The organism is Duganella qianjiadongensis (genome assembly GCF_009857915.1).
Lineage (GTDB): Bacteria > Pseudomonadota > Gammaproteobacteria > Burkholderiales > Burkholderiaceae_D > Rugamonas > Rugamonas qianjiadongensis.
On record NZ_WWCM01000019.1, the window covers coordinates 1 to 56,173 of the forward strand.

59 protein-coding genes (1 of these 59 cut by a window edge) are annotated in these 56,173 nt (G+C 60.0%); 52 read left to right on the forward strand and 7 right to left on the reverse strand.

The window, feature by feature from the left end:
• The 32 genes from GTP27_RS19905 to rplQ all read left to right on the forward strand — a co-directional run.
• Nucleotides 1–173, forward strand: a 173-nt coding sequence (locus GTP27_RS19905; RefSeq protein ID WP_503826532.1) for an EF-Tu C-terminal domain-related protein, incomplete at its 5' end; no start/stop codon positions are given.
• 125 nt (nt 174–298) lie between these two features.
• On the forward strand, nt 299–616 hold the full coding sequence (gene rpsJ / locus GTP27_RS19910; protein ID WP_028101676.1) for a 30S ribosomal protein S10: 318 nt from the start codon (nt 299–301) through the stop codon (nt 614–616).
• A 316-nt stretch (nt 617–932) separates the two neighbouring features.
• Nucleotides 933–3,737 carry a TonB-dependent receptor plug domain-containing protein gene (locus GTP27_RS19915; protein WP_371865957.1) on the forward strand — a complete coding sequence of 935 codons (2,805 nt, stop codon included), beginning with the start codon at nt 933–935 and terminating at the stop codon, nt 3,735–3,737.
• Nucleotides 3,738–4,036: 299 nt separating this feature from the next.
• Nucleotides 4,037–6,931, forward strand: coding sequence for a TonB-dependent receptor domain-containing protein (locus GTP27_RS19920; RefSeq protein WP_161040883.1), 2,895 nt, complete (start codon nt 4,037–4,039; stop codon nt 6,929–6,931).
• Between the two features lie 300 nt (nt 6,932–7,231).
• Nucleotides 7,232–7,888 (forward strand): 50S ribosomal protein L3, encoded by a 657-nt coding sequence (gene rplC / locus GTP27_RS19925; protein ID WP_155436396.1) that lies wholly within the window; start codon nt 7,232–7,234, stop codon nt 7,886–7,888.
• Nucleotides 7,889–7,891: 3 nt separating this feature from the next.
• On the forward strand, nt 7,892–8,512 hold the full coding sequence (rplD, locus tag GTP27_RS19930; protein WP_161040884.1) for a 50S ribosomal protein L4: 621 nt from the start codon (nt 7,892–7,894) through the stop codon (nt 8,510–8,512).
• Complete coding sequence (gene rplW, locus GTP27_RS19935) at nt 8,509–8,823, forward strand: 50S ribosomal protein L23 (protein WP_161036031.1); 315 nt, start codon at nt 8,509–8,511, stop codon at nt 8,821–8,823. Before rplD ends, rplW begins: the two co-directional genes overlap by 4 nt.
• Complete coding sequence (gene rplB / locus GTP27_RS19940) at nt 8,823–9,650, forward strand: 50S ribosomal protein L2 (RefSeq protein WP_155436393.1); 828 nt, start codon at nt 8,823–8,825, stop codon at nt 9,648–9,650. The genes rplW and rplB overlap by 1 nt, the downstream gene beginning before the upstream one ends.
• 9 nt (nt 9,651–9,659) lie before the next feature.
• The gene (gene rpsS, locus GTP27_RS19945; RefSeq protein WP_050409767.1) at nt 9,660–9,935 is read left to right on the forward strand and encodes a 30S ribosomal protein S19; all 276 of its coding nucleotides are present in this window, start codon (nt 9,660–9,662) and stop codon (nt 9,933–9,935) included.
• Nucleotides 9,932–10,264, forward strand: coding sequence for a 50S ribosomal protein L22 (gene rplV / locus GTP27_RS19950; protein ID WP_174864456.1), 333 nt, complete (start codon nt 9,932–9,934; stop codon nt 10,262–10,264). The genes rpsS and rplV overlap by 4 nt, the downstream gene beginning before the upstream one ends.
• A 9-nt stretch (nt 10,265–10,273) precedes the next feature.
• Entirely contained in the window at nt 10,274–11,050 is a 777-nt protein-coding gene (gene rpsC, locus GTP27_RS19955) for a 30S ribosomal protein S3 (protein ID WP_155436391.1), read from the forward strand.
• Between the two features lie 2 nt (nt 11,051–11,052).
• A complete protein-coding gene (gene rplP / locus GTP27_RS19960) occupies nt 11,053–11,472 on the forward strand; it encodes a 50S ribosomal protein L16 (RefSeq protein ID WP_008444302.1) in 420 nt (139 codons plus the stop codon).
• A 12-nt stretch (nt 11,473–11,484) separates the two neighbouring features.
• Nucleotides 11,485–11,676: a 50S ribosomal protein L29 gene (rpmC, locus tag GTP27_RS19965; protein ID WP_155436390.1), complete on the forward strand. Its 192-nt coding sequence runs from the start codon at nt 11,485–11,487 to the stop codon at nt 11,674–11,676.
• A complete protein-coding gene (gene rpsQ, locus GTP27_RS19970) occupies nt 11,673–11,939 on the forward strand; it encodes a 30S ribosomal protein S17 (RefSeq protein ID WP_155436389.1) in 267 nt (88 codons plus the stop codon). The genes rpmC and rpsQ overlap by 4 nt, the downstream gene beginning before the upstream one ends.
• Nucleotides 11,940–12,204: 265 nt before the next feature.
• Nucleotides 12,205–12,573: a 50S ribosomal protein L14 gene (rplN, locus tag GTP27_RS19975; RefSeq protein WP_155436388.1), complete on the forward strand. Its 369-nt coding sequence runs from the start codon at nt 12,205–12,207 to the stop codon at nt 12,571–12,573.
• Nucleotides 12,574–12,582: 9 nt separating this feature from the next.
• The gene (rplX, locus tag GTP27_RS19980; RefSeq protein WP_161040885.1) at nt 12,583–12,897 is read left to right on the forward strand and encodes a 50S ribosomal protein L24; all 315 of its coding nucleotides are present in this window, start codon (nt 12,583–12,585) and stop codon (nt 12,895–12,897) included.
• Between the two features lie 6 nt (nt 12,898–12,903).
• On the forward strand, nt 12,904–13,443 hold the full coding sequence (gene rplE / locus GTP27_RS19985) for a 50S ribosomal protein L5 (RefSeq protein WP_155436386.1): 540 nt from the start codon (nt 12,904–12,906) through the stop codon (nt 13,441–13,443).
• Nucleotides 13,444–13,450: 7 nt separating this feature from the next.
• Complete coding sequence (gene rpsN, locus GTP27_RS19990; protein ID WP_155436385.1) at nt 13,451–13,756, forward strand: 30S ribosomal protein S14; 306 nt, start codon at nt 13,451–13,453, stop codon at nt 13,754–13,756.
• Between the two features lie 14 nt (nt 13,757–13,770).
• Complete coding sequence (rpsH, locus tag GTP27_RS19995) at nt 13,771–14,166, forward strand: 30S ribosomal protein S8 (RefSeq protein ID WP_161036033.1); 396 nt, start codon at nt 13,771–13,773, stop codon at nt 14,164–14,166.
• A gap of 10 nt (nt 14,167–14,176) precedes the next feature.
• Nucleotides 14,177–14,710, forward strand: coding sequence for a 50S ribosomal protein L6 (gene rplF, locus GTP27_RS20000; protein ID WP_161040886.1), 534 nt, complete (start codon nt 14,177–14,179; stop codon nt 14,708–14,710).
• A gap of 14 nt (nt 14,711–14,724) precedes the next feature.
• Nucleotides 14,725–15,087: a 50S ribosomal protein L18 gene (rplR, locus tag GTP27_RS20005; protein ID WP_155436382.1), complete on the forward strand. Its 363-nt coding sequence runs from the start codon at nt 14,725–14,727 to the stop codon at nt 15,085–15,087.
• Between the two features lie 9 nt (nt 15,088–15,096).
• Nucleotides 15,097–15,615, forward strand: coding sequence for a 30S ribosomal protein S5 (rpsE, locus tag GTP27_RS20010; protein WP_155436381.1), 519 nt, complete (start codon nt 15,097–15,099; stop codon nt 15,613–15,615).
• Nucleotides 15,616–15,625: 10 nt separating this feature from the next.
• Nucleotides 15,626–15,808, forward strand: a complete 183-nt coding sequence (rpmD, locus tag GTP27_RS20015; protein ID WP_155436380.1) for a 50S ribosomal protein L30 — start codon at nt 15,626–15,628, stop codon at nt 15,806–15,808.
• A 27-nt stretch (nt 15,809–15,835) separates the two neighbouring features.
• On the forward strand, nt 15,836–16,267 hold the full coding sequence (gene rplO / locus GTP27_RS20020; protein WP_155436379.1) for a 50S ribosomal protein L15: 432 nt from the start codon (nt 15,836–15,838) through the stop codon (nt 16,265–16,267).
• A gap of 32 nt (nt 16,268–16,299) precedes the next feature.
• Entirely contained in the window at nt 16,300–17,634 is a 1,335-nt protein-coding gene (secY, locus tag GTP27_RS20025) for a preprotein translocase subunit SecY (RefSeq protein ID WP_161040887.1), read from the forward strand.
• An 18-nt stretch (nt 17,635–17,652) separates the two neighbouring features.
• Nucleotides 17,653–17,871, forward strand: a complete 219-nt coding sequence (gene infA, locus GTP27_RS20030; RefSeq protein ID WP_005663428.1) for a translation initiation factor IF-1 — start codon at nt 17,653–17,655, stop codon at nt 17,869–17,871.
• A 33-nt stretch (nt 17,872–17,904) separates the two neighbouring features.
• Entirely contained in the window at nt 17,905–18,018 is a 114-nt protein-coding gene (gene rpmJ / locus GTP27_RS20035; protein ID WP_005663407.1) for a 50S ribosomal protein L36, read from the forward strand.
• A gap of 27 nt (nt 18,019–18,045) precedes the next feature.
• Nucleotides 18,046–18,411, forward strand: a complete 366-nt coding sequence (gene rpsM, locus GTP27_RS20040) for a 30S ribosomal protein S13 (RefSeq protein WP_155436377.1) — start codon at nt 18,046–18,048, stop codon at nt 18,409–18,411.
• Between the two features lie 14 nt (nt 18,412–18,425).
• Complete coding sequence (rpsK, locus tag GTP27_RS20045) at nt 18,426–18,830, forward strand: 30S ribosomal protein S11 (RefSeq protein ID WP_072786827.1); 405 nt, start codon at nt 18,426–18,428, stop codon at nt 18,828–18,830.
• 211 nt (nt 18,831–19,041) lie between these two features.
• Nucleotides 19,042–19,665 (forward strand): 30S ribosomal protein S4, encoded by a 624-nt coding sequence (gene rpsD, locus GTP27_RS20050; RefSeq protein WP_161040888.1) that lies wholly within the window; start codon nt 19,042–19,044, stop codon nt 19,663–19,665.
• A gap of 109 nt (nt 19,666–19,774) precedes the next feature.
• On the forward strand, nt 19,775–20,752 hold the full coding sequence (locus tag GTP27_RS20055) for a DNA-directed RNA polymerase subunit alpha (protein ID WP_155436376.1): 978 nt from the start codon (nt 19,775–19,777) through the stop codon (nt 20,750–20,752).
• A 125-nt stretch (nt 20,753–20,877) separates the two neighbouring features.
• Nucleotides 20,878–21,276, forward strand: coding sequence for a 50S ribosomal protein L17 (gene rplQ / locus GTP27_RS20060; RefSeq protein WP_161036037.1), 399 nt, complete (start codon nt 20,878–20,880; stop codon nt 21,274–21,276).
• Between the two features lie 62 nt (nt 21,277–21,338).
• Here the strand turns inward: rplQ and GTP27_RS20065 are convergent, their stop codons facing one another.
• A complete protein-coding gene (locus GTP27_RS20065) occupies nt 21,339–23,003 on the reverse strand; it encodes a M28 family peptidase (RefSeq protein WP_161040889.1) in 1,665 nt (554 codons plus the stop codon).
• Between the two features lie 131 nt (nt 23,004–23,134).
• Between GTP27_RS20065 and dsbD the strand changes: the two genes are divergently transcribed.
• A complete protein-coding gene (dsbD, locus tag GTP27_RS20070) occupies nt 23,135–25,090 on the forward strand; it encodes a protein-disulfide reductase DsbD (protein ID WP_161040890.1) in 1,956 nt (651 codons plus the stop codon).
• Nucleotides 25,091–25,204: 114 nt separating this feature from the next.
• Here dsbD and GTP27_RS20075 read toward each other — a convergent pair whose 3' ends face one another.
• Nucleotides 25,205–25,708: a Spy/CpxP family protein refolding chaperone gene (locus GTP27_RS20075; protein ID WP_161040891.1), complete on the reverse strand. Its 504-nt coding sequence runs from the start codon at nt 25,706–25,708 to the stop codon at nt 25,205–25,207.
• A gap of 201 nt (nt 25,709–25,909) precedes the next feature.
• Here GTP27_RS20075 and GTP27_RS20080 point away from each other — a divergent pair, with 201 nt between their 5' ends.
• The 6 genes from GTP27_RS20080 (at nt 25,910) to GTP27_RS20105 (ending at nt 35,394) form a co-directional block, all read left to right on the forward strand.
• On the forward strand, nt 25,910–26,638 hold the full coding sequence (locus GTP27_RS20080) for a response regulator (protein ID WP_161040892.1): 729 nt from the start codon (nt 25,910–25,912) through the stop codon (nt 26,636–26,638).
• On the forward strand, nt 26,635–27,990 hold the full coding sequence (locus tag GTP27_RS20085) for an ATP-binding protein (RefSeq protein WP_371865959.1): 1,356 nt from the start codon (nt 26,635–26,637) through the stop codon (nt 27,988–27,990). The genes GTP27_RS20080 and GTP27_RS20085 overlap by 4 nt, the downstream gene beginning before the upstream one ends.
• Nucleotides 27,991–28,099: 109 nt before the next feature.
• Nucleotides 28,100–29,272 carry an efflux RND transporter periplasmic adaptor subunit gene (locus GTP27_RS20090; protein ID WP_161040893.1) on the forward strand — a complete coding sequence of 391 codons (1,173 nt, stop codon included), beginning with the start codon at nt 28,100–28,102 and terminating at the stop codon, nt 29,270–29,272.
• Nucleotides 29,273–29,275: 3 nt separating this feature from the next.
• A complete protein-coding gene (locus GTP27_RS20095; RefSeq protein ID WP_161040894.1) occupies nt 29,276–32,413 on the forward strand; it encodes an efflux RND transporter permease subunit in 3,138 nt (1,045 codons plus the stop codon).
• A 70-nt stretch (nt 32,414–32,483) separates the two neighbouring features.
• The gene (locus GTP27_RS20100) at nt 32,484–34,328 is read left to right on the forward strand and encodes an FAD/NAD(P)-binding protein (protein ID WP_161040895.1); all 1,845 of its coding nucleotides are present in this window, start codon (nt 32,484–32,486) and stop codon (nt 34,326–34,328) included.
• 169 nt (nt 34,329–34,497) lie between these two features.
• Nucleotides 34,498–35,394 carry a hypothetical protein gene (locus GTP27_RS20105; RefSeq protein ID WP_161040896.1) on the forward strand — a complete coding sequence of 299 codons (897 nt, stop codon included), beginning with the start codon at nt 34,498–34,500 and terminating at the stop codon, nt 35,392–35,394.
• Between the two features lie 92 nt (nt 35,395–35,486).
• Here the strand turns inward: GTP27_RS20105 and hemB are convergent, their stop codons facing one another.
• On the reverse strand, nt 35,487–36,503 hold the full coding sequence (gene hemB / locus GTP27_RS20110) for a porphobilinogen synthase (protein WP_161040897.1): 1,017 nt from the start codon (nt 36,501–36,503) through the stop codon (nt 35,487–35,489).
• Between the two features lie 49 nt (nt 36,504–36,552).
• A complete protein-coding gene (gene yihA, locus GTP27_RS20115) occupies nt 36,553–37,275 on the reverse strand; it encodes a ribosome biogenesis GTP-binding protein YihA/YsxC (RefSeq protein ID WP_161040898.1) in 723 nt (240 codons plus the stop codon).
• 140 nt (nt 37,276–37,415) lie between these two features.
• On the opposite strand from yihA, the gene GTP27_RS20120 reads away from it, so the two are divergent.
• The 5 genes from GTP27_RS20120 (at nt 37,416) to msrQ (ending at nt 43,242) form a co-directional block, all read left to right on the forward strand.
• Complete coding sequence (locus GTP27_RS20120) at nt 37,416–38,093, forward strand: c-type cytochrome (protein WP_161040899.1); 678 nt, start codon at nt 37,416–37,418, stop codon at nt 38,091–38,093.
• Nucleotides 38,094–38,218: 125 nt separating this feature from the next.
• Entirely contained in the window at nt 38,219–40,330 is a 2,112-nt protein-coding gene (locus GTP27_RS20125) for a cytochrome c biogenesis protein ResB (protein ID WP_161040900.1), read from the forward strand.
• Between the two features lie 31 nt (nt 40,331–40,361).
• Entirely contained in the window at nt 40,362–41,516 is a 1,155-nt protein-coding gene (gene ccsB, locus GTP27_RS20130; RefSeq protein ID WP_161040901.1) for a c-type cytochrome biogenesis protein CcsB, read from the forward strand.
• A gap of 127 nt (nt 41,517–41,643) precedes the next feature.
• A complete protein-coding gene (msrP, locus tag GTP27_RS20135) occupies nt 41,644–42,621 on the forward strand; it encodes a protein-methionine-sulfoxide reductase catalytic subunit MsrP (RefSeq protein WP_161040902.1) in 978 nt (325 codons plus the stop codon).
• A gap of 3 nt (nt 42,622–42,624) precedes the next feature.
• Nucleotides 42,625–43,242 (forward strand): protein-methionine-sulfoxide reductase heme-binding subunit MsrQ, encoded by a 618-nt coding sequence (msrQ, locus tag GTP27_RS20140; protein WP_161040903.1) that lies wholly within the window; start codon nt 42,625–42,627, stop codon nt 43,240–43,242.
• A 94-nt stretch (nt 43,243–43,336) separates the two neighbouring features.
• Here the strand turns inward: msrQ and lysA are convergent, their stop codons facing one another.
• Both lysA and lptM read right to left on the reverse strand, forming a co-directional pair.
• A complete protein-coding gene (lysA, locus tag GTP27_RS20145) occupies nt 43,337–44,614 on the reverse strand; it encodes a diaminopimelate decarboxylase (RefSeq protein ID WP_161040904.1) in 1,278 nt (425 codons plus the stop codon).
• A 6-nt stretch (nt 44,615–44,620) separates the two neighbouring features.
• Nucleotides 44,621–44,794 carry an LPS translocon maturation chaperone LptM gene (gene lptM, locus GTP27_RS24285; protein WP_371865960.1) on the reverse strand — a complete coding sequence of 58 codons (174 nt, stop codon included), beginning with the start codon at nt 44,792–44,794 and terminating at the stop codon, nt 44,621–44,623.
• Between the two features lie 51 nt (nt 44,795–44,845).
• On the opposite strand from lptM, the gene cyaY reads away from it, so the two are divergent.
• On the forward strand, nt 44,846–45,187 hold the full coding sequence (gene cyaY / locus GTP27_RS20150) for an iron donor protein CyaY (RefSeq protein WP_161040905.1): 342 nt from the start codon (nt 44,846–44,848) through the stop codon (nt 45,185–45,187).
• Here cyaY and GTP27_RS20155 read toward each other — a convergent pair.
• A complete protein-coding gene (locus GTP27_RS20155) occupies nt 45,179–47,527 on the reverse strand; it encodes a penicillin-binding protein 1A (protein WP_161040906.1) in 2,349 nt (782 codons plus the stop codon). The genes cyaY and GTP27_RS20155 overlap by 9 nt on opposite strands.
• 331 nt (nt 47,528–47,858) lie before the next feature.
• On the opposite strand from GTP27_RS20155, the gene GTP27_RS20160 reads away from it, so the two are divergent.
• From GTP27_RS20160 to aroKB, 7 genes are all read left to right on the forward strand, one after another.
• The gene (locus GTP27_RS20160) at nt 47,859–48,935 is read left to right on the forward strand and encodes a pilus assembly protein PilM (protein ID WP_161040907.1); all 1,077 of its coding nucleotides are present in this window, start codon (nt 47,859–47,861) and stop codon (nt 48,933–48,935) included.
• Nucleotides 48,935–49,558: a PilN domain-containing protein gene (locus tag GTP27_RS20165; protein ID WP_161040908.1), complete on the forward strand. Its 624-nt coding sequence runs from the start codon at nt 48,935–48,937 to the stop codon at nt 49,556–49,558. Before GTP27_RS20160 ends, GTP27_RS20165 begins: the two co-directional genes overlap by 1 nt.
• A gap of 5 nt (nt 49,559–49,563) precedes the next feature.
• Nucleotides 49,564–50,241 (forward strand): type IV pilus inner membrane component PilO, encoded by a 678-nt coding sequence (locus GTP27_RS20170; protein ID WP_161040909.1) that lies wholly within the window; start codon nt 49,564–49,566, stop codon nt 50,239–50,241.
• A complete protein-coding gene (locus GTP27_RS20175; RefSeq protein ID WP_161040910.1) occupies nt 50,238–50,801 on the forward strand; it encodes a pilus assembly protein PilP in 564 nt (187 codons plus the stop codon). The genes GTP27_RS20170 and GTP27_RS20175 overlap by 4 nt, the downstream gene beginning before the upstream one ends.
• Nucleotides 50,798–53,011 (forward strand): type IV pilus secretin PilQ, encoded by a 2,214-nt coding sequence (locus GTP27_RS20180; RefSeq protein WP_229634253.1) that lies wholly within the window; start codon nt 50,798–50,800, stop codon nt 53,009–53,011. Before GTP27_RS20175 ends, GTP27_RS20180 begins: the two co-directional genes overlap by 4 nt.
• Before the next feature lie 97 nt (nt 53,012–53,108).
• Entirely contained in the window at nt 53,109–55,286 is a 2,178-nt protein-coding gene (locus GTP27_RS20185) for a beta strand repeat-containing protein (protein ID WP_202416965.1), read from the forward strand.
• Between the two features lie 12 nt (nt 55,287–55,298).
• A protein-coding gene (gene aroKB / locus GTP27_RS20190) for a bifunctional shikimate kinase/3-dehydroquinate synthase AroKB (protein ID WP_161040911.1) crosses the window boundary here: on the forward strand, nt 55,299–56,173 show its 5' portion. It continues 769 nt past the right edge of the window; only the first 875 of its 1,644 coding nucleotides appear in the window; it begins with the start codon at nt 55,299–55,301; its stop codon lies beyond the right edge, outside the window.

Genomic DNA, 56,173 nt, shown 5'->3' on the forward strand with positions numbered 1-56,173 from the left:
TAACCGGTTCGATCGAGCTGCCAGCCGATAAAGAAATGGTTATGCCAGGCGACAACGTGTCGATCACCGTTAAGCTGATCAACCCGATCGCGATGGAAGAAGGTCTGCGCTTCGCTATCCGCGAAGGCGGCCGTACCGTAGGCGCAGGCGTGGTTGCAAAAATCATCGGCTAATTTTTAGGCGCTGATATCTCAGGGTCGACAAGGTGTGTTACCATGTCGACCCTTTGTGCTGTATCCCGTTCTTTTTAAATTGCTGGCGCTACAAAGTTGCCAGTTCGCTCTTTTAGGAAAACATCATGTCCGCACCAAACCAGAAAATCCGTATCCGTCTGAAAGCTTTCGATTACAAACTGATCGACCAGTCGGCTCTGGAAATCGTTGACACTGCCAAGCGCACCGGCGCTGTGGTCAAAGGCCCAGTTCCTCTGCCTACCCGCATCCAGCGTTACGACGTTCTGCGTTCGCCACACGTCAACAAGACCTCGCGCGACCAGTTCGAAATCCGTACCCACCAGCGTCTGATGGACATCGTTGATCCAACCGACAAAACCGTGGACGCACTGATGAAGCTGGACCTGCCAGCTGGCGTTGACGTCGAAATCAAACTGCAATAATTCCCGCTATAGCCGCCTGCGGGCGGCGTGGCCGCAAGGGCCGGAAGCGCATGATCAGCATGCACTTCCGGCCCTTTTTTTACTTTTGGTTATGTTCCATCGATCTACACATGCGTAACAAAATGTTACGAATATAATTCTGAAAAACAACGGATGTTTAGTTAATTGAAGGGTATTTTGCGTTTGAGCACTTTTTGTCTTTCTTTTTTGCCCATGTTGTGAGAAATTCCAAGGCTGCGTTAAAAAAAGATCTAGGCCGTCGTGATCCGGCGTCACTGTCCAACGCACAGTTTGTAACTACCACTCGGGAAAAGACGTGAAAAATCCAACCATGAAAAAGAATGCGATCTCGATCGCATTAGCTCTCGCTTTCGCTCCAGCTGTCTACGCGCAGGACGCCGCTCCGGCCGAACCTAAGATCCAGCGTGTGGAAATCACCGGTTCCAGCATCAAACGCACCGACAGCGAAACCGCTGCTTCCGTGCAAGTGCTGTCGCGCAAGGACATCGAGCGCACCGGCGAGCACACCGTGCTGGGTCTGCTGACCTCGACCGCTGCCATCTCCACCAACATCAACTCGTCGACCTCGAGCTCGGGCAGCTTCGCTACCGGTTCGTCGGGCGTTTCGATGCGCGGTCTGGGCAAGGTATCGACTCTGGTACTGGTCAATGGCCGCCGTATCGCTCCTTACGGTCTGGCGGACGGCGCGCAAGAAAACTTCACCAATCTGGACGCTATCGCGACCGACGCGATCGAGCGCATCGAGATCCTGAAAGATGGCGCTTCCGCTATCTACGGTTCCGACGCGATTGCCGGCGTTATCAACATCATCCTGCGTAAAGACTACCAGGGCGGTAAAGTACAGGTTAACTACGAAGCCACCGACGGTTTCGCCGACCGCCGCAACCGCAGCGTTTCGGCCATCTACGGCTTTGGCGATCTGGAAGAAAACGGCTTCAACACCTACCTGACCTTCGAAGGCTACAAGCGCGACGGTTACACCCAGGGTGAGCTGGCCAGCCGCTACCCGGACTGGCACCGTGCCACCCCGGGCCGTTCGACCTGGGATGCCAAGAGCACCTTCTCGCCAACCGGTAACTACTTCCTGAGCTCGACCAATATCGTCGCTGCGCCAGGCTGCCCGGCAACGTCGATCGACCCGGCCGACAAGCTGTGCAAATTCGACGTGCTGCAGTACACCGGCCTGACCACCAACAACAAGCGCTACGCTGCTGCCAGCAACACCCGCTTCAAGATCGGCCGCGATATCGAAGCTAACTTCGAAATCACCACCGCCGGCGCCAACAACGACTACATCGTTGCGCCTTTCAACGCCAGCAACGGTAGCACCACCACCTCGACCAGCGTGTGGTACAACGCTCTGGCCGGCAAAATGGTTGGTCCTTTCAGCTATCCTAAACTGCCAGTTGGCAACAACGGCAATCCATACACCTTCCCGGTGGAATACCGTGCGCGTCTGATGGATACCGGCAACGGCTTCAACTTCAACCGCACCGAATCGGATCAGAGCCGCTTCATGCTGGCCCTGAACGGCACCGTCGGTAACTTCGACTGGAAATCGGCGGTAGGCCACATGACCTCGAGCGCCACCAAAGCCACCCGCGCTGTCAGCGCCAAAGGCTACACCGACGCCATCGTCAACAACACCTACAAGTTCGGCCAGAAGAATGACGTAGCGCTGCTGAACCAGATGTTCCCTATCCGTACCACCGAAGGCGAAGCGAAGATCGAATTCATCGACGCGACCGTTACCGGCGAAGTGATGCAACTGCCAGCCGGTCCGCTGAGCATCGCCGTGGGTACCGACATTCGTCGTAACTCCTACGAAATGAAGAGCTCGGACAACGTGCTGGGCGGTGAACTGGTAGGCGTATTCGGCCTGCAGGTGAAAGACCGTCAGAGCCAGTACGCCGTATTCACCGAAGCCACCATCCCGGTGGTGAAGAAGGTGGAACTGAGCGCTGCTCTGCGTGCCGACAAAACCAGCGGCGCCGAAGCTCACCTGTCGCCTAAACTGGGCGCCAAAGTGCAAGCGCTGGACTCGCTGCTGCTGCGTGCTACCGCTGCCGGTGGTTTCCGTGCGCCTAACATCGTCGAAACCGGTAACGGTCTGGGTCGTAGCTCGGTCGCGACCAGCGTGGTCGACCAGCGCCGTTGCCCTATCGCTTCGGAACTGAACAACATCATTCAGAAATCCAGCGCGACCGCATCCGACAAAGCGCTGGCCAACAGCTATCGTAACAATGACTGCCTGTCCTCGCTGCCTAGCTTCGTCTCGGCCAATCCTGACCTGAAACCGGAAACCTCGCGTTCCTACACTCTGGGGCTGGTGCTGGAACCGATCAAGAACTGGACGCTGGCACTCGATTACTACAACATCGAGCGTAAAGACGAGATCGGCACCCGTGCCGTGGGCGACATTCTGAAGAACGAAGCAGCACTGCCAGCCGGCCAGCTGATCCGTATCGACAATACCGCCACCGACAACGAGTTCCTGGCACTGGTACGTAAATACGCACCGGGCACCACCACCAGCTTCCAGGGCATCGGCAAGCTGGGCATGGTGTACAACCCATACGTCAACTCGGGCAAAACCCGCGCATCGGGCTTCGACTTCGACGCATCGGGCAAGTTCAAGATCGCCAACGTGGGTGATGTAGCCCTGAAACTGGATGGTACCTATGCACTGAAATACCAGCAGTTCATCGTGGCTGACAATGCCTACGGCATCAACATGGCCGGTAACTACGACGGTGGTCCACGTCTGCGCATGAAACTGCGCGGTTCGCTGAACACGGGTAAAGTCGATCAGGGCTTCACCCTGAACTACCGTGGTGCCTGGAGCCCGAACAGCGACGACGCACCAACCTACTGCGTGACCAACAAGGTTGCTGCTGACCAGATGGCCGCTTGCGGTAAAGTGCGTGCCTACACCACGGTTGATTACAACCTGGCTTACACCATGAGCAAAAACGTCAAGCTGAGCGCGTATATCTACAACCTGCTGAACCAGGATACGCCAGTCAACTACCGTGATGGCATCACCGCCAACAACATGCTGTTCCGTTCCTTCGGCCTGAGCGCTGCTTACACCTTCTAAGCATTGCTCCTGACCCGGCCCTGAGGGCCGGGTAACACTTGCGACACCCTGTCCGCCTTGCGCGGCCGGGGTGTTTTTTTTTCGCCAGTGGCTAAACGCTGCTGGGGACAGAGTTGCGCAAACAATACAGGAAACCCTTACATCTTCATTTTATTAGCAAATTAGGAAATCTTTCTTTTCATGAAATTCTGAATGTGCGAAATTGGAGGCCTACCAAGGAATACTTCGCAAGGCAACCCGCTTTACGAACTTTTGCGTAGATTTACAAATATCTGCTAAGAAAAACAGAGGGAGGTACTTTGAAACACCATCCATTGAGCAAACGCAGTGCCATCGCCGTGGCCCTGACGCTGGCTTACACACCCGCTATTTATGCCCAGCAAACTTCCGGCAAGGAAGTGGAAACCGTCTACGTTACCGGCTCGAATCTGAAGCGCGTCGGCAAGGAAGGCGAGTCGCCAGTGCAGGTGATTACCGCGCTCGATATCAAGGCCAGTGGCGCTGCTACCGTGGCCGAGCTGATGCGCACCGTGCCATCCATGGGCACCGACAACAATTACGACACCAATGACGGCGGCTTCTCGCGCGGCGTCTCTACCGCCTCGCTGCGCGGCCTGTCGTCGACGTCGACGCTGATACTGCTCAATGGCCGCCGCATGACGCCGTCGGCCTACGCCGACCCCAACGATGGCAATTCCACGCTGTACGATCTGAACAGCATTCCCCTGTCGGCGCTGGACCGGGTCGAGATCCTCAAGGATGGCGCTTCGGCTGTGTATGGTTCCGACGCCATCGGCGGGGTAATCAACTTCATCACTAAGAACAATTATGAAGGCGTGCAGGTGGGTGTGCGTGCCGGCGCCAATGACGACGGCAACTTCGGCAAACGCGGCGCCAGCCTGTTCTGGGGCAAGGGCGATATCGACAAGGATGGTTACAACGTCTTTATTGCGGCCGACGTGTCCAAGCGTGACCGCGTCAAGCGCGCCGACGCGACAGACATTCAGGTTGATCAGTACAAGATCCTGAATGGCCGCTTTGCCACCCCATATGGCAGCACCGTTTCCGCTAGCCCCTCGTTCTATCGTGAAAGAACACCCGGCTCGAACAACTTCGGTGTAGCGCAGTCCGAAGCTGCTACCCGTCTGATTACGCGGACCAATTGCGACCCGTCGCAGCAACTGGTGGGCAGCACGGCCATGGGCCTGTCGCCGCGCAGCGTGTTCATCGGCCGTACCTTCTGTAACTACGACACCACCAAGTTCCTCGAAGCCCAGAGTGCCGGCAACGACGAGAATGTGATGAGCCGCGCCGTGCTCAAACTGGGCGCCAACACCCGCGCCTTTGCCGAAGTGGCGTTCAGCCGCACCGAGCGTAACTACACGGGTGCGCCGATTACGCTGGGCCAGTCCTCGGTGACCAACTTTACCGCAACCGGCGTGGCCGATCCCTTCCAGGTCATTCTGCCGATCGGCCATCCGGACAATCCCTTCCCGACGGCGCGCGCTTCGGTCGGCTACCGCTTCGAAAACCTCCAGGGCGGCACCCAGAACATCAACAAGGGTATCCGCACACTGGTCGGTCTGGAAGGCACCTGGTCGGGCTGGGACTGGAATACCGGTCTGCTGTGGAATCAGTCGCAGAAAAACGATGTGACCTATGGCCGTCTGTACCTGCCGACCCTGCGCAAGCTCAATACCGGCACTTCGCTCGCTGCGCTGGCCGCCGACCCGACCCTGTCGCACGACGTAGTCAGCGACAACAAGGCCTCCATCCTGCAGTGGGATGCCAAGGTGAATACCGAGTTCGGCGCGCTGCCGGGCGGTCCGATGGCACTGGCGCTGGGTACCGAAGTACGCCGCGAGAAGATCAATCTGAATCCGGATCCGCTGGTCGCTTCCGGCCAGATCTATGGCCTGGCCAATACCGTGATCGATGGCCAGCGCGACGTCAAATCGGCCTTCGTCGAATTGCGTACGCCGGTGCTGAAAAATCTGGAATTCGATTTTGCCGGCCGTCTGGATAAATACCCCGACATCAAGACCAACTTCGTGCCTAAAGTGGGCGGCAAATGGACCGTGGCCGATTCCGTGGCCGTGCGCGGTACCTATGCACGCGGCTTCCGCGCGCCGGGTCTGACCCAGGTAACGCCCGGTGGTGCCCAGTTCTTCCTGAACAACATCTGGGACCGCCGTCGTTGCGAAGCGGACAACGTTACGCCGAAAAATGGCGCGACCGAAGTCGATTGCAACAAATCCGCTGCCGGTACCGGTGGTGCCAATCCGGATCTGGTGCCGGAAAAATCCAAGAGCTACTCGATCGGTCTGGTCATTTCGCCGACCTCGAATCTGGACATGACCATCGATATGTGGCGTATCCGTAAGACCGGCGAAGTGATACTGGGCTCGGCCTTCGACGCGCTGAAGAACGAGGACCGCAATCCCGGCAACGTTATCCGCGACCCTAATCCGGTCAACTGGGTGACCGACTCCAAGGGCAACGTGATTCCGAACTCGGGTCCGCTGCTGATGGTCAAAGAGCCATGGATCAATCAGGGTGCTTCGGAAGTGCGCGGTATCGATCTGGAAGTGCGTCACCGTAAGAATCTGGGCGACTGGGGGACCTTCAATACCAAGCTATCTTCCACCTATATGTCGCACTATTCGATCGCGGCGCATGATGGCGACATCGAGCACAATCTGGCAGGCAGCAGTGCCGGCATTACCGACTGGGCGATCAGCAGCGGTCTGGATCTGCCACGCTGGAAGAGCAATCTGACGGCTACCTGGAGCCGCGGCGATCATGCACTGACGGCCACCGTCAACTACATCGGCCCAGTATCGCTGCTGCGCCGTTATGATGGTACCGACACCTTTGCCCAGCCGTTCTGCCACTATGGCACACCGAAGCCGACCGATGCCGAACCGGATCGTGACGCTACCGTGCCGCTGTACGAGGCGTACTTCCCTGACTGCGCCGTCAATAGCTGGACCACGGTGGGTCTGGGCTATAGCTACACGGGCTTCAAGAACCTGTCGCTCAGCTTCAATATCCAGAATCTGTTCGACACCAAAGCACCGTATGATCCGCGCTATGGCGTAAGCACGGCAGCGAGCCCGCTGCAAGGCTATAACGAAGGTCTGCATAACAACCAGGGCCGCTACTTCACCTTTAGCGCCAACTACACCTTCTAAGCCGTGCCGGACCGGCAGTCAGCCGGTCTGTTGCAGCTCAAAAACAGCGCCCGCAAGGCGCTGTTTTTCTTTCCGCAGAGGAGGGCGCCAGCCCGCAGCTATGCTGGTTCCGGCAATCTTTCCCCTGTTTCGGCTGCGCCTGCAAGAAAACCCGACATACCTCGTATTAAGTTGTTGCGTCAAGGGTCTTTTCGCGCTAAACTAGCCGGCTTCGGTATGGATATGTCTTTTTTATTGGTCCGTACTTATTTTAGTAGTTAAACAAAGCCCCGCCCAATCGTAGGTGGGAATGGAGAAAAAATGAGCCTAGGCCTCCTCGGTCGCAAGGTTGGTATGATGCGCATCTTCACCGATGACGGGGATTCGATCCCAGTCACCGTGTTGGACGTATCGAACAACCGTGTTGCGCAAATCAAAACGCCTGAAACGGATGGTTACTCCGCTGTTCAGGTTGCATTCGGTCAACGTCGCGCTTCCCGCGTGACCAAAGCCGTCGCTGGTCACCACGCCAAAGCTGGCGTTGAAGCCGGTACCACGCTGAAAGAATTCCGCATTGACGTTACCAAAGCTGCTGAACTGAAAGCTGGCGACACCGTTGCCGTTTCGCTGTTCGAAGTTGGTCAGAAAGTTGACGTGCAAGGCGTATCGATCGGTAAGGGTTACGCTGGTACCATCAAGCGTCACAACTTTGCTTCGGGTCGTCAGACCCACGGTAACTCCCGTTCGCACAACGTACCAGGTTCCATCGGTATGGCGCAGGATCCAGGTCGCGTATTCCCTGGTAAGCGCATGACCGGTCACCTCGGTGACGTAACCTGCACCGTGCAGAACCTCGAAATCGCCCGTATCGATGCCGACCGTCAGCTGCTGCTGGTCAAAGGCGCGATCCCAGGCGCGAAAAACGGCCAGGTTGTCGTGTCGCCTGCTGTCAAAGTTAAAGCAAAGAAGGGAGCTTAAACGATGGAACTCAAGCTCTTGAACGCACAAGGTCAAGCCGCCTCTAACGTTGCTGCCGCCGACACCGTCTTCGGCCGTGACTACAACGAAGCCCTGATCCACCAGATCGTCGTTGCTTACCAAGCCAATGCTCGTAGCGGCAACCGCAAGCAGAAAGACCGTGAAGAAGTACACCACACGACCAAGAAGCCATGGCGCCAAAAAGGTACCGGCCGTGCTCGTGCTGGTATGTCGTCGTCGCCACTGTGGCGCGGCGGTGGTCGCATCTTCCCGAACTCGCCTGACGAGAACTTCACCCACAAAGTGAACAAGAAGATGTACCGCGCCGGCCTGTGCTCGATCCTGTCGCAACTGGCTCGCGAAGACCGTCTGACCGTTATCGAAGATCTGACCATCGAAGCTCCAAAGACCAAGCTGCTGTCGCAAAAGCTGACCGGCATGGGCTTTGACTCGGTACTGATCATCACCGACACCGCCAACGAAAACCTGGAACTGGCTTCGCGCAATCTGCCGAACGTTCTGGTCGTTGAACCACGTCACGCAGATCCAATGTCCCTGGTGTTCTACAAGAAGATCCTGGTCACCAAAGCTGCACTGGCTAAGATTGAGGAGATGCTGGCATGAGCGCATTGAAATTTAGCGAAGAGCGCCTGATGAAGGTGCTGGTGGCTCCGGTCATTTCCGAGAAGGCCACCATGGTCGCGGAAAAGAACGAGCAGATCGTGTTCCGTGTTAGCACCGATGCGACCAAGCCAGAAATCAAAGCCGCTGTTGAACTGCTGTTCAAAGTGGAAGTGGAATCGGTGCAGACCGTCAACCGCGAAGGTAAGCAGAAGCGTTCCGGTGCTCACATCGGCCGCCGCAACCATACCAAGCGCGCTTTCGTGTGCCTGAAACCTGGCCAGGAAATCAATTTCTCCGAGGAGGCTAAATAATGGCACTCGTTAAGATGAAGCCAACCTCCCCAGGCCGTCGCGGCATGGTGAAAGTTGTTAACGCCGACCTGTACAAAGGCCGTCCGTTCGCAGCGCTGGTTGAGAAAAAATCGAAAACTGCTGGCCGTAACAACAACGGTCACATCACCACCCGTCACATCGGCGGTGGCCACAAGCAGCACTATCGTCTGGTTGACTTCAAGCGTCAAAAAGATGGCATTCCTGCAAAAGTGGAACGTATCGAATACGATCCTAACCGTACCGCGCACATCGCTCTGCTGTGCTACGCCGACGGTGAGCGTCAGTACATCATCGCTACCAAAGGCATGGCCGTGGGCGACACCGTGATGAACGGTTCGGAAGCTCCGATCAAAGCCGGTAACTGCCTGCCGATCCGCAACATTCCGGTTGGTACCGTGATGAACTGCGTCGAAATGTTGCCAGGTAAGGGTGCCCAGATGGCCCGTACCGCCGGCGCCGGCGTTGTACTGATGGCTCGTGAAGGTACTTACGCTCAGGTGCGTCTGCGCTCGGGTGAAGTACGTCGCGTACACATCGAGTGCCGTGCAACCGTGGGTGAAGTCGGCAATGCCGAACACAGCCTGCGTAAGATCGGTAAAGCTGGTGCGATGCGCTGGCGCGGTGTTCGTCCTACCGTTCGCGGTGTGGTCATGAACCCGATCGACCACCCGCACGGTGGTGGTGAAGGCCGTACTGCAGCTGGTCGTCACCCAGTGTCGCCATGGGGCCAGCAGACCAAGGGTAAGAAGACTCGCAGCAACAAGCGCACTTCTTCGATGATCGTCTCGCGCCGCGGCAAGAAATAAGGATAAATCATGACTCGTTCATTGAAAAAAGGGCCGTTCTGTGACGCCCACCTGGTGAAAAAAGTCGAAGCCGCGCAAGCGACCAAAGACAAAAAGCCAATCAAAACCTGGTCCCGTCGCTCGACCATCATGCCTGACTTCATCGGCCTGACGATCGCTGTTCACAACGGCAAGCTGCACGTGCCTGTGTATGTTTCCGAGAACATGGTTGGTCACAAGCTCGGTGAATTCGCGCTGACCCGCACGTTCAAGGGCCATGCCGCTGACAAGAAGGCGAAGAAATAATGGAAACCAAAGCTATCCTCAAAGGTGTGCGCCTGTCGGACCAAAAAGGCCGTCTGGTTGCTGACCTGATCCGTGGCAAGAAGGTTGACGCTGCACTCAACATTCTGCAATTCAGCCCAAAAAAGGGTGCGACCATCATCAAGAAAGTGCTGGAGTCGGCTATCGCCAACGCCGAGCACAATGACGGCGCGGACATCGACGAACTGTTCGTGAAAACGATCTACGTCGAAAAGGGCCCGATCCTGAAGCGCTTCACTGCACGCGCTAAAGGCCGGGGTGATCGTATCTCGAAACAATCCTGTCACATTTACGTGACTGTCGGCAACTAAGGAGTCACGATGGGACAGAAGATACATCCAACCGGTTTCCGTCTGGCCGTAACCCGTAACTGGGCTTCGCGCTGGTACGCTGGCAATGGCAACTTTGCTGCCATGCTGAATGAAGACCTGAAAGCTCGCGCTTTCCTGAAAACCAAGCTGAAGAACGCTTCGGTCGGCCGCATCGTGATCGAGCGTCCAGCCAAGAACGCGCGCTTCACCATCTACAGCTCGCGTCCGGGCGTGGTCATTGGTAAAAAAGGCGAAGACATCGAAGTACTGAAGTCGGCCCTGACCAAGATCATGGGCGTGCCTGTGCATGTGAACATCGAAGAAATCCGCAAGCCAGAAATCGACTCGCAGCTGATCGCTGATTCGATCGCTCAGCAGCTGGAAAAGCGCATCATGTTCCGCCGCGCGATGAAACGTGCTATGCAAAACGCCATGCGTCTGGGTGCCCTGGGCATCAAGATCATGTCGTCGGGCCGTCTGAACGGTATCGAAATCGCTCGTAAAGAGTGGTATCGCGAAGGCCGTGTGCCACTGCACACCCTGCGCGCCGATATCGACTACGGTACCAGCGAAGCTTCGACCACCTACGGCATCATCGGTGTGAAGGTTTGGGTTTACAAAGGCGATCGTTCGGCTAACGGCGACGCACCAGTGATCGATACCCCACCAGACGAGAAGAAGCCACGTGGCCCACGTCGCGACGACGGTAAACCAGCTGGCCGTCGTCCAGCCGGTGCCGGCCGTGTGCGTAGCGCCGCCAAGCCGGCCGAGAAAGCAGGAGAATAATCATGCTGCAACCAGCACGCAGAAAGTATCGTAAAGAGCAGAAAGGCCGTAACACCGGCATTTCGCACACCGCCGGCACTTCGGTGTCGTTCGGCGAATTCGGTCTGAAAGCCGTGGCCCGTGGTCGTATCACGGCCCGTCAAATCGAGGCAGCACGTCGCGCCATGACCCGTCACATCAAACGTGGCGGCCGTATCTGGATCCGCGTGTTCCCGGACAAACCGATTTCGAACAAGCCTGCCGAAGTCCGTATGGGTAACGGTAAAGGTAATCCGGAATACTACGTCGCCGAAATCCGTCCAGGCAAAGTCCTGTACGAAATGGATGGCGTCGCAGAAGAACTGGCGCGCGAAGCATTCCGCCTGGCCGCTGCCAAACTGCCACTGGCAACCACCTTCGTGGTTCGTCAAGTTGGTCAATAACAGGAGTGAAATATGAAAGCATCTGAACTCCGCGGCAAAGACCAGGACGCTCTGCAAAAAGAGCTGAATGACCTGTTGAAGGCACAGTTTGGCCTGCGTATGCAAATCGCTACGCAACAGCTGAGCAACACCTCGCAGCTCAAGAAGGTACGTCGCGATATCGCACGTGTAAAAACGGTAATGAACACGAAGGAAGCCAAATGACTGATCAAGTAAAGCTGAAGCGTACTCTGATCGGTAAGGTGGTGTCCGATAAAATGGACAAAACCGTTACCGTTCTGATCGAACGTCACGTGAAACATCCTTTGTACGGTAAGATCATCGTCCGCTCGAACAAGTACCACGCGCACGACGAGACCAACCAGGTGAAAGCCGGTGACACGGTGGAAATCACGGAAGGTCGTCCGATCTCCAAAACGAAGGCATGGACCGTAACGCGTGTGGTGCAAGCCGCACAAATCGTTTAATTGACGACATCGCCTCCGGTCTTAGGGCCGGGGGCGGTTTTTCAATTAGTTCTTGCAAGCCCGCAAATTGTATGTAATACTTGCGGGCTTCGTTCATGTAACGCCGCAAAGTGTCTGGCCACAGACGCAGAACCGCGCGGTCAGTAGCAGTACGAAGGTCAAGCACCCAAACAGTGGGCTCTGCATGAGCACTCTGGCGGGACCAAGACTGACCGCAGGTCCGCATTGTGTGGATTCTTCGGCTTAAGTTGGGAAAGAGAATACTATGATTCAAACTGAAAGCCGGCTCGAAGTGGCCGACAACACCGGTGCAAAAGAAGTTCTGTGCATCAAGGTGTTGGGCGGCTCCAAGCGCCGTTATGCAAGCATTGGCGATGTGATCAAAGTAACCGTTAAGGTTGCTGCGCCACGTGGCCGTGTTAAAAAAGGTGAAATTTATAACGCCGTGGTTGTGCGTACCGCTAAAGGTGTGCGCCGCCAAGATGGTTCCCTGGTGAAGTTCGACGGCAATGCCGCCGTACTGCTGAACGCCAAGCTGGAGCCTATCGGTACCCGTATTTTTGGACCAGTGACGCGCGAACTGCGTACTGAAAAGTTCATGAAGATCGTGTCCCTGGCACCTGAAGTCCTGTAAGGAGTCGTAATGGATAAGATTCGTAAAAACGACGAAGTCATCGTTCTGGCCGGGAAAGACAAGGGCAAGCGTGGCGTCGTTCAGCGTCGCGTAGATGCTGAGCACGTCGTGGTTGAAGGCGTCAACGTTGCTAAAAAAGCGACCAAGCCTAACCCAATGACTGGCGTACAAGGTGGTATCGTCGATAAGACTATGCCGATTCACGTGTCCAACGTTGCACTGTTCAATGCAGCGACTGGCAAGGCAGACCGTGTTGGTTTCAAAGAAGTGGACGGCAAAAAAGTCCGCATCTTCAAATCGTCCGGCGAAGTAGTGAAGGCTTAAGAAATCATGGCACGTCTCCAAGAGTTCTATAAAGAAAAAGTCGTTGCTGACCTGACCGCTAAATTCGGTTACAAGTCGGTAATGGAAGTTCCACGTCTGACCAAGATCACCCTGAACATGGGTGTGGGTGAGGCTGTTGCGGACAAGAAGGTCCTCGAGCACGCTGTCGGCGATCTGACCAAGATCGCTGGCCAGAAGCCAGTGACCACCAAATCGCGTAAAGCAATCGCGGGTTTCAAAATCCGTGAAGGCTACCCGATCGGTACCATGGTTACCCTGCGCGGCGCTCGTATGTACGAGTTCCTGGATCGCTTCATCACCGTGGCTCTGCCACGCGTGCGCGACTTCCGCGGTGTGAATGGCCGTGCGTTCGATGGTCGTGGTAACTACAACATCGGCGTGAAAGAGCAGATCATCTTCCCGGAAATCGAGTACGACAAGATCGATGCGCTGCGTGGTCTGAACATTTCGATCACCACCACCGCCAAGACCGACGACGAAGCGAAAGCTCTGCTCGCCGCCTTTAAATTCCCGTTCAGGAACTAAGTAGATCATGGCAAAACTCGCACTGATTAACCGTGAGCAGAAGCGCATTGACCTGGCAAACAAGTTTGCTCCAAAGCGCGCTGCACTGAAGGCCATCATTGATGACCAGTCGAAGTCGGAAGAAGAACGTTACGAAGCGCGCCTGAAACTGCAAGCGCTGCCACGTAACTCGGCACCGACCCGCCAGCGTAACCGCTGCGCCGTCACCGGTCGTCCACGCGGCACCTTCCGTAAATTCGGTCTGGGCCGTATCAAGCTCCGTGAATTCGCCATGCGTGGTGAAATTCCGGGTATGACTAAAGCAAGCTGGTAATAGGAGAATAAGCAATGAGTATGAGCGATCCTATCGCCGATATGCTGACCCGCATTCGCAACGCCCAAGGCGTGCAAAAAGCGACCGTGGCCATGCCATCGTCGAAAGTCAAAGTTGCGATTGCCAACGTCCTGAAGGACGAGGGTTACATTGAAGATTTCGCGGTTGCCGAAGCTGGTGGCAAAGCGGAACTGAAAATCGGTTTGAAGTATTATGTTGGCCGTCCCGTCATCGAGCGCCTGGAGCGCGTGTCCCGTCCGGGCCTGCGCATCTACAAAGGCAAAGACGAGATCCCTACTGTGATGAATGGCTTGGGTGTGGCGATCGTGTCGACTCCGCAAGGCGTCATGACTGACCGCAAAGCACGCGCTACCGGTGTCGGCGGCGAAGTTATTTGCTACGTCGCATAAGGAGTTACACATGTCTCGAGTAGCTAAAATGCCTATCGCTGTGCCAGCTGGCGCTGAAGTCGCCATCTCCGCACAAGCGATCACCGTAAAAGGCCCGCTGGGCGTGCTGACCCAGGCCCTCAACGGTCTGGTAGCAGTAGAAAACAATGCAGGAACCCTGAGCTTTACGCCAGCCAATGACTCCCGCGAAGCCAATGCCATGTCCGGCACGCTGCGCGCTCTGGTCAACAACATGGTCAACGGCGTAACCAAAGGTTTCGAGAAGAAGCTGAACCTGATCGGCGTGGGCTACAAAGCTCAAGCACAAGGCGACAAGCTGAACCTGTCGCTGGGCTTCTCCCACCCTGTCGTGCACACCATGCCAGCCGGCGTGACCTGCGCAACGGCCACTCCGACCGAGATCGTCATCAAAGGCATCGACCGTCAAAAAGTGGGCCAGGTGGCTGCTGAAGTTCGTGCTTACCGCGCTCCTGAGCCATACAAAGGCAAGGGCGTCCGTTATTCGGACGAAGTGGTTAAGATCAAAGAAACCAAGAAGAAGTAAATTAGGGGCTGACGATGGACAAGAAAGAATCACGTCTGCGCCGCGGACGCCAAACCCGGATCAAGATCGCGCAACTGAAAGTGAACCGCCTGTCGGTACACCGCACCAATCAGCATATTTACGCGAACCTGACCTCGCCAGATGCCAAAGTACTGGTATCGGCCTCCACGGCAGAAGTCGAAGTGCGCAACGAACTGGCTGGCAAGTCGGGCAAAGGCGGCAATGCTGCTGCTGCCGCTCTGGTTGGCAAGCGCGTCGCAGAGAAAGCACTGAAAGCAGGGATTACCGAAGTAGCGTTCGACCGCTCCGGTTTCCGTTACCACGGCCGTGTGAAGGCGCTGGCAGAAGCCGCGCGCGAAGCCGGTCTGAAGTTCTAAGGAACGATCATGGCAAAAATGCAAGCAAAAATGGCAAGCGACAAGCCGGATGATGGCATGCGCGAAAAAATGATCGCGATCAACCGCGTGACCAAAGTGGTCAAAGGTGGTCGTATCATGGGTTTCGCCGCGCTGACCGTAGTTGGTGACGGCGATGGCCGCATCGGCATGGGCAAAGGCAAGTCGAAGGAAGTTCCAGTCGGTGTGCAGAAGGCAATGGAAGAAGCCCGTCGCAACCTGATCAAGGTTTCCCTCAAAAACGGTACCCTGCAACACACCGTGACCGGTCGTCACGGCGCATCGAAAGTGATGATGTCGCCTGCGAAACCTGGTACCGGCGTGATCGCTGGCGGCGCTATGCGCGCAATCTTCGAAGTAATGGGCGTGACCGACGTGGTGGCAAAATCCACCGGTTCGAGCAACCCTTACAACCTGGTACGCGCCACGCTGGACGGTCTGGCAAAAATGAGTACTCCTGCTGAGATTGCTGCTAAACGCGGCAAATCGGTAGAAGACATCCTGGGCTAAGGTGAACGCGATGACACAAAAAACCATCAAAGTACAATTGGTCAAGGGCTTGATCGGCACGCGTGAAGATCACCGTGCTACCGTCCGCGGTCTGGGTCTGCGTCGTGTAAACTCGGTTTCCGAGCTGCAAGACACCCCATCCGTGCGCGGCATGATCAACAAAGTCTCGTACCTCGTTAAAGTTGTTGCGTAAGCCCCCGGGCTTACACACGGAGAAATCATGGAACTGAATACCATTCAACCAGCCGAAGGCGCGAAGCACGCTAAGCGTCGCGTAGGCCGCGGTATCGGCTCCGGCCTGGGTAAAACCGCAGGTCGTGGTCACAAGGGTCAAAAATCGCGTTCGGGCGGCTTCCACAAAGTCGGCTTCGAAGGCGGTCAGATGCCTCTGCAGCGCCGTCTGCCTAAGCGCGGTTTCAAGTCGCTCAACGCCACCTTCAAAGCTGAAGTGCGTCTGTCCGACCTGAACAACCTGGCTGTTGGCGATGTCGACATCCTGGTACTGAAACAAGCTGGCGTACTGAGCGTGCTGGCACGCGATGTGCGCGTCATTCTGTCCGGCGAGATCACCAAAGCGGTGAACCTCAAAGGCCTGAAAGTGACCGCTGGCGCGAAAGCCGCCATCGAAGCAGCCGGCGGCTCGGTAGCCTGAGTTGACCGCTAACAGCTTGATCGGAGCGAAAATTGGCGACTAACCCACAATTAGCTAAAAGTGCAGCAGCTGGTTTCCCTTGGGGCCGGCTCTGGTTCTTGCTTGGCGCATTGGTGGTGTATCGTATCGGTGCTCATATCCCCGTTCCGGGGATTGATCCGGTGCAATTGGCCGCGCTGTTCAAGTCGCAAGAGGGTGGCATCCTGGGCATGTTGAACATGTTCAGCGGTGGCGCTCTCGCGCGCTTCACAGTCTTTGCGTTGGGTATCACGCCTTACATCTCGGCATCGATCATCATGCAACTGGTGTCGATCGTCTCGCCGCAGATGGAAGCGCTCAAAAAAGAAGGCGAAGCAGGCCGTCGCAAGATCACCCAGTACACCCGTTATTTCACGGTGGTGCTGGCGACGTTCCAAGCGTTGGGCATTGCAGTCGCACTGGAGTCGCAGGCAGGTCTGGTGCTGGATCCAGGCTATGCATTCCGCTTCGTTACGGTCGTGACGCTGTTGACCGGAACCATGTTCGTGATGTGGTTGGGCGAGCAGATTACCGAGCGCGGTCTCGGTAACGGCATCTCCATCATCATCTTTGCAGGTATCGCGGCTGGTCTGCCGGGTGCACTGGGAGGCCTGGCCTCGTCGGTTGCCAACGGTTCGATCGGTGCCTTCTCTGCAATCGTCATCATGATCCTGGTTGTCGCGGTAACGTTCTTCGTAGTCTTTGTCGAACGTGGCCAACGCAAGATTCTGGTGAATTATGCGAAACGTCAAGTGGGCAACAAGATTTACGGTGGTCAAACCTCGCACCTGCCATTGAAGTTGAATATGGCCGGCGTGATTCCACCTATCTTCGCTTCGTCGATTATCTTGTTCCCGGCAACGATCGTGGGCTGGTTCACTGCAGGCGCCGATACGGCCAATCCTGCAGTCCGGTTCCTGAAAGATTTGGCTGCATCGATGGGGCCAGGCGAGCCCATCCACGCACTGTTGTACGCCATTGCGATCGTGTTTTTCTGTTTCTTCTATACAGCGCTGGTATTTAACAGCAAGGAAACAGCGGACAACTTGAAGAAGAGCGGGGCCTTTGTGCCAGGGATACGTCCCGGTGAGCAGACTGCCCGCTATATCGACAAGATCCTGACACGTTTGACACTGGCTGGCGCCATCTACATTACCCTGGTGTGTTTGTTGCCGGAATTCATGCAAGCCGAGTGGAAAGTACCGTTCTATTTTGGTGGTACTTCTCTGTTGATTATTGTAGTTGTGACCATGGATTTCATGGCCCAGGTACAAAACTATGTAATGTCGCAGCAATATGAATCGCTGCTGCGCAAAGCAAATTTCAAAGGCGGAATTCCGACGCGATAAGCGCGGTAAACATACCGAATGGCAAAAGACGACGTCATACAGATGCAGGGCGAGATTCTTGAGAATCTGCCAAATGCAACATTTCGAGTAAAGCTGGAAAACGGACACGTGGTGCTCGGGCATATTTCGGGTAAAATGCGGATGAACTATATCCGCATTCTTCCTGGCGACAAGGTGACGGTAGAGCTGACACCTTATGATCTGAGCCGTGCACGTATCGTGTTCCGGACCAAGTAATTTTAGATAATCGAACCAACAAGAGAGTGCAAAATGAAAGTTAACGCCTCAGTCAAGCGGATCTGCCGCAACTGCAAGATCATCAAGCGCAAGGGCGTTGTTCGCGTAATCTGCGTCGAACCACGTCACAAGCAGCGTCAAGGTTAATAACCGTTATTTATCGAGGAATAACGAATGGCACGTATTGCAGGGGTTAATATCCCAAATCATCAGCATACCGTTATCGGCCTGACGGCCATCTACGGTGTAGGCCGTCCACGCGCAAAATTCATCTGCGCCGCTACGGGTATTGCGACCGATAAAAAGGTCAAAGATCTGGACGACAGCGAACTGGAAAAACTGCGCGATGAAGTAGCTAAATTCATCGTCGAAGGCGATCTGCGTCGCGAACTGTCCATGAACATCAAGCGTTTGATGGATCTGGGTTGCTACCGCGGCCTGCGTCACCGTAAGGGCCTGCCGGTCCGCGGTCAGCGCACCCGCACCAATGCACGTACCCGCAAGGGCCCGCGCAAAGCCGCTCAATCGCTCAAGAAATAATCTAGGGAAATCACATGGCTAAGCAACAAAGCAGCGCCGCAGCAGCGCGCGTACGCAAGAAGGTCAAGAAGAACGTTGCCGAAGGTATCGCTCACGTTCACGCTTCCTTCAACAACACCATCATCACCATCACCGACCGTCAGGGCAATGCTCTGTCGTGGGCGACCTCCGGTGGTGCTGGCTTCAAGGGTTCGCGTAAATCGACCCCGTTCGCAGCGCAGGTTGCGGCTGAAGCAGCTGGTAAAGTCGCGATCGAATGCGGCGTGAAGAACCTGGAAGTACGTATCAAGGGCCCAGGTCCTGGTCGTGAATCCGCAGTGCGCGCACTGAACAACCTGGGCATCAAGATCACCGAGATCCAGGACGTGACCCCAGTACCGCACAACGGCTGCCGTCCTCCAAAACGTCGTCGTATCTAATGGCGTGCCCGCTTCAGCGGGTATGCTGTTAAAAAAAGCTGGAGCAGTAGGCCGGAAACGGCTATACTCTCCGGCTGTTCTCGTCTTGCGGGTACGCAAAATGTACGCCGCAGATTTTATTTAGCCACCGTCTGGCCCACCCTGAGGATCAGACTAGCGCCTAACCGTCGCAAGATGGCTGGGGCGTTATTATTTATAAAAAGGAAGCATCGTGGCACGTTATATCGGTCCTAAAGCTAAACTCTCCCGTCGTGAAGGTACTGACCTGTTCCTGAAGAGCGCACGTCGCTCGCTGGACAGCAAGTGCAAACTGGACGTCAAACCAGGCCAGCACGGCGTTAAATCGGGTGCCCGTACCTCGGACTACGGCAACCAGCTGCGCGAAAAGCAAAAAGTTAAGCGTATGTACGGCGTACTGGAACGTCAGTTCCGTCGCTACTTCGCTGAAGCTGACCGCCGCAAAGGCAACACCGGTGAAACCCTGCTGAAACTGCTGGAAACCCGTCTGGACAACGTTGCTTACCGCATGGGCTTCGGCTCGACCCGCGCTGAAGCACGTCAGCTGGTTTCGCACAAAGCCTTCACCGTGAACGGCCAGGTAGTGAACATCGCTTCGTACTCGGTAAAAGTCGGCGACGTCATCGCTGTACGCGAAAAATCGAAAAAGCAAACCCGTATCATCGAAGCGCTGTCGCTGGCTGAACAAGTCGGTATGCCTTCGTGGGTGTCGGTCGATGCCAAGAAAATGGAAGGTACCTTCAAGTCCCTGCCAGAGCGTAACGAAATCGCTAACGACGTCAACGAATCGCTGATCGTCGAGCTGTACTCGCGTTAATCTGTAGTTCGCTGCAAAAAAACCCGCCCACTCCCACGAGTGGGCGTTTTCACTAATGCCATCAGCCTTATCGGCCTAACGCGCCGAGGGTATTGAAAAGGACATTTACATGCAAAACAGTCTGTTGAAGCCACGTATTATCGACGTCGAGGCACTGGGTGCCGGTCACGCCAAAGTCGTGATGGAACCGTTCGAACGCGGCTATGGCCACACCCTGGGTAACGCGCTGCGCCGCGTCCTGCTGTCGTCGATGGTAGGCTACGCGCCGACCGAAGTAACCATCGCCGGTGTGGTACACGAATACTCGTCGCTGGACGGCGTGCAGGAAGACGTCGTTGATCTGCTGCTGAACCTGAAGGGCGTGGTCTTCAAAGTCCACAACCGTGACTCCGTCACCCTGACCCTGAAGAAAGAAGGCGAAGGCGCCGTGCTGGCATCGGATATCGATCTGCCGCACGATGTAGAGCTGATCAACCCTGAGCACGTGATTGCCCACCTGACCGCTGGCGGCAAGCTGGACATGCAGATCAAAGTGGAAAAAGGCCGTGGCTATGTGCCCGGTAACGTCCGCCGTCTGTCCGAAGACACCAACAAAACCATCGGCCGCATCATTCTGGATGCGTCGTTCTCGCCGGTGCGCCGGGTTTCCTACGCCGTGGAATCGGCCCGTGTGGAACAGCGTACCGACCTGGACAAGCTGATCATCAACATTGAAACCAATGGTGTGATCTCGCCGGAAGAAGCGATCCGTCAATCGGCCCGCGTCCTGGTGGACCAGCTGAATGTGTTCGCTGCACTGGAAGGCACCGAAGCGGCTGCCGAAGCGCCATCGCGCGCACCGCTGGTCGATCCTATCCTGCTGCGTCCAGTGGACGATCTGGAATTGACCGTCCGTTCGGCCAACTGCCTGAAAGCAGAAAACATCTACTACATCGGCGATCTGATCCAGCGTTCGGAAAACGAACTGCTGAAGACGCCAAACCTGGGTCGCAAGTCGCTCAACGAAATCAAGGAAGTTCTGGCTTCGCGCGGCCTGACCCTGGGCATGAAGCTGGAAAACTGGCCGCCTGCTGGTCTGGAAAAGTAATCTGTCGTATTAGCAGTACCCGTCCGGCACATGGTGTGCCGGACGTCATCCCTAGAACCGGTCCGCGCCTTGTAGCGATATCAGGCGATCGAAGAACTCGGATTTAAACACTGAAAGGAAGTACCATGCGTCACCGTCACGGCCTCCGTAAGCTGAACCGTACCTCGTCCCACCGTCTGGCTATGCTGCGCAACATGACCGTTTCCCTGCTGCGTCATGAAGCCATCAAAACCACGCTGCCTAAAGCGAAAGAACTGCGCCGCGTTGTTGAGCCTATCCTGACCCTGGGCAAGACCGACACCCTGGCTAACAAGCGTCTGGCATTCTCGCGTCTGCGCGATCGTGAAATCGTTCTGAAGCTGTTCGCAGAACTGGGCCCACGTTACGCTAACCGCAACGGCGGTTACCTGCGCATCCTGAAAATGGGTTTCCGTGTTGGCGACAACGCTCCTATGGCTTACGTTGAGCTGCTGGACCGTCCAGAAGCAACCGACATCGAAGCCGCTCCAACCGCTGAAGAGTAATCTTCGCGTTAGTGCGCATTAAAAAAGCCGGGTTCGCCCGGCTTTTTTTATTTGCGCTGGGTTTAGCGCAGGCGGCGCTGGCCGGCGGCTTTGAATTCGGAACCGTCGAGCCACTGTGGCGTGCTGCCGTTGGCGATCTCCAGCCCCACCTGGAACAGCAGGCTGATGTCCTGCACGCCGCCGCTGAAATCCCAGTCCGGGCGCACGATGTCGCTGGTCTGGTGGTAGTCGTGCGCCACGTAGTGATTGACCACTTCCGTCGCATAATTGTCGGGGCGGTCGAGGTAGGCGCTGCGTGCCTTGGTGTACAGCACGGGCACGCCGGCGCGGGCAAACTCCAGCTGGTCGGCACGGTAGAAGCTGCCCAGTTCGGGGCGGCTATCGTTGTCCATTCTGCGGCCCTGTGCCGCCGCATACTTGGCCAGCAGCGCGTCTATGCTGGAATGGCCTGACGTCACGTTCTCGATCTGCGCTGTTTTACCCCATGCATTGATGCCGTCGATATTGATGTTGGCCACCGTCTGGCGCAGCGGCACCAGCGGATGGGCGGCATAGTATTTGGCGCCCAGCAGGCCCCGTTCCTCTGCCGTGGTGGCAATGAACAGGATGGAACGCTTGGGCGCCGGCAGCGCCTTGTAGGCCTTGGCGAGCGCCAGCAGTGCGGCCGTGCCGGAAGCGTTGTCGAGCGCGCCATGGTAGATCTGCTCCGTGCGGCTGCCGGGTAGACGGGTATCGATGCCGAGGTGATCCCAGTGCGCGCTGTAGATCAGGTATTCATGCTTGAGCTTGGGATCGCTGCCTTCGATCAGCGCCACCACATTGTTCGATTTCAGGCTGCGCGTCTGGTTGTCGATCTGGAAGTCGGCCTTGGCCTTCAGTACTAGCGGCTGGAACTCCTTTTTGAGTGCCTGCTGCTTGAGCTGGTCGAAGTCGTAGCCGGCTGCCGCCAGCAGTTCTCTGGCGCGCTCCAGCTGTATCCAGCCCGGCACGGTTGGCGCATCGGGATCGGCGCCTTTGCGCTGCAGGCTGAAATGCTCGCCCACGCCACCGCTGCGTACCACGTCCCACGGATAGGCGGCCGGCTTGGTTTCGTGGATGATGATGGCGGCCGCCGCACCGAGCCTGGCGGCGATCTCGTATTTATAGGTCCAGCGCCCGTAATACGTCATGGCCTTGCCCTTGAACATGGCCGGATCGAGCTGATCCGGATTGTTCGGATCGGGAATGGCGGGATCGTTAATCAGCATCAGCAGGGTTTTGCCTTTGACGTCCAGCCCCTTGTAGTCGTCCCAGCCGTATTCGGGCGCCTGCACGCCGTAGCCGACGAATACGATGTCCGAACCCCTGATGCGGGCATGGTCGCCCGGCGTGGTGGAGTGGGCTACATAATCCTCGGGGAACTTCAGGCTGACCTGCTTGCCGTTGACGCTGTAGCGGAACTGCGGCACCGGATGCTGCCCGCGCATGGGCACACCCTGCACCCAGCTGCCGTCCGGATTGCCGGGCCGCAGGCCCAGCTGGCGGAACTGCTGCTGCAGATATTCCACCGTGCGGGTTTCACCCACCGAGCCGGGCGCGCGGCCTTCGAATTCGTCCGAGGCCAGCACCTTGATGTGCTGCAGCAGTTCATCGGCCCGGATGCTGGCCAGCGCCGCGTCGGGGCTCTGTGCCTGCGCACCCGCGCAGACCAGCAGGGTAGAGCACAGCAGGGGGCGTAGGGTCGCCATGGTTCACTCCGTTTGATAAAACCCCAGTTTCGCACAGAATCCCCATCTTTACCCCGCTTTAAGGGCGCTATCAGGCGGCCTGAGCGCAGTCGGTGTACTATGCGGAAGAACCATTTTGTCGAAAGAAGTCCATGTCGCGTTTTGTCCGTCTCTGCTTCGCTCTGTTTGCGCTGATCGCTGTTCTGGGCCACCTGCCGGCCCGCGCCGATGATGCTTTCCTCGAACCGGAAGCGGCCTTCAAATTCTCGGCCCGCATGGTGGACGGCCATACGGTGGCGGTCACTTTCCAGATCGCCGACGGCTACTATATGTACCGCGAGCGCTTCAGGTTCAGTGCCGTGGGCGCGAAAGTGGGCGCGCTGGCCATACCTGCCGGCACCGTGCACTTCGATGAAACCTTTCAGAAGAATGTAGAAACCTACCGCAAATCCGTCACCATGACGATGCCGGTCGAGGCGGCAGGCAGTTTCACGCTGCAGGGCACGGGACAGGGCTGCTCGGACAAGGGCCTGTGCTATGCGCCACAGGATTACAAGATCACGCTGGTCGGCAACGGCTCGGTGCCGCTGCCTGCCGCTGGCTTAGCTGCTGCGGCACCTGCTGCGACCGCTGCGCCGGCCGCTAAAGCCGCCGCCACAGGCGCTACGGCGCCGGCGGTGAGCACAAGCGCAAGCGCTGGAACTGTTGCGGCAGATAGCGCTGCCAGCGCTGCCGGGCTGGAAGGCAAACCGGCTGCCACCACGCCGGGCGTCACCATCCGCGCTATTCCGGCCCCAGTCACCACCGTACTGACCCCGGAGACGGCCGCCGCGCCTGCCGGTGCTGCGGGCAACGATGCCGGCAAACTGGAAGCCGCGCTCAAGTCCGGCCAGCTGCTGGTCATACTGCCCCTGTTTGCCCTGCTTGGTCTGGGCCTGTCCTTCACCCCCTGCGTGCTGCCCATGGTGCCCATCCTGTCGTCCATCATCGTGGGCGAAGGCAGCAATACCACCCGTGGCCGCGGCCTGCTGCTGTCGGCTACCTATTCGCTGGGCATGGCCATCGTCTACACGGCGCTCGGCGTGGCGGCCGGTCTGGCCGGCGAAGGGCTGGCTGCCGCCTTGCAGAACCCGTGGGTGCTGGGCAGCTTCGGTGTGCTGATGGCTATTCTGTCGCTGTCCATGTTCGGCGTGTATGACTTGCAGGTGCCCGCTGCGCTGCAATCGAAACTGAGCGATGTGTCCAACCGCCAGTCATCCGGCAAGCTCGCTGGTGTATTTATCATGGGCGCCATTTCTGCTCTCATCGTCGGTCCTTGCGTGGCGGCGCCGCTGGCCGCAGCGCTGGTCTATATCAGCCAGAGCCGCGACGTGCTGATAGGCGGCAGTGCCCTGTTTGCCATGGCCATAGGCATGAGCGTGCCGCTGATGCTGGTCGGCGTCTCGGCCGGTGCCTTGCTGCCGCGCGCCGGCATGTGGATGGACGGTGTCAAGCGCTTCTTCGGCGTGCTGATGCTGGCCATGGGCTGGTGGCTGGTGGCGCCCGTGCTGCCTGCCGCCGTGCAGATGCTGGGCTGGGCCGCCCTGCTGGTGGGCTATGGCATGTATTTGCTGCTCCATCGCGGCCAGTGGTTGGCCAAGTCGGCCGCGCTGGTGTTTGTGGCGCTGGGACTGGTGCAGCTGGTGGGGGTGGTCAGCGGCGGGCGTGATCCGCTGGCGCCGCTGGCCCATCTGGGCGCTCAGCAGCATCAGCCGCTGGTATTTCAGCGCATCAAGACGGTGCAGCAGCTCGATGCCGTGCTGGCCAATACGGGCGGCAAAACCGTGATGCTGGACTTCTACGCCGACTGGTGCGTGTCCTGCAAGGAAATGGAAAAACTGACTTTTGTGGCACCGTCCGTGCAGGGCGCGCTGGCCAACACCGTGCTGCTGCAGGCCGATGTCACCGCCAACGATGCCGACGACAAAGCCATGCTGAAACGCTTCGGTCTGTTCGGCCCGCCGGGCATTATCCTGTTTGACCGCGCCGGCAAGGAAATCGCCGCTGCCCGCGTGATCGGTTTTCAGGATGCAGCGAAGTTCACCACCTCGCTGGAACGTCTGCGCTAAATGGGTCTAGATCGGTCTAGAATGGTCTAAACGGTACTAGACCCGTCTAAAAATAGTCTAAACGAGTCTAAAAAGGCTAGACACTGTCTCCGTGTCTAGCCCCGGTTGTTGCGCTTACTTGGCCGTTTCTGCGTGATGCTCGCCCCAGCCGCCACGGGCACGGCGCTGCATCGGATGGCCGCCGTGGGCGCCGCCCATGGTGTGGTCATCGAATACGGCCTTCTGTTCGCTGCTGAGCTGGCCGTAGAAGGTGTTCAGCGCAGCCAGATGGGCTTCCATTTTGGCCTGGCGCTGTTTGTGATGCTCGAGCATCTTGCTCAGGCGCTCAGGCGCCGTCAGCTTGGCGGCAGCGCCGTGCTCCGGCCATGCACGGTCGCCGGCGGCCGGTTTGATGGCAGCCTGATAGGTGGCCCAGGCCGATTCCTGCTGCGCCGTCAGTTTCAGCAGATCATGCAGCCGGGCCTGACGCTTGGCAAACATATCGGCCATCTTGGCCTGCATCTGGGCGCGGTCCGGCATGCCGTGCTGGCCCGCAGCCGGGGCTTTATCCTGTGCCTGAGCGGCAGCCATGCCCAGTACGGTGAAACCGATCAGGAGAGTAGTGCGTAAGGCTTGCATGGTAGTTCCTTTATCAGTGAATTAATCTGTCGCGCTGCCACGTTTTGTGCATCGCGCTGAACACCATCTTGGCAGCGCAAGATTGCCGCCAAGTTTCCCTTGCGGCGCTTTTTGTATCCAGATGTTTCGCAGCTGCTGCCATATACAAGACGATACAATTGGCGATTGCTCACAGCTAGGTGAACTGGGGATAATGAGGGCATGGAACCCACATCTACTATCTTGATCGTCGATGACGATCGCGACATCCGCTCCCTGCTGGCCGATTATCTGGAATCGAACGGCTACCGCGCCCTCGCGGCCGCCGACGGCCTGGCCATGTGGAAGCTGCTGGAGGACGGCCGCCCCGATCTGGTGGTGCTCGACCTCAATCTGCCCGGCGACGATGGCCTGACCCTGTGCCGCAAGCTGCGCGCCCAGTCCACCCTGCCGGTGATCATGCTCACCGCCCGTAACGAGCCGCTCGATCGCATCCTCGGGCTGGAAATGGGCGCCGACGACTACCTGCCCAAACCGTTCGAGCCGCGCGAGCTGCTGGCCCGTATCCGCAGCGTGCTGCGCCGCAGTAATGCCATGCCTAGCGGCGGCGCCGCCGACAAAGCCCATCTGCTGCGTTTCTCCGGCTGGACGCTGGACCTGACGGCGCGCCATCTGCTCAATCCGGACGGCATCGTCATCATGCTGTCGGGCGCGGAATTCCGCCTGCTTAAAGTCTTCCTCGAGCATCCCAACCGCGTGCTCAACCGCGACCAGCTGCTCAACCTGACGCAAGGCCGTGACGCCGATCCCTTCGACCGCTCGATCGACATCCAGATCAGCCGTCTGCGCCAGAAGCTGGGCGAGGATGCACGTCTGCCCCAGATCATCAAGACCGTGCGTAACGGCGGCTATGTACTGGCCGGGCAGGTCACCATGGAGCCACACGCGTGAGAGCCTTTTTCGGATCGATGACAGGACGCGTGTTCATCGTCCTGCTGCTCGGTATCGTTGCTTCGGCGGCGCTGACCCAGTGGCTGGCCGTGGGCGAACGCACCCGTGCCATCGAGCGCTACCGCGACTTCCACGCGCTGGAACGGGCCGAGCAGCTCATCACCACGGCGGACGTACTGCCCGCCGCTTCCCGCCCCACCTATCTGCGCGTGGCAGGGCGCGGCACCGTCAAGCTGGAACGCACCGATCTGGCCATGGCCAAGGCACTGCCGCCGACGGATTTTTCCACTATCCTGCAGCAGCGCGTGGGCCCGACCATTACGCTGGGCCCGCTGGCCGAGCGGCCGCTGGAATGCGACCAGCCCCGTACCAGCCGCGATTTCTTTGCGCCTAGCCAGTGGCGCGGTACCTGCGAAACCATGACGGTGCAGCTGACCGATGGCGAAATCATGAAGCTGTCCGTGCTGCCGCCGCGCTCGCCGCCGCCGGCCCAGCATAGCGAGTGGCTGGCCATGCTGCCTTTCCTGCTCAGCATTGCAGGGCTGGCCTATCTGGTCACGCGCATGACCGTGCGTCCGCTGCGCACGCTGGCGCAGGCAGCCAAAGACCTCGGCAACGACATCAACCATCCGCCCGTGGTGCTGAGCGGCGCGGCAGAAATCCGTCAGGCCAGCGCGGCCTTCAATGCCATGCAGGCGCGTATCCGCCAGCACATCCAGCAGCGCACCGAGATGCTGGCCGCCATCACCCACGATCTGCAAACCCCGCTCACGCGCATGCGCCTGCGGCTGGAAAAGGTCCGCGACGAGGAACTCCAGCAGCGCCTGATCGATGACCTCTCGGCCATGCAGCAGATGGTGAAAGAAGGACTGGATCTGGCGCGCAGCATGGATTCCAGCGAAACCATGCAGGCGCTCGATCTCGACGCGCTGCTCGATAGCGTCTGCAGCGACGCTACCGATGTGGGCCAGTCGGTCGAGCTGCGCGGCCGTGCCGCCATGGCGCTGATGGGGCGTCCGCTGGCGATCCGGCGCTGCCTGATGAACCTGATCGACAACGCCGTCAAATACGGCCATTACGCCCACGTGTCGGTAGAGCGGCTGGTGGGCGCGGCGCGCATCCGCATCCGCGACGGCGGCCCCGGCATCGATCAGGACCAGATGGCGCGCGTGTTCGAACCGTTCTACCGGGTGGAAAGCTCGCGTTCGCGCGCTTCCGGCGGCACCGGGCTGGGCCTGACCATCGCCCGCAATATCGCCGAGCAGCATGGCGGTAGCGTGGTGCTGGCCAACCATGCCGAAGGCGGCCTCGAAGTGACGCTGGTGGTGCCGGAATACTACGCTGGCCGCTGAGTTTGACGGCTAGTCAACCATACTGTGCGACAATGTTTCGCCTGCTAAAGTGGCCCTTGCAGTGACAGCTGCAGCGGCCACTGTCCCGACCGAAAATCAACTTCTACCAATGAAAAAATCTTCCCTCGCCATTCTGATCGCTGCAGTAGCCGGTGCCGGTGCTGTCGGCTGGAACATGACCCATCACAGCGCCGAGCCTGCCAAAGCCGCAGGCCCCGGCCAGCAGGGGCCAACCACGGTAGCGATCACGGCTGCAAAACGGCAGGATGTGCCGGTAGTGTTGCAGGCCAATGGCACGGTCACGCCGATCAGTACGGTGGACCTGCATGCCCAGATCACCAGCACCATCGCCCGCGTGCATATCAAGGAAGGCCAGTTCGTCAAAGCAGGCGAGCTGATGTTCACGCTGGACGACCGTTCGGCCCGCGCCAACGTAGACAAGGCGCAGGCCCAGGTAGTGCGCGATCAGGCCGCGCTGGCCGATGTGGAGCGCCAGTACAGGCGCGCACAGGAACTGTTTGCGCAGAAGTTTGTCGCCCAGAGCGCCGTCGATACGCTCAAAAGCCAGGTCGATTCGGCCCGCGCACTGCTTAACGCCGATCAGGCTGCGGCCCGTTCCACCGGCGTCGATGCCAGCTACAACAGCATCCGCGCGCCGATGGCAGGCCGGGTCGGCGCCATCAATGTGTTCCCCGGCAGTCTGGTGCAGGTCGCCACTTCGCTCACCACCATTACCCAGCTCGATCCCATCACGGTGGCCTTCACGCTGCCGGAATCGGCGCTGGCCACTTTGCTGCAAGCCCAGCGCGACGGCAGCGTGACCGTCAAGGCCAGCACCGGCGATGCGGCACAGGAAGTGAGCGGGGTGCTCAGCTTCATCGACAATACGGTTGATCCGGTGGCCGGCGTGATTCGCGTGAAAGCCCAGTTCAGCAACAAGGATACCCGTCTGTGGCCGGGCCAGTATGCGAGCACGCGGCTGGTGGCGCAGGTGCTCAAGGATGTGATGGTGATTCCGCAGAACGCCATCATCAGCAATACCCGCGGCACCTTTGTCTATACTGTGGACGAGGAGCAGAAGGCCAAGGTAGTCAATATCAAGCGCCTGTATGCGTTTGGCGAAAGTGCCGCCGTCAGTGGTCTGGACGGCAGCGAAAAAATCATCGTCGATGGCAAGCAGAATCTGCGCCCCGGCGGCAAAGTACGCATCGCCGCAGCAGGTGGCTCTGGCGCATCGGCCAGCGCTGCCGCTGCGGCAGGTAACGACAAACAGAAGGGCTAAGCAATGAATCTGTCCGAGTTGTGTATCCGCCGGCCAGTGATGGTAGTACTGCTGTCGCTGACCCTGATACTGGCTGGTGTGCTGGCCTACTTCTACATTCCCGTGGCGGCCCTGCCCAGCTATAACACGCCGGTGATCAACGTTTCGGCCGACCTGCCGGGCGCCTCGCCCGAGACCATGGCTTCTTCGGTGGCGTTGCCGCTGGAAAAGCAGTTCTCTACCATCGCCGGCCTGTCCGTCATCACCTCCACCAATACGCTGGGCAATTCCTCGCTGACCCTGGAATTCGACCCCAGCATCAACGTCAACGAAGCGGCCATCGATGTGCAGGCGGCGCTGCTGCGCGCCCAGCGCCAGTTGCCGATCGAGATGACGGATCTGCCGTCCTACCGCAAGGTCAATCCGGCTGATGCGCCCGTGCTGTTCATGACCATGAACTCGCCGTCGCTGACGCTGTCGGAGCTCAACGACTACGCCGAGAACCTGATCGCGCCCAGCCTGTCCACCTTGCCCGGCGTAGCACAGGTGACGGTGAACGGCCAGAAGCGTTTCGCCGTGCGTATCCGCGCCAAATCGGAACTGATGAACGCGCGTAATATGACGCTCGATGAACTGCAGCAGGCCATCAAGTCGGCCAATGCCAATACGCCGCTGGGCATCCTCGACGGCCCTAGCCAGACCCTCACCATCCAGGGCAATGCCCAGATGATGAAGGCGGCCGAATTCGCCGAGCTGATCATCGCCCAGCGCAATGGCCAGCCTGTGCGCCTGAAAGATGTGGCAACGGTGGAAGACAGCTTCCAGTCCGTCAAGACGGCCGGCAGCTACAACGGCGAGCGCTCCATCGTGCTGCTGGTGATGCGCCAGCCCGACGCCAATACCGTGCAGGTGGTCGATGGCGTGCGCCGCCTGCTGCCGCGCTTTAAAACGCAGGTGCCGGCTTCCATCAACATCAATCTGGTCAACGACCGTTCCGTTTCGATCCGCGAAGCCATCCATGATGTGAACCTGACGCTGGCGCTCACCATTTTCCTCGTGGTGATGGTGATCTTCCTGTTCCTGCGCCGCGCCGCTGCGACCTTCATTCCGGCCATTACCATGCCGATTTCGCTGCTGGGCGCGCTGGCGCTGCTGTACGCCTTCGGCTATAGCCTCGATAACGTCTCGCTGCTCGGTATCACGCTGGCGGTGGGGCTGGTGGTCGACGATGCCATCGTGGTGCTGGAAAATATCGTGCGCCACATCGAACTGGGCAAGAAGCCTTTGCAGGCGGCGCTGGTGGGCTCTAAGGAAATGGGCTTTACGATTATTTCCATTTCCGTCTCGCTGGTGGCAGTGTTCATCCCCATCTTCTTCATGCCCGGCGTGATCGGCCTGATGTTCCACGAATTCGCCGTGGTGGTGGGCCTGTCGGTACTGGTGTCGGCCGCCGTGTCGCTGATGCTGGTGCCCATGCTGGCCAGCCGTTTGCTGCCGGCCGATGCCATCGATCCCGAGCACGACCAGGGTAATTTCATCGGCCGCTGGTTCGAAACGAGTTTTACGGCGCTGCGTAACAGCTATGTGCGCACGCTGGACGTGGCGCTGCGTTACCGCAATATCGTACTGCTCGCTGCGCTGGGCACGTTCGCCCTGACGGCCGCGCTCTACATCACCATCCCCAAAGGTTTCTTCCCCGAGGAAGATCTGGGCCAGATCCGCGTCAACACGGAAGCCGCGGAAGACATTTCTTCTTCGGCCCTGCAGGAATTGCAGGAACGCGTGGCCGGCGTGATCCAGCAGGATCCGAATGTGCAGGATGTGACGTCGTTTGTCGGTGGCGGCAATAGTGGCCGCATGTTCCTTGTGCTCAAGCCGCGCAGCGAGCGCAAGAGCATGCCGGACGTGCTGGACAGCCTGCGCAAAGCCACCAAGGCCGTGCCCGGCATCGCCGTCTATCTGAGCCCGGTGCAGAATCTGCAGCTCGGTGGGCGCCAGTCCAAGAGCCGCTACCAGTACACGCTGCAATCGGTCAGCCCCGGTGCTCTCAACGAGTGGGCGCAGAAATACCTCGACCAGCTGCGCGCCGATCCCGAGTTCCGCGATGTCACCAGCGACTCGCAGAACCGTGGTCTGCAGGCCTCGCTCAAGATCGATCGCGACAAGGCCAACAACCTCGGCGTGGCCATCGGCGATATCCGTACCGCGCTGTATCTGGCCTTTGGCGAGCGGCAGGTCTCGACCATCTATTCACCAGCCGCCAGCTACAACGTGATCCTCGAAGCGGCCACCGAGGACCGGCAGTTCGACGACGCGCTGACCCGCATTTCGGTGCGCAACAAATCGGGCAATCTGGTCCAGCTGTCCAGCTTTGCCACGGTGGAGCGCACAGTGGGGCCCACGGCCGTCAACCATCAGGGCCAGCTGCAGGCCATCACCATTTCCTTCAATCTGGCGCCCGATGTGCCGCTTGGTAAAGCCACCGCCAAGATCGACAAGATGGGCGCGGACATGCATCTGCCGGCTTCCATCATCACCAACTACGGCGGCGATGCGGCAGTGTTCCAGAGTTCGCAGGGCAGCCAGCTGATCCTGATCATCGCGGCGCTGGGCGTGATCTATGTGCTGCTCGGTGTGCTGTACGAAAGCTATATCCATCCGCTGACCATTCTGGCCGGCCTGCCTTCGGCGGCAGTGGGTGCGCTGCTGACGCTGCGTCTGTTCAATCTGGACCTGACCATGATCGCCATCATCGGTATCCTGATGCTGATCGGTATCGTCAAGAAGAACGCCATCATGATGATCGACTTTGCCCTGCACGTGCAGCGCAATGAAAACCGTGCTCCGGCCGATGCCATCCGCGAAGCCTGTATCCTGCGTTTCCGCCCCATCATGATGACCACCATGGCCGCGCTGATGGGCGCCTTGCCGATCGCGCTGGGACTCGGTGCCGGCGCCGAATTGCGCCAGCCGCTGGGTCTGGCCGTGGTGGGCGGGCTGATCTTCTCGCAAGTGATCACCCTCTACATCACGCCGGTGATCTATCTGTTCCTCGACAAGTACAGCGGCAGCGGCCCGATGAGCGACGAGGAACTGGCCGGCGAACCTGTGCCGCCGGTCCGTCCGGTCGAACTGAAAGCAGTCAGCACGGCCAAGCATTGAGCCGTGACAATCGGCAGGGCGGGCGTTTCTTTATCATAGGCAATGTGACTATGAGAAAGGACGGTCGCCCATGCAACGCTACCGTGTTGTCATTATCGGCATGGGGCCGCGCGGCCTGAGTGTGCTGGAAAGACTGGCCGCTCTCTGCGGCCACACCGGGCTGGCGCTCGACATCACCGTCATCGAACCGGGTCATTGCGGCCCCGGTGTGCATGACCCAGCACAATCCCCCTATCTGCTCATCAATACGCTGGCCAGTCAGGTCACTCTGTTTCCCCTCGCTGCCAGCGTGCGCTATCCCTCCCTGTGCACGGCCCTCAGCCTGACGGAATGGGCGCGCCAGCACGGCTATCGCCGCTTTGACGACGGTGCTCAGGGCGAGGCCCCCATCAGTGATGGCGATTATCTGCCGCGCGGCCTGCTGGGCGCCTATCTGCACTGGGTATATGGCCAGCTGGCGGCTGCTCTGCCGCCCTGCGTCAGCCTGCAGCATCGACGCGCCAGCGCCTGCGACCTGGCCTTGCGCGCCGACGGTCAGTGGAACGTCACGCTCGACGACGGTACGGCGCTGCACAGCACTTTCGTGTTTCTCGCCACGGGCCATGAGCGTCAGCAGCCCGACCACGAACAGGAACAGCTGGCCGCCTTCGTGCAGGAGCAGGGCCACCGCAACGGCCGGCTGGCGCTGGTGCGCGAACTGTATCCGTCCACCGGCCTGCAGCAGATAGACGCGGCCAGCCGCGTGGCGATTCAGGGACTGGGCCTGTGCGCCCATGATGTGCTGGCCGAGCTGACGCTGGGACGGGGCGGGCGCTACGTCGCGCAGGGGCCGGGCCTGCGCTATCTGCCGTCCGGCAGCGAGCCGCAGCTGACCCTGTGCTCGCGCCTGTGCCTGCCCGCTGCGGCGCGCGGGCTCAACCAGAAAGGGCTGGCCGGACGCCACGCTGCCCACTTTTTTACGCCGCAGGCGCTGGCTGCCTTGCGCGCCCGTGCGCGCCTGCGCGACGCCAGCCCGCAGCTCGATTTCGAACGCGACGTTCTGCCGCTGGTGCAGCGGGAAATGGCCTGGGTTTACCGCAGCACGCTGGCCGGCCATGCGCTCGACCCGCAGCGCTTCGAACTGACGGCAGGCGATGCCGCCCAGATCATGCGCTGGCTGTTTCCCCTGCAGCAGCGCCGTTTCGCTACGCTGGGGCAGTTCCGCCACTACGTGCAGGACTGGCTGCGGCGCGATCTGGCCGCCGCCCAGCAGGGCAATCTGGGCAATGCCTGCAAGGCCGCGCTCGACGTGCTGCGCGACTGCCGCGCTACGCTGCAGGCCGCGCTCGAATATGGCGGCCTCACGCCCGCCTCGCACCGCCAGTTTTTGCAGCGCTACCATCCGGCCATCAACCGCATGGCTTACGGGCCGCCGCTGCGGCGCAACCAGCAGCTGCTGGCACTGATGGAGGCGGGCGTGGTGCAGTGGCTGGCCGGTCCCGGCTGCCACATAGGCACGGACGCGGCCACGGCCCGCTTCCAGCTGTGCACGCCGTTCGCCAGCGGCTGGGTAAGGCAGGGCGTGGATGTGCTGATCGTGGCGCGGCTGGCGAGTTTTTTTCCCTTCCAGACAACATCCTTACTCATCCGTAATATGCTGGCGCGAGGGCTGGTGCGGCCCTACCGCAATGGCGATTTTCACCCGGGCGGGCTGGACATCGATGGCGCCAGTCAGTTGCTAGACTGGCAAGGCCTAGCCAGTCCGCGCCTGTGGGCGCTGGGCCTGCCCGTCGAGGGCGCGCACTACTACACCCACGCTTTGCCGAGGCCGGGACTGGCGTCGCGCGTGGTGCAGGATGCCGAACGCTGCGTGCTGGCGCTGGCGCAGCAGGTGCTGCCGCAGCACCAGAATGGGGCAGTTTGTAACGCCGGTTGATACATACGGTAACATCCTTCAAGGCAGGGAACTTGTAAGCTAGCGGCGCTAGCATGGCGCTCGCTGTCTGAGCCGCGCACGAATGGCCGGGCTGGCCCGTTCCCAAAACTGCGCGACTCTGGCACTATGGCCGCAATTCGTTGTCCTTCCCCCACCAAGGTTGTTTATTTTGCACCACGATCCCCACATCCACACTACGCGTTCCGAGTATTGCGAAGCATGCGGACAGCGTCTGCCAGCGTCGGTGGGTTACGGTACGTGGGAGAGCGAAAACAGGCCCAACCGCATCGGTATCGGCATTTCCATTGCCTTGCACTTGCTGGGCGTGCTGTACTACTTCCTCGCGCCTGCGCCCGAGCGCAAGCACGCTGCGCCCCCCAAGGGCGGGGTGATGGTCTATATTGCGCCCACCAAGGACAAGAGCCCGAAACAGCCGCAGCCGAAGAAAATCGAAGTGGCCAAGGCCGCCAAGACGCCGCCACCGCCCAAGCAGATCACCCAGCGCGATACCCCGGCCACTGCGCGGCCCAAGCTGGAAACCTATGTGCCGCCCGTGCAGGCCACCATGACGCCGCCGCCGGAACAGGATATGTCGGAGATGATCGCCAAGCGTCGTGCTGCGCGCGAAGCCAACAATCCGCAGCCGGCGCCAGCGGCCCCGGCGGAATCGGAAAACGAACGCGCACTGCGTATCGCCAAGGCCAATATTGCCGGCGCTCAGGGGCGTAGCGCCGGCGGCGACCGCGATGATACGGGCGGCATCTTCTCGGTCGAGAAGAGTTACCACAGCGCCGAAGTGAAGTTCCGCGGCTGGAATACCAACTTCAAGCGCAACTGGCTGCAGCAGGTTCACGTGGAGCAGGGCGCCGAGCAGGATATCGAAACGGCCGTGGTCAAGGAAATGATCAAGGTCATCCGCAAGGAGAAGCAGGGTGACTTCCCGTGGGAATCGCGTCGTCTGGGCAAGGTGGTCACGCTCAGTGCGCGCAAGGAAGACGAGAAGGAACTGATCGCCTTCCTGCTCAAGGAAATGTTCCCCGAATATACGCGCGGTTCGGCGCGCTGAACGGCGGCGCCAGATAAGCACGGCCGGCTAGTCATGGCGACTAGCCGGCCGTTGGCGTGCTGGCCTGCGCCGCCGTGGCGGCGCGGGCAGACTTAAGCTTGCGCCTTGAGCAGACGGGCGATGTCGAGTGCGAAGTAGGTCAGCACGCCGTTGGCGCCAGCGCGCTTGAAGGCCAGCATGGATTCCATCATCACCTTGTCGTGATCGAGCCAGCCGTTCTGCGCTGCGGCCTTGAGCATGGCGTATTCGCCGCTGACCTGGTAGGCGAAGGTCGGCACCTTGAATTCGTCTTTCACGCGGCGCACCACGTCCAGATACGGCATGCCGGGCTTGACCATCACCATGTCGGCGCCTTCGGCCAGATCGAGGCCCACTTCGCGCAGCGCTTCGTCGCTGTTGGCCGGGTCCATCTGGTAGGTGTTCTTGTCGCCCTTGCCCAGATTCTTGGCCGAGCCCACCGCATCGCGGAACGGACCGTAGAAGGCCGATGCGTACTTGGCCGAATAGGCCATGATGCGGGTGTGGATGTAGCCATGGGCTTCCAGTGCGGCACGGACTGCGCCGATACGGCCGTCCATCATGTCCGATGGCGCCACCACGTCGACCCCGGCAGCGGCATGGCACAGCGCCTGACGCACCAGCATATCGGTGGTCACGTCGTTGATCACATAGCCGTTTTCGTCGATCAGGCCATCCTGGCCGTGGCTGGTGTAGGGGTCGAGCGCGATGTCGGTCAGGATGCCCAGTTCAGGGTGGGCCTGCTTCAAAGCCTTGACTGCGCGCGGCACCAGACCTGCCGGATTGGTGGCTTCCACGCCGTCCGGGGTTTTCTTGCTGCTGTCGATCACAGGGAACAGCGCCAGTACCGGAATACCGAGCGCCACGCATTCGGCTGCCACTTCCAGCAGCAGGTCCACCGACACCCGCTCCACGCCCGGCATCGACGCCACCGGCTCGCGCTGCTGCTCGCCTTCGAGGATGAATACAGGGTAGATCAGGTCCGAGGCCGTCACATGGTTCTCGCGCATCAGCGCGCGCGAGAACGGGTCGCGGCGCATGCGGCGCATGCGGACATTGGGAAACTGGGCAGAAACGTGAGGATGAGTCATTGCGCTACTTCCTTGCTAGATTAAGAGGCAAACTTAATATGGGGACAAACTATACTTCGCTGCCAGACGGGGTATCGTCCGCAGGCGTGTCGTCGGCAGCCTCGGTGTCGTCGCTGAGGCCGGCCAGTTCGAGGATCTTGTCATTGGCTTCGTCTATGCCCACCCGTTTCAGGGCCGAGAACAGCTGCACGGTGAAGGGGAAGCCCTCGCCATCTTCATCCACATAGCTGTCCAGTTTGGCCTTGGCCTGACGCAGCACGTTGACCATTTCATTGCGGTTGAGTTTGTCAACCTTGGTCAAAATGCAATGGATGGGCTTGCCCGTCGGGGCGAACCATTCGAGCATCTGTACATCAAGTTCGGTGAAGGGGCGGCGCGAATCCATGATCAGGATCAAGGCGGCCAATTGTTCGCGACGCTGGACATAGTCACCGAGCAGTCGTTGCCAGTGTAATTTTGCCGAGCCGGAAACCTCGGCATAACCGTAGCCGGGCAGGTCGACCAGCAGGCATTCGATCTCGTCGACGATGGTGGGGTCTTTACGGTGCTGCGCAACGTGGGCGCCACCGATGGAGAAGTAGTTAATATGCTGGGTGCGGCCCGGTGTCTTGGATGCGAAGGCCAGACCTTTCTGGTTGCACAGGATGTTAATGGCGGTCGATTTGCCGGCGTTGGAGCGACCCGCAAAGGCGATTTCCGGCACTTTGGTGTCGGGTAATTCGCGCAATTGGTTGACGGTCGTGAAGAAGCGGGCTTGCCAGAGTTTGGACATGGGAATGGGGGAAATGCAACAAAAGGGAGCAAATATGCTGGAAAGCTATTGTACAATGAGTAGTTACGAAGCGGCGCTAACCCAGCCTGTGGCCTTGGTGTTAGTCTAGCTTTCGACCAAACTTTTTTGAGGGTGCTTGAATGAATCGTGCGTTTTCACCGTTTGTAAAATCCCTGCTGGTGGCCGTGCTGGCTGTAAGCGCAACTGCCCACGCTGAAGACAAAAAACCAGCGCACGCAGAACCTGCGGCATTGAAGGGCGACGCAGCCAAGGGCAGCACCCTGTTCGGTAGCGGCGACGCGGCCCGCGGTCTGCCAGCCTGCGTATCCTGCCACGGTGAAGGCGGCAATTCGACCATTACGGTTAATCCTAAACTGGCTGGCCAGAACGCCGGCTATCTGAACAAGCAGCTGGTCAATTTCACCACCCCTGAGCGCAACCAGCCGGTGATGACCACCTACGCCAAAATGCTGACCGAGCAGGAAAAGCTCGACATCGCCACCTATCTGGCAGCTCAGGCCTCCAAGCCTAATGCGGCCAAGAACAAGGACACGGTAGAACTGGGCAAGAAAATCTATCGCGGCGGTATCGCCGAGAAGAACGTGCCAGCCTGTGCCAGCTGCCACGGCGCCACCGGTGCCGGCATTCCGGTGCAATACCCGCGTCTGGCTGGCCAGCATCAGGACTACACGGTAGCCCAGCTGGGTCTGTTCAAGGCCGATGGCCGTAAAAACAGCCCGCAGATGAGCACCATCGCCAAGCGCATGTCGGAAGACGAAATGAAAGCCGTGGCTGACTACGTCGCCGGCTTGAAGTAAGCACCACCTCGGCTCCGCTCTCGGGCGGAACCGCATGGCCATAAAAAAAGGGCGGCAGCGTAAGCGGGCTGCCCTTTTTGTTGTTATGCTGCCGTCAGCACAATTTTCGAGAAACATTTCCTAGCATGAGCAGCAGCCCCAGCACTTCCGGTATTGCCGTAAAAACCCGCCGCCCCCTGATCGGCGAATTGATCGAGCTCATTTCTTCGATGCGCTTTGCGATCGCCTTGCTGGCCATGATCGCCATTGCCGCCGTGGTCGGCACGGTGATGAAGCAGAACGAGGCGACCAATAACTACATCAACCAGTTCGGACCGTTCTGGTTCGAAGTGTTTCGCAAGCTCGGCCTGTATGCCGTGTACTCGGCCTGGTGGTTTTTGCTGCTGATGGGCATGCTGGTGACCTCCACTACGCTGTGCATCGTGCGCAACACTCCCAAGATGCTGCGCGATATGCGCAGCTGGCGCGAGAACGTGCGCGCCACTTCGCTGCTGAACTTCCACCACAAGATGCAATGGCGTGCGCCGCTGGCGCGCACGGCGCTGGCCCAGCAGAGCGCGGCGCGGCTGGCCGATGCCGGCTATGCCGTCAAAACCGTGGAGCGCGAGGGCGGCACGCTGCTGGCCGCCAAGCGGGGCGCGGGCAACAAGTTCGGCTACATCTTCGCCCACGCAGCCATTGTGGTGATCTGCATCGGCGGCCTGCTCGATTCCGACATGCCTATCCGCGCGCAGGAGTGGTTCGCCGGTAAAGTGCCGTTCAACGGCACGGGCCTGATTGCCAACGTGCCGGCACAGAGCCGCCTGAGCACGTCCAACCCTAGCTTCCGCGGCAATACGCTGGTGCCGGAAGGCGCCACCAGCGATAGCGCGATTCTGAATCGTCCTGACGGCGTGCTGATCCAGGAACTGCCGATTACCATCTCGCTGAAAAAATTCACTGTCGATTTCTACACCACCGGCATGCCCAAGCTGTTCGCTTCCGAAGTGGAAGTGCGCGACAATGCCAGCGGCGAAAAGGTCCAGGCCGTGATCGAAGTGAACAAGCCGCTGATCTTCAAAGGGCTGGCCATCTACCAGTCCAGCTTCGACGATGGCGGCAGCAAGCTGAAACTGACGGGTTTCCCCATGGCCGGTGGCAGCAGCGCTAGCTTTGCTCTGAACGGCGAAGTGGGCACTTCCACGCCGCTCGGTGACGCCTACACGGTGGAATGGACCGGTTTCCGCGCCTTCAACGTGGAAAACATGGGCAATACGCAGGACCCGCGCGCGGTGACCAAGGGCGAAAGTCTGGAACAGACGCTGAGCGCCACGCTGGACAAGCACACGGGTTCGGCAGCGCGCAATGCCAACAACAAGGACATGAAGAACGTCGGCCCCAGCTTTACCTACAAGCTGCGCGACAAGAACGGTCAGGCACGCGAGTACCAGAACTATATGCAGCCCATCCAGATCGATGGCGCTACCATGTATCTGGCCGGGATGCGCAACAGCCCGTCCGATCCCTTCACCTATCTGCGCATTCCCGCCGATGACGAGCACGGCCTGAAAGACTGGATGCGTCTGCGCGCCGCCCTGAATGCACCTGCCATGCGCACGGAAGCGGCCCAGCGCTATGCGCGCCGGGCTGCGCCGCCTTCGGCCAGTGCCCAGCAGATCCAGCAGCAGCTGCAGGCTTCGGCCGACAAGAGCCTGACCATCTTTGCTGGCGACGGCAAAGTGGGCGGTTTTGTCGCCATCTCGCGCTTCCTTGAAAAGATTCCGCAGGCCGAGCAGGAAAAAGCGGCCGATGTGTTCATGAAGATCCTCAATGGCACCCTGTGGGAGCTGTGGCAGGTAGCGCGCGCCAAAGACGGTCTGCCACCGGCTACGCCGGACCAGAACCATGCGCGCTTCCTGCAGCTGTCCACCAATGCCCTGTCGGACGGCTATTTCTACGGCGCGCCTATCTATCTGCAACTTGATGACTTTATCCAGGTACAGGCCTCGGTATTCCAGATCACCCGCTCGCCCGGTAAAAATGTGGTTTATCTGGGCTGTCTGTTCCTTGTGATCGGTGTATTCTCCATGTTCTACATCCGCGAGCGTCGCCTGTGGATCTGGATTACCGACCATGCCGACGGCGCCGAAGCCCTGATGGCCATGAGCACCCAGCGCAAAACGCTGGACTTCGAACGCGAATTTGAGAACCTGAAAGAAAAACTGCCGCAATCGGCCGCGGCCTTGGCCTCGGCCTGAGCCACTTGCACTGCAGTCACGGAGAATGAAGATGGAACTGACCCAATCGAGCCAGACTTACACCCAAGCGCCCGGCTATTTCAAACGTCTGAGCGCGCTTGACTGGGTGTTCGGCCTTGCACTGGTGGCTGCCGCGCTGTTCGGCCTGAACCGCTACGGCCAGTATATGGACATCTACGAGCAGGGCATCCTGCTGGCGGCTGCCCCGACCTTTGCCGCACTGGGCTGGCACTGGAAGCCGGCGCGCTGGCTGATGCCGCTGGTGGCCCTGTTGTCGCTGGGCGCCATCGCCATGTACGGCGGCGCGCTCGATAACGGCACGAAAAAATTCTGGCTGCGCATGATGCTGTCTAGCCAGTCCGCCATCCTGTGGATGAGCATGATGTTCATCCTGTCCACGCTGTTCTACTGGGTGGGCCTGCTGGGCCGCTCGAACGTGGCTTTCAGCATAGGCAACAAGCTGTGCTGGGCGGCCGTGGTGCTGGGACTGACGGGCATGATGGTGCGCTGGTACGAGTCCTACCTGATCGGCACGGACGTGGGCCATATCCCCGTCTCCAATCTGTATGAAGTGTTCGTGCTGTTCGCCCTGATCACGGCCATGTTCTATCTGTACTTCGAGCAGCGCTATGCCACCAGCCAGATGGGCGCGTTTGTGACGCTGGTAATCAGCGCAGCCATTGCCTTCCTGTTCTGGTACACCACCACCCGCGATGCGGCCGAAATCCAGCCCCTGCTGCCGGCGCTGCAAAGCTGGTGGATGAAAATCCACGTACCGGCCAACTTCATCGGCTACGGCAACTTCTCGCTCGCTGCCATGGTGGCTGCTGCCTATCTGCTGAAAACCTCGGGCTATCTGGTTGACCGCCTGCCGTCGGCGGAAGTGCTGGACGATGTCATGTACAAAGCCATTTCGGCCGGTTTCGCCTTCTTCACCATCGCCACCATCCTCGGCGCGCTGTGGGCAGCGGAAGCGTGGGGCGGCTACTGGTCGTGGGACCCGAAAGAAACCTGGGCGCTGATCGTCTGGCTCAACTACGCCGCCTGGCTGCACATGCGCCTGATGACGGGCCTGCGCGGCCGTCCGGCCGCATGGTGGGCGCTGGTAGGCCTGCTGGTGACGACCTTTGCTTTCCTTGGTGTCAACATGTTCCTGTCCGGCCTGCACTCCTACGGCAAGCTTTAATGAGGGCCTAACAACGGCTGGCAAAGAATGGTGTAAGGTTGCGGTTTGCAGCGCGACTAAGTGTTAAGACTGACAGCGAGCGCAGTCTTAATCCGAAGTAAATACCTTGTACGCCACAGGAGCCAGCATGTTGATCAAACGTAGTCCGAACGGCATCGAACTGCCGTTTTCCTCGGAAATCACTCCGCGCGCCGTCTATGAAGGACGGCGCGACTTCATCCGTCAGCTGGCCGTGGGCGCCATCGGCGGGGCCGCTCTGATGGAAATGGCCCAGCGCGAGGCGTTTGCACAGGGCGTGCGTCCCAAACTGGCGGGCAAGCTCAATCCCGCGTATTCGGCGCTGGACAAGCCCACGCCCTACAAGGACGCCACCAGCTACAACAACTTCTACGAATTCGGCACCGACAAGAGCGAACCGGCCATGTATGCGGGCACGCTGAAGACCCATCCGTGGACGGTCAGCATCGAAGGCGAAGTGAAAAAGCCCATGACGCTCGATCTGGACAGCCTGCTGAAACTGGCACCGCTGGAAGAGCGCGTGTACCGCCTGCGCTGCGTGGAGGGCTGGTCCATGGTGATACCGTGGGTAGGCTATTCCTTCTCCGAGCTCATGAAAAAGGTCGAGCCGACCAGCAACGCCAAATACGTGGAATTCATTTCGCTGGCCGACAAAAAGCAGATGCCCGGCGTGGCCAGCCGCGTGCTGGACTGGCCTTACACGGAAGGCTTGCGCATCGACGAAGCAGCGCACCCGCTGGCGCTGCTAACGCTGGGCATGTATGGCGAAGTGCTGCCCAACCAGAATGGCGCACCCGTGCGCATGGTGCTGCCGTGGAAATACGGCTTCAAATCGGCCAAGTCCATCGTCAAGATCCGCTTCGTGCGCGAGCAGCCGCGCACCTCGTGGAATCTGTCGGCACCGAATGAATACGGCTTCTATTCGAATGTGAACCCCGAAGTCGATCACCCGCGCTGGTCGCAGGCGTCCGAGCGCCGCATCGGCGAAGACGGCTTCCTGGCCCGCAAACGCAAGACCCTGATGTTCAACGGCTATGCCGACGTGGCGCCGCTGTACGCGGGCATGGACCTGAAGAAGTTCTATTAAGCCATGGCCGTGCAACTGACTGCGCGCCAGCTAGGCTGGCTCAAGGGCGCCCTGTTCCTGCTGGCGCTGGTGCCCCTTGCGCGCATGGTGGTGCTGACCGTGACGGGGCAGCTGGTGGAGCCGCTGGAATTCATCACCCGCGGCACGGGCGACTGGACGCTGTATCTGCTCACCGTGACGCTGGCAATCACCCCGCTGCGCCGTCTGACTGGCTGGAACTGGCTGGTGAAACTGCGCCGCATGGCCGGCCTGTACGTGTTTTTCTATGGCCTGCTGCACTTCCTCACCTTCCTCTGGTTCGATCACTTTTTCGACCTGCAGGAAATGTGGCAGGATGTGCTCAAGCGGCCCTTCATCACGGTAGGCTTTGCCGCCTTTGTGCTGCTGATCCCGCTGGCCGTGACCAGTAGCAACGGCATGATGCGCCGGATGGGCGGCAAGGCGTGGCAGCGGCTGCACCAGATCATCTACGCGATCGCGCCGCTGGCCGTGCTGCACTTCTGGTGGATGAAGGCGGGCAAGCACCTGCTGGGTCAGCCCATACTGTTCGCCTGCATCTTCGCCGGCCTGCTGCTGTTCCGCCTGAAGGGCAAATTCGCCAAAGCGCCCAAGCTGGCGTAGTTGGCCAGCGCGCCGATAAAGAACGGGGGCGGAACAGGCTATGCCTGCTCCGCCCCCGCTGTGTTTGCAGACCGCCCGGCGCGGCCCTGCAGTTTTAGGCCAGACGCGATTCCAGCGCGTACAGCTCGGCCGGATTTTCGCGCTTGCGCACTTCGTGGCTGCTGCTGCCATCGACGATGACTTCGGCCGCGCGGCCACGCGTGTTGTAGTTGGAAGACATGGTCATGCCGTAGGCGCCGGCGCAGTGCATCACCAGCAGATCGCCGGCCTGCACGGCCAGCGCGCGGTCGCGTGCCAGCCAGTCGCCCGATTCGCAGATCGGGCCCACCACGTCGTAGGTCTGCGCTGCGCTCTGGCCTTGCACTACCGGCTGCATATCCATCCACGCCTGATACAGGGTAGGGCGCGACATGTCGTTCATGGCCGCGTCGACGATGCAGAAGTTCTTTTCTTCGCCGTGCTTGAGGTATTCCACCCGGGTCAGCAGCACGCCCGTGTCGCCCACGATGGAGCGGCCCGGCTCGAAGATGACCTTGATCGGCACACCCGCATGACGCTCGGCGCGCCAGGCGTCGATACGGGCAAACAGGCGGCCCAGATAGGCGCCTACCGGCACCGGATCGGCTTCGCCCGCCTCGCCGTACTGGATGCCGATGCCGCCGCCGATGTCGAGGTGGTGCAGAACGATGCCTTCGCTGCCCAGCTGGTCGATCAGTTCGATCAGACGGTCCAGCGCTTCCAGCAGCGGCGCGTCGTCCAGCAGCTGCGAGCCGATGTGGCAGTCGATGCCGGTCACTTCCAGATGCGGCAGCTGGGCGGCAGTGCGGTAAGTTTCCAGCGCGTCGTCGAAAGCGACGCCGAACTTGTTGGCTTTCAGGCCGGTGGCGATGTAAGGGTGAGTCTTGGCGTCGACGTTAGGGTTGACGCGCAGCGAAATGCGCGCCGTCTTGCCCATGGCGCCAGCCACTTCGTTCAGGCGGTGCAGTTCGGGGATGGATTCCACGTTGAAGCACAGGATGTCGTGGCTGAGCGCCAGCTGCATCTCGGCCACGCTCTTGCCTACACCCGAGAAGATGACTTTGCGCGGGTCGCCGCCGGCAGCCAGTACGCGCAGCAGTTCGCCGCCCGAAACGATATCGAAACCGGCGCCCTGACGGGCCAGCAGGTCGAGTATGGCCAGATTCGAGTTGGCTTTCATGGCATAGCACACCAGTGCATCGCGGCCGGCGCAGGCATCGGCGTAGGAAGCGAAATTGGCCAGCAGGGCCGCTTTGGAATACACGTAGGTGGGGGTGCCGAACTGCTCGGCCACGGCGGCGAGCGACACGCCTTCAGCGTGCAGCACACCGTTAATATAGGAAAAATGCGACATGGATGTTTATTGTTGAGGGGCGGTAGGAGTGGTCGGTGCCGCTGCCGCGTCGCCGCTCTTGGCTGGCTTGGCGGGCGGAATCTTGGGCAGATACAGCGGGCCGGGTTGGCCGCACGCGCTCAGCAAGACGGTCAGGCACAGGGTTGCAGTGCCAATAACAAAACGGAAACTGGACTTCACGATAGAATCACGCTTGAAGGTTAGATTAATTGCTTAAACATGGAGTGTAGCATGGGCGAATCAGAATTCCTGGCGCAAGCCGACGCAACCCTGAGCCGGATTGCGCTGGCGCTGGACGAATTGAACGACGAAGGCATGATCGATGTCGAGTGCAGCCGCAGTGGCAATGTGCTGGAAATCGAGTTTATCGACAATGGTTCCAAGATCATCGTCAACAGCCAGGCCGCCATGCAGGAGATGTGGGTGGCCTCGCGTTCCGGTGGCTACCACTACCGCCAGCGCGACGGCAAGTGGCGCAATACCCGCGACGACAGCGAATTATTCAGCGCGCTGTCCGAGATGGTCAGCGCGCAGGGCGGTTCGCCCGTGTGTCTGGAATGTGACTCAGAATAATTCGTTCTTCACCGCGTCCCTGGCTTTTTCATCGGCCGGGGTCACGCGGCTGGCGCCATCGATGTTCGGCACGCCCGTGCCGGGCGGGTTCTCCGCATAGTAGTACTCGTCGCCGATCAGCATCACGCCTTCCGGTACGGCGCGCTCTTCGATAGGGATGTTCTTCAGCGCCTTCTGCATATAGCTGATCCAGATCGGCAAGGCCAGTCCGCCCCCCGTTTCGCGGTTGCCCAGATTCTTGGGCTGGTCGTAACCTATCCATGCTACCCCCACCAGATGCGGCTGATAGCCGGCAAACCACGCGTCGATGGAATCATTGGTGGTACCCGTCTTGCCCGACAGGTCGGGGCGTTTCAGCACCAGCGCCTTGGTGGCCGTACCGAAGCGCACCACGTCTTTCAGCATGCTGTCCATCAGGAAGGCGTTGCGCTCGTCGATCACGCGGTTGGCTTCGTCGCCGGCCTTGTCGGGCCGTGCCTGCGACAGCACCTTGCCGTTGGCATCCGTCACGCGCGAAATCAGGTAGGGATTGACCTTGTAGCCGCCGTTGGCAAATACCGCGTAGGCGCCTGCCATTTGCAGCGGCGTGACGTTGCCCGCGCCCAGTGCCAGCGTCAGGTAGGGCGGGTTCTTGTCGGCGTCGAAGCCGAAGCGGGTGCTGTACTCCTGTCCGTATTTGGCGCCGATGCGGTGCAGGATGCGGATCGAGATCATGTTCTTGGACTTGGTTAAGCCCTTACGCATGGTCATCGGGCCTTCGTACTTGCCGTCGTAGTTCTTCGGCTCCCAGGCCTGGCCGCCAGTCTGGCCCGCGTCGAAGGAAATCGGCGCATCGTTGATGATGGTGGCCGGCGACAGACCCCGCTCCAGCGAAGCCGAGTAGATGAAGGGCTTGAACGAGGAACCGGGCTGGCGCCAGGCCTGGGTGACGTGATTGAATTTGCTGCGGTTGTAATCGAAGCCGCCCACCATGGCCTTGATGGCGCCATCGTGGGTGTCGGCAGCGACGAAGGCCGATTCGATTTCCGGCATCTGGGTCACCAGCCAGTCTTTCCCTTCCTGCATCACGCGGATCACGGCGCCGCGGCGGATGCGCTTGTTGGGCGCCGCCTTGTCGGACAGCCACGAGCGGCCCATTTCCAGACCGGCACCGGTGATCTTGATTTCCTCGCCGGTGGCGGTGACGGCCACGATCTGCTGCGGCGTGGCAGTGAGCACCATGGCGGCGATGATGTCGTCGCTGTCGGGGTGGTCGGCCAGTTCCGTTTCGATGGCGTCGTCGGCTTCTTCCTTGTTCTGCGGGATATCGATATACGCTTCCGGCCCGCGGTAGGCGTGACGCTTCTCGTAATCCATCACGCCTTTGCGCAGCGCCAGATAGGCGGCGTCCTGATCGGCCTTGGTGATGGTGGTGAACACGTTCAGGCCGCGCGTGTAGGTGTCTTCCTTGAACTGTTCATACACCAGCTGGCGCGCCATTTCCGATACATATTCGGCATGCACGCCGAATTCGCTGCTGTCGGTCTTGACCTTGAGCTGTTCCGCCTTGGCCGCTTCGAACTGTTTGTCGGTGATGTAGCCCAGTTCGTGCATGCGCTGCAGGATGTACTGCTGGCGCGTACGGGCCCGTTTCGGGTTGACCACTGGGTTGTAGGCCGACGGCGCTTTGGGCAGGCCGGCCAGCATGGCCGCTTCCGCCACCGTCAGTTCCTTGAGCGATTTGCCGAAGTAGATCTGCGCGGCCGAGGAGAAGCCGTAAGCGCGCTGGCCCAGATAGATCTGGTTCATATACACCTCGAGTATCTGGTCCTTGCTCAGATTCTTCTCGATCTTCCACGCCAGCAGCATTTCATACAGCTTGCGCTTGAGCGTCTGTTCGCTCGACAGGAAGAAGTTACGCGCCACCTGCTGGGTGATGGTGGACGCGCCCTGCTTGGCGCCGCCCGTGGCATTGTGCACGGCTGCGCGCAGGATGCCCGTGTAGTCCACGCCGCCGTGTTCGTAGAAGCGGTCATCTTCGATGGCCAGCACGGCCTTCTTCATCACGTCGGGAATTTCGCGGATGTGCACAAGGTTGCGGCGCTCTTCGCCGAACTCGCCGATCAGCACATTATCAGCAGAGAAAATCCGCAGCGGCATCTTGGGCCGGTAGTCGGTCAGCGTATCGAGTTCGGGCAGGTTGGGGTAGGCCATGGCCAGTCCGAACACCACCAGCAAAATCCCGCCTACCAGCAGTCCCGCCATGGCAAAAGCGGCCTGCATCAGGAAACGTGTTGCAGGTTTACCCTGTTTTACGGAATTTGTTGCGTCCGGAGGCGAAGAATTTGAAGAAGTACTCATGCAATGCAATCTCTTGGTGGCGTGTGCGGGCCATTATAAGCGAGCGCCAATGCTGGCGGGACTCCGCGCCCGATCGCACAAAATATTTCCAGTGAGCAATAAAACAACTGAATTGTTTTTGCTTCTACAGAGTCGCTGAAAAATGTGGCATTGGGGGTACAAAAGTGCAATTGTGCGCAGAAGAAATACCTTTACACTTAAATTGGCAGGAATTAATGTACGGTCTTATCTTCCCCCCTATAAACACTGGTTTTCAAACGAGTTCCTTTATGGAAACACAACATCTGTTGGGTCGGCGTCAGCCTCGTGAGAACAGCGGGGAGATGGCCCTATGATAGATTTCAAAAGCTTGCTGGGGCAGGGTAATCCGCCGCTGGCCGGGGTGGATATCAGCACGTCCAGCATCCGCATGGTCGAACTGGCGCAGGCCGGCAAAGATGGCTACCGGCTGGAGCGCTATGCCAGCGAAGCGCTGCCGCGTGGCGCTGTGGTCGATGGTAATATCGAGAATCTGGAACAGGTGGTCGATGCGCTGCGCCGGCTGTGGAAAAAGAGCGGTACGCGCGCCCGTCTGGTGGCGCTGGGCATGCCGTCCGCCGCCGTGATTACCAAGAAGATCGTGCTGCCTGCCGGGCTGGAAGAAGACCAGCTGGAAGTGCAGGTGGAATCGGAAGCGAGCCAGTACATACCGTTTGCGCTGGATGAAGTGAGTCTGGATTTCGATGTGATCGGTCCGGCCGCCAGCGGTGCGGAAGATATCGAAGTGATGCTGGCCGCAGCGCGGCGCGAAAAAGTCGAAGACCGCGTAGCGATCGCCGAAGCATCGGGCCTGAAACCCACCGTGATGGATATCGAATCGTATGCGGCGCGCGCTGCGCTCGACCGTATCACTGCCCAGTTGCCCGCTGGCGGCGCAGGCCAGATCGTGGCGCTGTTCCAGATAGGCGCGCAGGTCACGCAGATTTCGGTACTGCTCGATGGCGTCACCGTGTACGAGCGCGAACAGCCGTTCGGCGGCCAGCTGCTGACTCAGGAAATCGTGCGCAACTACGGCCTGTCGTTCGATGAGGCCGAGGCGCGCAAACGCTCGGGCGATCTGCCCGACGGCTACCATGTCGACGTGCTGATGCCTTTCCTCGAAAGCGCCGCCATGGAAGTGACGCGCGCTATCCAGTTCTTCTATACCTCCACCCCCTACACCCGCATCGACCAGCTGTATCTGGCCGGTGGCTGTGCCGTTCTGCCCGGCCTGCTGGAGCTGGTGACCAGCCGCAGCCGGATCGCCAGCAGCGTGATCTCGCCGTTCCAGGGCATGCAGCTTGGCGCCTCGGTGCGCGAGTCGCAACTGCGTAGCGAAGCGCCGGCCTATCTGGTGGCTTGCGGGCTGGCTCTGCGGAGGTTCGGCTGATGATACGCATAAACCTGCTGCCCCACCGCGAAGAGAAGCGCAAGCAGAAGAAGTCTGCCTTCTTCGCTTTGCTGACGCTGGGCGGTCTGATCGGTGTGGGTGTGGTGTTGCTGATAGGCGGCTATAACGCGCGCAGCATTTCGATCCAGAATGCGCGCAATCAGGTGATCAAGCAGGCCATCTCCGGTCTCGACAAGCAGATCGCCGAAATCGCCACGCTCAAGCAGGAAATCGAAGCGCTCAAAGCGCGCCAGCAGGCGGTGGAAGATCTGCAGGGGGACCGCAATCAACCCGTGTATCTGCTCGATGAACTGGTACGTCAGACGCCGGCCGGCGTGTATCTGAAAAGCTTCAAGCAGGAGGGCCAGAAAGTGGCCGTGACCGGCTACGCACAATCGCAGGAGCGCGTGTCCGAACTGCTGCGCAATCTGGCCGGCGTGTCGCCATGGCTGGAACGGCCCGATCTGATCGAAGTGAAGTCGACCGGGCTGGGGCAGGGCAAGACCACGCGCAAGGTGGTGGAGTTCAATTTGCTGGTGTATATCAAGCGGCCGCGCGATCAGGATGCGCCCGCTGGCGCTAAAGCCAAAGCCGCCAACACCGCCAGGGCAGGGGAGCATTGAACGCCATGGCCAATCTGAACCTCAACCTGAATGAACTGGGCGCGCAGCTGGCGGGCCAGTTCCGCAATCTGAGTGGCCGCCATCCCGGGCTGTGGCCGCTGGCGCCGCGCATGCTGTGCAGCGCAGGCGTGATGGCTGCCGTGATAGGGCTGGGCTACTTCTTCTACTGGAGCAGCCAGTTCGAAGAGCAGGATGCCGGTGCGGCGCTGGAACTGAAGCTGCGCGACGAATACCGCTTCAAGACGGCGCAGGCAGTGAATCTGGAAGCGCTGCGGGCACAGAAAGTACAGGTGGACCAGTATGTGGACCGGTTGCAGAAGCAGTTGCCGAGCAAGGCGGAAATGGCGGCCCTGCTGACCGACATCAATCAGGCCGGTGCCGGCCGTGGCTTGCAGTTCGAGCTGTTCAAACCGGCGCAGGTGGTGGTGCGCGACTATTACGCCGAGCTGCCCATCGATATCCGGGTCAGCGGCAGCTATCACGATATCGGCGCCTTTGCTGGCGACATGGCCAATCTGCCGCGCATCGTCACGCTCAACAACATGAGCCTGAGCACCGGCAAGGATGGCGTACTGACGCTGGAAGCCGTGGCCAAGACCTTCCGCTATCTGGATCCCGAAGAAGTGCAGGCCCAGCGCAAGGCGGCTGCCGACAAGAAAAAGAAGGCAGCGAAAAAATCATGAACACGCTGATCACAAGGGCTCATCTGAGCAAGCCGCTGGTGCTGCTGGCGCTGGGCGTACTGCTGGCCGGTTGCGGCAATAGCGACGAGCAGGAAGTGCGGGCGTGGATGAAACAGGTCGATGCGCAGGCGCGCGTGGCGGTGCCACCGCTGGCCGAGCCGAAGAATTTTATCCCGTTTGCCTACGGGCAGAGCGGTGCGGTCGATCCCTTCAATCCCAATAAGCTGCTGGACGAGCTGGCGCGCAGCAGTGCGCGCGAAGGCAAGGGCCTCAAACCGGATATGGAGCGGCGCAAGGAATACCTCGAAGGCTTCCCGCTCGATACCATGAAGATGGTGGGCACCATACAGCAGCGCGGTGTGACCCACGCGATTCTGCAGATCGACCGTTCGGTGCATCACGTGGTGGCGGGTCAGCATCTGGGGCAGAACTTCGGGCTGATCACCAGCATTAACGACAGCACGGTAGTGATCAAGGAAATTGTGCAGGATGCAGCGGGCGACTGGGTCGAGCGCATTTCGAAGCTGGAACTGCAGGAAAGTAAGGAGACGAGCAAATGATGGCGCATACCAAGTCAGGGCCTGTGCTGGCCCGTGCCGGCTGGGCGGCCATATTCGCCAGCGTAGCCATGCTGCTGGCCGCGGCTCCGCTGCAGGCACAGAACCCCGGCGCCGCAACGCCGGAAGCGACCGTAGCCCCCGCCGCTACCGCGAATGCGATCGAATCCATCACCGCCAACCGTCAGGGCGCCAACGTCATCGTGCGCATCGGTCTGAAGCACGCGCCGGACAAGCTGCCCATCGGTTTTTCCATCACCAACCCGCCACGGATCGCGCTGGACTTCGGCGCCACTTCCAATGCCACCGGCAGCAGCACGCAGGATATCGGCGTGGGCGAACTGCGCAGCGTGAATGTGGTGCAGGCGGGCGAGCGCTCGCGTCTGGTGTTCAATCTCAAGCGCAGCCTCAATTACGCTACCGCCATCGACGGCAAGGCCGTGATCCTCACCATAGACGGCAGCGGCGGCGTCAGCGCGCCGGTCGATGCAGCCGGCCTGCCGGTGGCGAGCACCAAGCCGGCTGCGGCAACCCGCCCCATGCTGCGCTATATCGATTTTCGCCGTGGCAGCAATGGCGAAGGCCGCGTGATCGTCGATCTGCCCAACAATCAGGTGGCGGCCGATGTGCGTCAGACGCCTACCGGTGTGGTAGTGGATTTCCTCAAGACGGGCGTGCCGGAAAATCTGCGCCGCCGTCTCGACGTGGGCGACTTCGGTACGCCGGTGGCACAGGTCACTACGCTGGCGCAGGGCGAGAACACCCGTCTGACCATCGAGGCGCGCGGCCTGTGGGAACAGACGGTGTACCAGAGCGACACCCAGCTGGTGATCGATGTGAAACCGATCAGGGAAGACCCCAACAAGCTCACGCAGGGTACCCAGGGCTATCGCGGCGAAAAGCTGTCGTTCAATTTCCAGAATGTGGAAGTGCGCGCGGCGCTGCAGGCAATTGCCGATATCTCGGGGCTGAACATCATCACCAGCGATAGCGTGGCCGGCAATCTCACCCTGCGCCTGAAGGAAGTGCCATGGGATCAGGCGCTGGACGTGGTGCTGCAGGCCAAAGGGCTGGACATGCGCAAGAACGGCTCGGTGCTGTGGATCGCGCCCAAGGAAGAGCTGCTGACCAAGGAAAAACTGGAACTGGAACAGCGCGCCCAGATCGCCGATCTGGAGCCGCTCAAGTCGGAAATCTTCCAGCTCAATTACCAGAAGGCCGACGCGTTCAAGACCGTGTTCGGGCTCGATGGCGGCGCCGATAGCAAGAACCGCGTGCTGTCCAAACGGGGCAGCGCCATCATCGAACCGCGTACCAACCAGCTGTTCGTGACCGACATTCCGTCCAAGCTGGAAGATATCCGCAAGCTGATCGCCAAGACCGACGTGGCATCCAAGCAGGTGCTGATCGAAGCGCGCATCGTCGAAGCGAGCGACACCTTTACCCGCAATCTGGGCGCCAAGCTGGGCTTCGCCGATCTGCGCACCATCCGCGGCGGCGACTCCGGCTACCAGATCGGCAGCAGCAATACCCGCGTCGGCATAGGCGGCAATATGACGGGCGTGGGCGAAATTACGGGCCAGGTCAAGCCTACCGATGCCAGCTACAACAACACCCAGTTCGTCAACCTGCCGGCATCGGCCATCAACGGTGCGGCAGCCGGCACGCTGGCCGTCAGCCTGTTCTCGTCGGCCGCCAACCGCTTCCTCAATCTGGAACTGTCGGCACTGGAAGCTGACGGTACCGGCAAGATTATCTCCAGCCCGCGCGTGATCACGGCCGACAAGGCGATCGCGCTGATCGAGCAGGGCATAGAACTGCCGTATCAGGTTGCCACCAGCAGCGGCGCCACGTCGATCCAGTTCCGCAAAGCCAATCTGCGGCTGGAAGTCACGCCGCAGATTACCCCCGACGGCAATGTGGTGATCGATGTGGACGTGAACAAGGATAGCGTGGGGCAGGAAACCCGCGCCGGTTTCGCCATCGATACCAAACACGTCAAGACGCAGGTGATGGTGGATAACGGCGGCACCGTGGTGCTGGGCGGGATCTACCAGCAGACCGAACGCAACACCACCGACAAAGTGCCCTTGCTGGGCGATGTGCCGCTGCTCGGCAATCTATTCCGCAGCAATAGCCGCACCAATGACAAGACCGAACTGCTGGTATTCATCACGCCGAAAATCGTGGCGGACCGGCTGATCTCGCGCTGATATTACACGCCGGCACGACAGCGCCGGCGACCTGGCTGCCGGCGGCAGCGGCAGCGGCAAGAGCAGTATTCATCCTCAACCAAATGGGAAGCGCATCATGAATAAATTCCGCGAATGGCTGGCGCTGCTGGTATGCGCCACTCTGCTGTCGGCATGCGGTGGTGGCGGTGGTTCGCCCGGTAGCAATAGCAATGGCGTAGCGCCGTCCAAGGCAGCCAGTGTGCTGCTGCAGGCTAGCGCCACCACGCTGGCGTCCTCCGGCCTCGATGGCACGGAAGTGACGCTGACCGTCATCGTCAAGGATGCTGGCGGCAATGCGCTGCCCAATGAAACCGTGAGTTTTACCGCCAGCTCGGGCACGGTCAGCAATACCAACCGCGTCACCAACAGCTCCGGACAGGTGACGGAAAAGCTCAGCACCAAGGGCGATAGCAGCCTGCGCAAGATCACCATCACGGCCAGTGCCGGCTCCGCCAAGTCGGCCGAGATTACGGTGGACGTGATCAATGCCGTGCCTACCCTGAGCCTGACGACGGATTCGGGTACGCTCGCTTCCGTCGGCACGGCCGGTAACGAAGTCAGTGTGATGGCGCTGGTGCGCGATGCTAACAACACCGTGATGTCCGGCGTCACGGTGAGCCTGAGCGCGGATTCCGGCAGCCTGTCGCTGACCAGCCGCGTCACCAACGCGCAAGGTCTGGTGACGGAAAAACTGGGCACGGGCGGCGATCCGACTTCGCGCGCTATCCGCATCACGGCCAGCGTGCCGGGCGCGGCGCCCGTCAGCACCATCGTCAACGTGGCTGGCAACCGCCTGACGATTAATTCCCAGCCCACCATCAATGCGGGCTCCAGCGCCGACGTCACCCTGAAGCTGGTGGATTCGGCCGGCAATGCGCTGGCCGGTAAAACGGTGCAGTATTCTTCCAACGCCAACAGCCTGACAGTCAAGGGCGGTGGCAATGCCGTCACCAACTCCGCTGGCCAGCTGGTGCTCAGCTACGCCGCCAGCGGCGGTTCGGCGGATGTGATCACGGTCAAAGCCGGTGGCGAATCGGCCTCGGCCAGCATCGTCATCAATGCGTCCAGCTTCGCCGTCAAGGTGCTCGATGGCGCGGGCAATGTCGAAACCACGGCGCCTATCGGCGGCTGCCAGCAGGTGGCGGTAACGGGCGGGCCGGCTGGCGCTGTCACCATCAGCAGCTCGCGCGGTACCGTGTATAGCGATGCCGCCTGCAGCATTCCTCTGTCCGGACCGGTAGCGCTGGTAGGCGGTGCAGCCAGTGCCTACCTGAACGCCAGCGGCCCCGGTGTGGCCACGCTGACGGCCACGGTGATTGGCCAGACCACCCAGACCAGTCTGGAATTCGTGGCGCCGCTGACCAATATCGCCACCATTACCGTGCAGGCCGATCCGGCCGTGATCGGCGCCAATGTGGCCGGCAGCACCGCCCAGCAGACCAGCTTGCGTGCCGTGGTACGCGACGGCACGGCGCAGAACAATGTGGTGAAGAACGCCAGCGTGGCCTTCTCCATCCTGACCGACCCTAGCGGCGGTACGCTGACCCAGCCTGCGCTGGTGCAGACCGGCGCGGACGGCTCGGCCACGGTGAGCTTTGTGGCTGGCAGCAATCCGTCGCCGCTCAATGGCGTGCAGATCCAGGCGCGCATCATCGGCGGTTCCGGTGCCAGCGCCGTGGCCAGCCTGACGGTGGCGCAGAAATCCCTGTTCATCAGCGCCGGTACGGGCAATCTGGTGCAGACGCCGGGCAGCGCTTCCTACCAGCTCGACTATCTGGTGCTGGTGACCGATGCCGCCGGCAATGCCGTGCCGGGCGTGAAACTGACGGCTTCCGTGCTGCCTACCACCTACTACAAGGGCATGCTGGGCTATGCCCTGCCGCAGGGGCCATGGACCCCGGTACAGCATGTGGGCTGCGCCAACGAGGACATCAACCGCAACGGCATACTCGATGCGGGCGAGGACCTGAACGGCAATGGCGTGCTCGATCCGGGCATACCGGTCAGCGTCAGCACCAACGTTACCACCGACGCCAAGGGGCAGGCCATCGTCTCGCTGATCTACCCGCGCGACCGCGCCAACTGGCTCGATGTGAACCTGACGGTACGCGGTCAGGTGAACGGGAGTGAATCGAATTACACGGGTCTGGTACACTTACCGGGTTTGGCGGCAGATTTTGCGCTCCAGACGATCACACCGCCGGGGCTGACTAGCCCCTACGGGACATCAACTTCGTGTAGTAACCCGAATTAACTCGGACTGTTCATGCCTAATGTGTTTCTAGTCGGCCTGATGGGGGCAGGAAAAACCACCATCGGCCGCATCCTGGCGCGTAAGCTGGGGCTGCGTTTTATCGATTCCGACCACGAAATCGAAGCCCGGACGGGAGCCACCATCCCGTGGATCTTTGAAATCGAAGGGGAAGCCAGCTTTCGCCGCCGCGAAGCGGAAGTCATACGGGAACTCACCGGCCAGCAGGGCATCGTGCTGGCCACGGGCGGCGGCGCCATCCTCAATCCGGAGAGCCGCGCCTTTCTGCAGGAACGGGGCACGGTGATCTATCTGCGTGCCAGCGTCAACAGCATCCTGCAGCGCACTGCCCACGACAAGAACCGTCCGCTGCTGCAAACGGTCGATCCGCGCAAGAAGCTCGAGGAGCTGATGGCCGTGCGCGATCCGCTGTACACGGAAGTCGCCCACATCGTCATCGATACGGGACGTCCTAACGTACAATCCATGGTATCCATTATTCTCAACCAGCTGGAAACGCGCGCCTGCGAGGCCGCGCCCAACTGTGTGACTCAAGCCCAGCCTTCCATGAACGAAGAATCCACCATCCTGTTAAATGTCGATCTGGGCGAGCGCAGCTACCCGATCGCTATCGGTCCTGCGCTGCTGCAGGATCAGTCCCTGCTGGCGCGCCACGTGCACGGCAACAAGGTTGCCATCGTCACCAACAGCACCATCGCGCCGCTGTATCTGGAGCGGGTGGAAGCGGGCCTGCGCGCTGCCGGCAAGCAGATCATCAGCATCGTGCTGCCCGACGGCGAGGAGTTCAAGAACTGGGAAAGTCTGATGAAGATTTTCGACGCCCTGCTGGCCAGCAAGGCCGACCGCAAGACCACGCTGGTAGCGCTGGG

Bases quoted from the DNA above. Each gene is read 5' to 3' on its own strand.
- rpsJ (WP_028101676.1), top strand. From the start codon at position 299: ATGTCCGCACCAAACCAGAAAATCCGTATCCGTCTGAAAGCTTTCGAT.
- rpsN (WP_155436385.1), top strand. From the start codon at position 13,451: ATGGCAAAACTCGCACTGATTAACCGTGAGCAGAAGCGCATTGACCTG.
- rpmC (WP_155436390.1), top strand. From the start codon at position 11,485: ATGAAAGCATCTGAACTCCGCGGCAAAGACCAGGACGCTCTGCAAAAA.
- GTP27_RS20175 (WP_161040910.1), top strand. From the start codon at position 50,238: ATGAACACGCTGATCACAAGGGCTCATCTGAGCAAGCCGCTGGTGCTG.
- rpsS (WP_050409767.1), top strand. From the start codon at position 9,660: ATGACTCGTTCATTGAAAAAAGGGCCGTTCTGTGACGCCCACCTGGTG.
- GTP27_RS20185 (WP_202416965.1), top strand. From the start codon at position 53,109: ATGAATAAATTCCGCGAATGGCTGGCGCTGCTGGTATGCGCCACTCTG.
- rplN (WP_155436388.1), top strand. From the start codon at position 12,205: ATGATTCAAACTGAAAGCCGGCTCGAAGTGGCCGACAACACCGGTGCA.
- rplC (WP_155436396.1), top strand. From the start codon at position 7,232: ATGAGCCTAGGCCTCCTCGGTCGCAAGGTTGGTATGATGCGCATCTTC.
- rplB (WP_155436393.1), top strand. From the start codon at position 8,823: ATGGCACTCGTTAAGATGAAGCCAACCTCCCCAGGCCGTCGCGGCATG.
- rplD (WP_161040884.1), top strand. From the start codon at position 7,892: ATGGAACTCAAGCTCTTGAACGCACAAGGTCAAGCCGCCTCTAACGTT.
- GTP27_RS20055 (WP_155436376.1), top strand. From the start codon at position 19,775: ATGCAAAACAGTCTGTTGAAGCCACGTATTATCGACGTCGAGGCACTG.
- rplR (WP_155436382.1), top strand. From the start codon at position 14,725: ATGGACAAGAAAGAATCACGTCTGCGCCGCGGACGCCAAACCCGGATC.
- rpsE (WP_155436381.1), top strand. From the start codon at position 15,097: ATGGCAAAAATGCAAGCAAAAATGGCAAGCGACAAGCCGGATGATGGC.
- rpsM (WP_155436377.1), top strand. From the start codon at position 18,046: ATGGCACGTATTGCAGGGGTTAATATCCCAAATCATCAGCATACCGTT.
- rplQ (WP_161036037.1), top strand. From the start codon at position 20,878: ATGCGTCACCGTCACGGCCTCCGTAAGCTGAACCGTACCTCGTCCCAC.
- rpmD (WP_155436380.1), top strand. From the start codon at position 15,626: ATGACACAAAAAACCATCAAAGTACAATTGGTCAAGGGCTTGATCGGC.
- rpsH (WP_161036033.1), top strand. From the start codon at position 13,771: ATGAGTATGAGCGATCCTATCGCCGATATGCTGACCCGCATTCGCAAC.
- GTP27_RS20090 (WP_161040893.1), top strand. From the start codon at position 28,100: ATGAAAAAATCTTCCCTCGCCATTCTGATCGCTGCAGTAGCCGGTGCC.
- hemB (WP_161040897.1), bottom strand. From the start codon at position 36,503: ATGACTCATCCTCACGTTTCTGCCCAGTTTCCCAATGTCCGCATGCGC.
- yihA (WP_161040898.1), bottom strand. From the start codon at position 37,275: ATGTCCAAACTCTGGCAAGCCCGCTTCTTCACGACCGTCAACCAATTG.
- GTP27_RS20155 (WP_161040906.1), bottom strand. From the start codon at position 47,527: ATGAGTACTTCTTCAAATTCTTCGCCTCCGGACGCAACAAATTCCGTA.
- rpmJ (WP_005663407.1), top strand. From the start codon at position 17,905: ATGAAAGTTAACGCCTCAGTCAAGCGGATCTGCCGCAACTGCAAGATC.
- rplP (WP_008444302.1), top strand. From the start codon at position 11,053: ATGCTGCAACCAGCACGCAGAAAGTATCGTAAAGAGCAGAAAGGCCGT.
- GTP27_RS20075 (WP_161040891.1), bottom strand. From the start codon at position 25,708: ATGCAAGCCTTACGCACTACTCTCCTGATCGGTTTCACCGTACTGGGC.
- rplO (WP_155436379.1), top strand. From the start codon at position 15,836: ATGGAACTGAATACCATTCAACCAGCCGAAGGCGCGAAGCACGCTAAG.
- GTP27_RS20180 (WP_229634253.1), top strand. From the start codon at position 50,798: ATGATGGCGCATACCAAGTCAGGGCCTGTGCTGGCCCGTGCCGGCTGG.
- GTP27_RS20125 (WP_161040900.1), top strand. From the start codon at position 38,219: ATGAGCAGCAGCCCCAGCACTTCCGGTATTGCCGTAAAAACCCGCCGC.
- GTP27_RS20165 (WP_161040908.1), top strand. From the start codon at position 48,935: ATGATACGCATAAACCTGCTGCCCCACCGCGAAGAGAAGCGCAAGCAG.
- rplE (WP_155436386.1), top strand. From the start codon at position 12,904: ATGGCACGTCTCCAAGAGTTCTATAAAGAAAAAGTCGTTGCTGACCTG.
- rplX (WP_161040885.1), top strand. From the start codon at position 12,583: ATGGATAAGATTCGTAAAAACGACGAAGTCATCGTTCTGGCCGGGAAA.
- GTP27_RS20170 (WP_161040909.1), top strand. From the start codon at position 49,564: ATGGCCAATCTGAACCTCAACCTGAATGAACTGGGCGCGCAGCTGGCG.
- rplW (WP_161036031.1), top strand. From the start codon at position 8,509: ATGAGCGCATTGAAATTTAGCGAAGAGCGCCTGATGAAGGTGCTGGTG.
- msrQ (WP_161040903.1), top strand. From the start codon at position 42,625: ATGGCCGTGCAACTGACTGCGCGCCAGCTAGGCTGGCTCAAGGGCGCC.
- GTP27_RS20100 (WP_161040895.1), top strand. From the start codon at position 32,484: ATGCAACGCTACCGTGTTGTCATTATCGGCATGGGGCCGCGCGGCCTG.
- rpsC (WP_155436391.1), top strand. From the start codon at position 10,274: ATGGGACAGAAGATACATCCAACCGGTTTCCGTCTGGCCGTAACCCGT.
- lysA (WP_161040904.1), bottom strand. From the start codon at position 44,614: ATGTCGCATTTTTCCTATATTAACGGTGTGCTGCACGCTGAAGGCGTG.
- msrP (WP_161040902.1), top strand. From the start codon at position 41,644: ATGTTGATCAAACGTAGTCCGAACGGCATCGAACTGCCGTTTTCCTCG.
- GTP27_RS20120 (WP_161040899.1), top strand. From the start codon at position 37,416: ATGAATCGTGCGTTTTCACCGTTTGTAAAATCCCTGCTGGTGGCCGTG.
- infA (WP_005663428.1), top strand. From the start codon at position 17,653: ATGGCAAAAGACGACGTCATACAGATGCAGGGCGAGATTCTTGAGAAT.
- rpsQ (WP_155436389.1), top strand. From the start codon at position 11,673: ATGACTGATCAAGTAAAGCTGAAGCGTACTCTGATCGGTAAGGTGGTG.
- ccsB (WP_161040901.1), top strand. From the start codon at position 40,362: ATGGAACTGACCCAATCGAGCCAGACTTACACCCAAGCGCCCGGCTAT.
- dsbD (WP_161040890.1), top strand. From the start codon at position 23,135: ATGTCGCGTTTTGTCCGTCTCTGCTTCGCTCTGTTTGCGCTGATCGCT.
- rpsK (WP_072786827.1), top strand. From the start codon at position 18,426: ATGGCTAAGCAACAAAGCAGCGCCGCAGCAGCGCGCGTACGCAAGAAG.
- rplF (WP_161040886.1), top strand. From the start codon at position 14,177: ATGTCTCGAGTAGCTAAAATGCCTATCGCTGTGCCAGCTGGCGCTGAA.
- GTP27_RS20065 (WP_161040889.1), bottom strand. From the start codon at position 23,003: ATGGCGACCCTACGCCCCCTGCTGTGCTCTACCCTGCTGGTCTGCGCG.
- GTP27_RS20080 (WP_161040892.1), top strand. From the start codon at position 25,910: ATGGAACCCACATCTACTATCTTGATCGTCGATGACGATCGCGACATC.
- GTP27_RS20095 (WP_161040894.1), top strand. From the start codon at position 29,276: ATGAATCTGTCCGAGTTGTGTATCCGCCGGCCAGTGATGGTAGTACTG.
- GTP27_RS20160 (WP_161040907.1), top strand. From the start codon at position 47,859: ATGATAGATTTCAAAAGCTTGCTGGGGCAGGGTAATCCGCCGCTGGCC.
- cyaY (WP_161040905.1), top strand. From the start codon at position 44,846: ATGGGCGAATCAGAATTCCTGGCGCAAGCCGACGCAACCCTGAGCCGG.